This is a genomic window from Streptomyces malaysiense, assembly GCF_000980885.2.
GTDB classification, from domain to species: Bacteria; Actinomycetota; Actinomycetes; order Streptomycetales; family Streptomycetaceae; genus Streptomyces; species Streptomyces malaysiense.
Genome location: NZ_LBDA02000039.1, coordinates 1 through 56304 on the forward strand (window position 1 = coordinate 1; position 56304 = coordinate 56304).

General features: G+C 74.3%; 49 protein-coding genes and 5 pseudogenes (1 of these 54 only partly in view). 33 read left to right on the forward strand and 21 right to left on the reverse strand.

Annotated features, from left to right (window positions below; all coding sequences use genetic code 11):
• Positions 1–257: 257 nt before the first annotated feature.
• Positions 258–1382, forward strand: coding sequence for a PLP-dependent cysteine synthase family protein (locus tag VT52_RS17475; protein WP_046422327.1), 1125 nt, complete (start codon positions 258–260; stop codon positions 1380–1382).
• A gap of 31 nt (positions 1383–1413) precedes the next feature.
• Here the strand turns inward: VT52_RS17475 and VT52_RS38835 are convergent.
• Positions 1414–1529: pseudogene (locus VT52_RS38835) on the reverse strand (MmyB family transcriptional regulator); the annotation flags it as partial.
• On the opposite strand from VT52_RS38835, the pseudogene VT52_RS17480 reads away from it, so the two are divergent.
• Positions 1529–1828 (forward strand): annotated as a pseudogene (locus tag VT52_RS17480) (Rossmann-fold NAD(P)-binding domain-containing protein); the annotation flags it as partial. The pseudogenes VT52_RS38835 and VT52_RS17480 overlap by 1 nt on opposite strands.
• A gap of 76 nt (positions 1829–1904) precedes the next feature.
• Here the strand turns inward: VT52_RS17480 and VT52_RS17485 are convergent.
• Entirely contained in the window at positions 1905–2366 is a 462-nt protein-coding gene (locus VT52_RS17485; protein WP_046422329.1) for an SRPBCC family protein, read from the reverse strand.
• 91 nt (positions 2367–2457) lie between these two features.
• Entirely contained in the window at positions 2458–3351 is an 894-nt protein-coding gene (locus VT52_RS17490) for a DeoR/GlpR family DNA-binding transcription regulator (protein ID WP_046422330.1), read from the reverse strand.
• A gap of 273 nt (positions 3352–3624) precedes the next feature.
• On the opposite strand from VT52_RS17490, the pseudogene VT52_RS39710 reads away from it, so the two are divergent.
• Positions 3625–4373: pseudogene (locus tag VT52_RS39710) on the forward strand (hypothetical protein); the annotation flags it as partial.
• Here the strand turns inward: VT52_RS39710 and VT52_RS17495 are convergent.
• From VT52_RS17495 to VT52_RS17510, 4 genes are all read right to left on the reverse strand, one after another.
• The gene (locus VT52_RS17495; protein WP_046422332.1) at positions 4363–6801 is read right to left on the reverse strand and encodes a right-handed parallel beta-helix repeat-containing protein; all 2439 of its coding nucleotides are present in this window, start codon (positions 6799–6801) and stop codon (positions 4363–4365) included. The pseudogene VT52_RS39710 and the gene VT52_RS17495 overlap by 11 nt on opposite strands.
• Positions 6802–7023: 222 nt before the next feature.
• Entirely contained in the window at positions 7024–7626 is a 603-nt protein-coding gene (locus VT52_RS17500) for an Rv1733c family protein (protein WP_046422334.1), read from the reverse strand.
• A 175-nt stretch (positions 7627–7801) separates the two neighbouring features.
• On the reverse strand, positions 7802–8662 hold the full coding sequence (locus tag VT52_RS17505; RefSeq protein WP_046422335.1) for an MOSC domain-containing protein: 861 nt from the start codon (positions 8660–8662) through the stop codon (positions 7802–7804).
• Positions 8663–8705: 43 nt separating this feature from the next.
• Positions 8706–9143 (reverse strand): DUF6643 family protein, encoded by a 438-nt coding sequence (locus VT52_RS17510; protein ID WP_046422337.1) that lies wholly within the window; start codon positions 9141–9143, stop codon positions 8706–8708.
• 305 nt (positions 9144–9448) lie between these two features.
• Between VT52_RS17510 and VT52_RS17515 the strand changes: the two genes are divergently transcribed.
• Positions 9449–10705, forward strand: a complete 1257-nt coding sequence (locus VT52_RS17515) for a TerD family protein (RefSeq protein WP_046422339.1) — start codon at positions 9449–9451, stop codon at positions 10703–10705.
• 1 nt (position 10706) lies between these two features.
• Here the strand turns inward: VT52_RS17515 and VT52_RS17520 are convergent, their stop codons facing one another.
• Positions 10707–11900 carry a glycosyltransferase gene (locus tag VT52_RS17520; RefSeq protein ID WP_107481360.1) on the reverse strand — a complete coding sequence of 398 codons (1194 nt, stop codon included), beginning with the start codon at positions 11898–11900 and terminating at the stop codon, positions 10707–10709.
• Between the two features lie 39 nt (positions 11901–11939).
• On the opposite strand from VT52_RS17520, the gene VT52_RS17525 reads away from it, so the two are divergent.
• The 5 genes and pseudogenes from VT52_RS17525 to VT52_RS17545 form a co-directional block, all read left to right on the forward strand.
• Positions 11940–12734: a glutamate racemase gene (locus VT52_RS17525; RefSeq protein ID WP_046422344.1), complete on the forward strand. Its 795-nt coding sequence runs from the start codon at positions 11940–11942 to the stop codon at positions 12732–12734.
• Between the two features lie 91 nt (positions 12735–12825).
• Positions 12826–13371, forward strand: coding sequence for a hypothetical protein (locus tag VT52_RS17530; protein WP_046422346.1), 546 nt, complete (start codon positions 12826–12828; stop codon positions 13369–13371).
• Positions 13372–13580: 209 nt separating this feature from the next.
• Positions 13581–15191, forward strand: a complete 1611-nt coding sequence (lnt, locus tag VT52_RS17535; protein ID WP_046422352.1) for an apolipoprotein N-acyltransferase — start codon at positions 13581–13583, stop codon at positions 15189–15191.
• Between the two features lie 139 nt (positions 15192–15330).
• Complete coding sequence (locus VT52_RS17540; RefSeq protein ID WP_046422347.1) at positions 15331–15810, forward strand: NUDIX hydrolase; 480 nt, start codon at positions 15331–15333, stop codon at positions 15808–15810.
• A 109-nt stretch (positions 15811–15919) separates the two neighbouring features.
• Positions 15920–16067 (forward strand): annotated as a pseudogene (locus VT52_RS17545) (SDR family oxidoreductase); the annotation flags it as partial.
• A 9-nt stretch (positions 16068–16076) separates the two neighbouring features.
• Here VT52_RS17545 and VT52_RS17550 read toward each other — a convergent pair.
• Both VT52_RS17550 and VT52_RS35750 read right to left on the reverse strand, forming a co-directional pair.
• Positions 16077–16481 (reverse strand): pyridoxamine 5'-phosphate oxidase family protein, encoded by a 405-nt coding sequence (locus tag VT52_RS17550; protein WP_046422349.1) that lies wholly within the window; start codon positions 16479–16481, stop codon positions 16077–16079.
• 176 nt (positions 16482–16657) lie between these two features.
• The gene (locus tag VT52_RS35750; protein ID WP_079175095.1) at positions 16658–18610 is read right to left on the reverse strand and encodes a PAS domain S-box protein; all 1953 of its coding nucleotides are present in this window, start codon (positions 18608–18610) and stop codon (positions 16658–16660) included.
• A 281-nt stretch (positions 18611–18891) separates the two neighbouring features.
• On the opposite strand from VT52_RS35750, the gene VT52_RS17560 reads away from it, so the two are divergent.
• Positions 18892–19761, forward strand: coding sequence for a universal stress protein (locus VT52_RS17560; protein ID WP_046422350.1), 870 nt, complete (start codon positions 18892–18894; stop codon positions 19759–19761).
• 237 nt (positions 19762–19998) lie between these two features.
• On the opposite strand, the gene VT52_RS17565 is transcribed toward VT52_RS17560, so the two are convergent.
• Complete coding sequence (locus VT52_RS17565) at positions 19999–20388, reverse strand: hypothetical protein (protein WP_046420094.1); 390 nt, start codon at positions 20386–20388, stop codon at positions 19999–20001.
• Between the two features lie 257 nt (positions 20389–20645).
• Here VT52_RS17565 and VT52_RS17570 point away from each other — a divergent pair, with 257 nt between their 5' ends.
• Complete coding sequence (locus VT52_RS17570) at positions 20646–21362, forward strand: FAD binding domain-containing protein (protein ID WP_046420096.1); 717 nt, start codon at positions 20646–20648, stop codon at positions 21360–21362.
• A gap of 113 nt (positions 21363–21475) precedes the next feature.
• Here VT52_RS17570 and VT52_RS17575 read toward each other — a convergent pair whose 3' ends face one another.
• A complete protein-coding gene (locus VT52_RS17575) occupies positions 21476–21847 on the reverse strand; it encodes a VOC family protein (RefSeq protein WP_046420098.1) in 372 nt (123 codons plus the stop codon).
• A gap of 93 nt (positions 21848–21940) precedes the next feature.
• Between VT52_RS17575 and VT52_RS17580 the strand changes: the two genes are divergently transcribed.
• On the forward strand, positions 21941–22402 hold the full coding sequence (locus VT52_RS17580; protein ID WP_046420099.1) for a MarR family winged helix-turn-helix transcriptional regulator: 462 nt from the start codon (positions 21941–21943) through the stop codon (positions 22400–22402).
• A 25-nt stretch (positions 22403–22427) separates the two neighbouring features.
• Here VT52_RS17580 and VT52_RS17585 read toward each other — a convergent pair whose 3' ends face one another.
• Entirely contained in the window at positions 22428–23312 is an 885-nt protein-coding gene (locus VT52_RS17585) for an AraC family transcriptional regulator (protein WP_053055479.1), read from the reverse strand.
• Between the two features lie 146 nt (positions 23313–23458).
• Here VT52_RS17585 and VT52_RS17590 point away from each other — a divergent pair, with 146 nt between their 5' ends.
• Positions 23459–24292, forward strand: a complete 834-nt coding sequence (locus VT52_RS17590; RefSeq protein WP_046420104.1) for an alpha/beta fold hydrolase — start codon at positions 23459–23461, stop codon at positions 24290–24292.
• Here the strand turns inward: VT52_RS17590 and VT52_RS17595 are convergent.
• The 3 genes from VT52_RS17595 to VT52_RS17605 all read right to left on the reverse strand — a co-directional run bounded on the left by VT52_RS17595 (position 24289) and on the right by VT52_RS17605 (position 30969).
• On the reverse strand, positions 24289–26604 hold the full coding sequence (locus VT52_RS17595; RefSeq protein WP_079175096.1) for a SpoIIE family protein phosphatase: 2316 nt from the start codon (positions 26602–26604) through the stop codon (positions 24289–24291). The two genes, VT52_RS17590 and VT52_RS17595, sit on opposite strands and share 4 nt — an antisense overlap.
• 165 nt (positions 26605–26769) lie before the next feature.
• Positions 26770–29124, reverse strand: coding sequence for an FUSC family protein (locus tag VT52_RS17600; RefSeq protein WP_240509790.1), 2355 nt, complete (start codon positions 29122–29124; stop codon positions 26770–26772).
• Positions 29125–29235: 111 nt separating this feature from the next.
• Positions 29236–30969 carry a carbohydrate binding domain-containing protein gene (locus VT52_RS17605; protein ID WP_046420107.1) on the reverse strand — a complete coding sequence of 578 codons (1734 nt, stop codon included), beginning with the start codon at positions 30967–30969 and terminating at the stop codon, positions 29236–29238.
• 311 nt (positions 30970–31280) lie between these two features.
• On the opposite strand from VT52_RS17605, the gene VT52_RS17610 reads away from it, so the two are divergent.
• Positions 31281–32951: a sigma-70 family RNA polymerase sigma factor gene (locus VT52_RS17610; protein ID WP_046420109.1), complete on the forward strand. Its 1671-nt coding sequence runs from the start codon at positions 31281–31283 to the stop codon at positions 32949–32951.
• Positions 32952–33198: 247 nt separating this feature from the next.
• Here VT52_RS17610 and VT52_RS17615 read toward each other — a convergent pair whose 3' ends face one another.
• The gene (locus VT52_RS17615) at positions 33199–33855 is read right to left on the reverse strand and encodes a TetR/AcrR family transcriptional regulator (protein WP_053055480.1); all 657 of its coding nucleotides are present in this window, start codon (positions 33853–33855) and stop codon (positions 33199–33201) included.
• Between the two features lie 188 nt (positions 33856–34043).
• Here VT52_RS17615 and VT52_RS17620 point away from each other — a divergent pair, with 188 nt between their 5' ends.
• The 4 genes from VT52_RS17620 (at position 34044) to VT52_RS17635 (ending at position 40199) form a co-directional block, all read left to right on the forward strand.
• Positions 34044–36287: an MMPL family transporter gene (locus VT52_RS17620; protein ID WP_240509791.1), complete on the forward strand. Its 2244-nt coding sequence runs from the start codon at positions 34044–34046 to the stop codon at positions 36285–36287.
• A gap of 122 nt (positions 36288–36409) precedes the next feature.
• Positions 36410–36931 carry a peptide-methionine (S)-S-oxide reductase MsrA gene (gene msrA / locus VT52_RS17625; RefSeq protein WP_046420111.1) on the forward strand — a complete coding sequence of 174 codons (522 nt, stop codon included), beginning with the start codon at positions 36410–36412 and terminating at the stop codon, positions 36929–36931.
• Positions 36932–37030: 99 nt separating this feature from the next.
• Positions 37031–39889, forward strand: coding sequence for a helix-turn-helix transcriptional regulator (locus VT52_RS17630; protein ID WP_206306545.1), 2859 nt, complete (start codon positions 37031–37033; stop codon positions 39887–39889).
• Between the two features lie 112 nt (positions 39890–40001).
• Complete coding sequence (locus VT52_RS17635) at positions 40002–40199, forward strand: hypothetical protein (RefSeq protein WP_046420113.1); 198 nt, start codon at positions 40002–40004, stop codon at positions 40197–40199.
• 49 nt (positions 40200–40248) lie between these two features.
• On the opposite strand, the gene VT52_RS17640 is transcribed toward VT52_RS17635, so the two are convergent.
• Complete coding sequence (locus VT52_RS17640) at positions 40249–40815, reverse strand: ion channel (protein WP_079175099.1); 567 nt, start codon at positions 40813–40815, stop codon at positions 40249–40251.
• A gap of 431 nt (positions 40816–41246) precedes the next feature.
• On the opposite strand from VT52_RS17640, the gene VT52_RS17645 reads away from it, so the two are divergent.
• Both VT52_RS17645 and VT52_RS17650 read left to right on the forward strand, forming a co-directional pair.
• Entirely contained in the window at positions 41247–41747 is a 501-nt protein-coding gene (locus VT52_RS17645; RefSeq protein WP_046420116.1) for an SHOCT domain-containing protein, read from the forward strand.
• Positions 41748–41796: 49 nt separating this feature from the next.
• Complete coding sequence (locus VT52_RS17650; protein WP_240509792.1) at positions 41797–42279, forward strand: DUF7144 family membrane protein; 483 nt, start codon at positions 41797–41799, stop codon at positions 42277–42279.
• 650 nt (positions 42280–42929) lie between these two features.
• Here VT52_RS17650 and VT52_RS17660 read toward each other — a convergent pair.
• Positions 42930–44027, reverse strand: coding sequence for an NAD(+)/NADH kinase (locus VT52_RS17660; protein WP_046420119.1), 1098 nt, complete (start codon positions 44025–44027; stop codon positions 42930–42932).
• A 232-nt stretch (positions 44028–44259) separates the two neighbouring features.
• Between VT52_RS17660 and VT52_RS38005 the strand changes: the two genes are divergently transcribed.
• The 4 genes from VT52_RS38005 to VT52_RS17675 all read left to right on the forward strand — a co-directional run bounded on the left by VT52_RS38005 (position 44260) and on the right by VT52_RS17675 (position 47835).
• Positions 44260–44409, forward strand: a complete 150-nt coding sequence (locus VT52_RS38005) for a hypothetical protein (RefSeq protein WP_167377708.1) — start codon at positions 44260–44262, stop codon at positions 44407–44409.
• A gap of 84 nt (positions 44410–44493) precedes the next feature.
• Positions 44494–46008 (forward strand): purine-cytosine permease family protein, encoded by a 1515-nt coding sequence (locus VT52_RS17665; protein ID WP_046420122.1) that lies wholly within the window; start codon positions 44494–44496, stop codon positions 46006–46008.
• A 201-nt stretch (positions 46009–46209) separates the two neighbouring features.
• The gene (locus VT52_RS17670; protein WP_046420123.1) at positions 46210–46608 is read left to right on the forward strand and encodes an SseB family protein; all 399 of its coding nucleotides are present in this window, start codon (positions 46210–46212) and stop codon (positions 46606–46608) included.
• Between the two features lie 129 nt (positions 46609–46737).
• Positions 46738–47835 (forward strand): hypothetical protein, encoded by a 1098-nt coding sequence (locus VT52_RS17675; RefSeq protein WP_046420130.1) that lies wholly within the window; start codon positions 46738–46740, stop codon positions 47833–47835.
• 60 nt (positions 47836–47895) lie between these two features.
• On the opposite strand, the gene VT52_RS17680 is transcribed toward VT52_RS17675, so the two are convergent.
• Together VT52_RS17680 and VT52_RS17685 are read right to left on the reverse strand one after the other, a co-directional pair.
• Positions 47896–48330: a MarR family winged helix-turn-helix transcriptional regulator gene (locus VT52_RS17680; RefSeq protein ID WP_046420131.1), complete on the reverse strand. Its 435-nt coding sequence runs from the start codon at positions 48328–48330 to the stop codon at positions 47896–47898.
• Between the two features lie 43 nt (positions 48331–48373).
• Positions 48374–48730: a VOC family protein gene (locus tag VT52_RS17685; protein WP_046420133.1), complete on the reverse strand. Its 357-nt coding sequence runs from the start codon at positions 48728–48730 to the stop codon at positions 48374–48376.
• 366 nt (positions 48731–49096) lie between these two features.
• Here VT52_RS17685 and crcB point away from each other — a divergent pair, with 366 nt between their 5' ends.
• The 9 genes and pseudogenes from crcB to mptB all read left to right on the forward strand — a co-directional run.
• Positions 49097–49561, forward strand: a complete 465-nt coding sequence (gene crcB / locus VT52_RS17690) for a fluoride efflux transporter CrcB (protein ID WP_046420135.1) — start codon at positions 49097–49099, stop codon at positions 49559–49561.
• Complete coding sequence (locus VT52_RS17695) at positions 49558–49944, forward strand: DUF190 domain-containing protein (RefSeq protein ID WP_046420138.1); 387 nt, start codon at positions 49558–49560, stop codon at positions 49942–49944. Before crcB ends, VT52_RS17695 begins: the two co-directional genes overlap by 4 nt.
• Positions 49941–50186, forward strand: a pseudogene (locus VT52_RS17700) (fluoride efflux transporter FluC); the annotation flags it as partial. The gene VT52_RS17695 and the pseudogene VT52_RS17700, both read left to right, overlap by 4 nt.
• A gap of 131 nt (positions 50187–50317) precedes the next feature.
• Positions 50318–51154, forward strand: coding sequence for an undecaprenyl-diphosphate phosphatase (locus VT52_RS17705; protein ID WP_046420140.1), 837 nt, complete (start codon positions 50318–50320; stop codon positions 51152–51154).
• A 203-nt stretch (positions 51155–51357) separates the two neighbouring features.
• On the forward strand, positions 51358–52035 hold the full coding sequence (locus VT52_RS17710) for a FadR/GntR family transcriptional regulator (RefSeq protein WP_046420143.1): 678 nt from the start codon (positions 51358–51360) through the stop codon (positions 52033–52035).
• Positions 52036–52237: 202 nt separating this feature from the next.
• Positions 52238–53236, forward strand: a complete 999-nt coding sequence (locus tag VT52_RS17715; protein ID WP_046420145.1) for an asparaginase — start codon at positions 52238–52240, stop codon at positions 53234–53236.
• 55 nt (positions 53237–53291) lie between these two features.
• Positions 53292–54698, forward strand: a complete 1407-nt coding sequence (gene aspA / locus VT52_RS17720) for an aspartate ammonia-lyase (RefSeq protein ID WP_046420146.1) — start codon at positions 53292–53294, stop codon at positions 54696–54698.
• A gap of 63 nt (positions 54699–54761) precedes the next feature.
• Positions 54762–55700 carry a glutaminase gene (locus tag VT52_RS17725; protein ID WP_046420149.1) on the forward strand — a complete coding sequence of 313 codons (939 nt, stop codon included), beginning with the start codon at positions 54762–54764 and terminating at the stop codon, positions 55698–55700.
• A gap of 145 nt (positions 55701–55845) precedes the next feature.
• Positions 55846–56304 carry the start of a polyprenol phosphomannose-dependent alpha 1,6 mannosyltransferase MptB gene (gene mptB / locus VT52_RS17730; protein ID WP_046422542.1) on the forward strand. Its footprint extends 945 nt past the window's final position, so 459 of the gene's 1404 nt are visible here — the first part of the coding sequence; its start codon is at positions 55846–55848; the stop codon falls past the right edge of the window.

Genomic DNA, 56304 nt, shown 5'->3' on the forward strand with positions numbered 1-56304 from the left:
GCGTCGGGACCGCGGTCCCGACGCGTGCAGTCTGCCGCGCCACGGCACGGAGCACCAGTGCGCGCGGGGGCGCGCACGACAGCGGCCCGGAGCGCGCACGGCGGCACGCCCCGGCGCCCCGTACGCCTGGGCCCAGGGTCCCTTTGGGTCGACCAAAGATGCGTTTATGCAGGTGGGAAGCGGTCTGAAAGATGCTTATGCTCGAAAGAGCCGGCCCGCCCGAGGCGCCGTCGGCGCAGAGCGTAAGGAGCCCCGACGTGAGCATCACCCCCAAGGCCCGGACCGGCGCCACCCTCGATGTCGACCGCACCGATCCCGCCTACCGCGACTGGCTGAAAGAGGCCGTCCGCAAGGTCCAGGCCGACGCCAACCGCTCGGCCGACACCCACCTGCTGCGCTTTCCGCTGCCCGAGCGCTGGGGCATCGACCTCTACCTGAAGGACGAGTCGACGCACCCCACCGGCAGCCTCAAGCACCGCCTCGCCCGCTCGCTGTTCCTCTACGGCCTCTGCAACGGCTGGATCCGCCCCGGCCGCCCGGTGATCGAGGCGTCCAGCGGCTCCACGGCGGTGTCCGAGGCGTACTTCGCCAAGCTGATCGGCGTGCCCTTCATCGCGGTCATGCCCCGTACGACCAGCGCCGAGAAGTGCCGCCTCATCGAGTTCCACGGCGGCCGCTGCCACTTCGTGGACGACTCCCGGAAGATGTACGAGGAGTCCGCCCGGCTCGCGGTGGAGACCGGTGGCCACTACATGGACCAGTTCACCTACGCCGAGCGGGCCACCGACTGGCGCGGCAACAACAACATCGCCGAATCGATCTTCCGTCAGCTGGAGTTGGAGCGGTTCCCGGAGCCGGCGTGGATCGTCGCCACGGCGGGCACCGGCGGCACCTCGGCGACGCTCGCCCGCTATGTGCACTACATGCAGTACGACACCCGGATCTGCGTCGCCGATCCGGACAACTCCTGTTTCTTCGAGGGCTGGACCGGCGGCGACCCGGACGTCACCTGCGACTGCGGCTCCCGCATCGAGGGGATCGGCCGGCCGCGCATGGAGCCGAGCTTCGTGCCCGGCGCGATCGACCGGATGATGAAGGTCCCGGACGCGGCGAGCGTCGCCGCCGTACGGGCCCTGGAAGGGGTGATCGGCCGCAAGGCGGGCGGCTCCACCGGGACCGGGCTGTGGAGCGCCCTGAAGATCGTCTCCGAGATGGTGGCCGAGGGCCGTACCGGCAGTGTCGTCACCCTGCTGTGCGACCCGGGCGACCGTTACCTCGACAAGTACTACTCGAACGCGTGGCTCGCGGAGCAGGGCCTGGACATCGCGCCGTACGCGGCGGCGATCGAGACGCTGCTGGCCACCGGGGTCTGGCCCGACTGAGCGACCGGCCCCCGCGAGGCGGACCCTGCTCCGCCGCCAGCCGGCGCAGGGCCCTGGCCGAGGGGGAGCCGGGTCGGCCGTGATCAGGACGACCTCCTGGTCGTCCTCGGGGACGAGTAGGACGTCGCAGTTCAGCGGCAGGCGGCCCGAGCTGGAGCACGAACCCGAACCCCCCGTTCGCCCCCGGCGCGGGCGCGGCCGCGTACCGGTCCTCGAAGGACGCCCTCAACGCCCTCACCGTCCTGTACGCCCCGACGCCGACCGGGGACGGGGCCAAGGTGAACGCGCTCGCTCCCGGGCTGCGCGCCACCGACCTCAACCCCCGGGCGGCGGCGGGCGGGGACCCGGCGGAGGCCGCCCGAGGCGCCGTGCGGCCGGCGCTGCTGTCGGACGACGGGCCGACCGGCGCGTTCTTCTCCTGGGACGGCACCCCCGTGCCCTGGTGAGTCGGTGATCCGGGGCCTGTCGTCCGGATCGTGCCGGGCCCGCGGGATCCGAGCCGGCCTGATCCGAGAACGGGCCTCAGGCCAGGCGCCGGTCCAGCGCCCCGGTCGCCCGCCGGATGGCGCGGCCCACCCCCGGCGCGGCCAGCCGGCAGCCGAGGCGGAACGCGGCGGTGCCGTCGAGCGCGAAGACCACCCGCAGGCGGGTGCCGGTGCCGGCCGGGGTCAGCCGCCATTCCTCGACCCAGGCACGGGCGCCCGGCGTGTTGGTCACATCGACGCGGTACGTGTACAGCTCGGGCTTCTCCGCGACCAGGACGGTCTCCTCGAAGCGGATGCCGCCGCGCAGCCGGACATCGCGCCCGCCGTCCGTCGGCCGCGCGGAGACCACCGCGGAGAGCCATCGCGGCATGCTCGCCACGTCCTCGGCGAGGGCCCGGTAGACCAGGGCCGGAGCGGCGTCCATGTCCCGGCCGAACACCAGGCGCACGGGGGCGCGGTCGACGAAGTCCGGACCGACCGGACGCAGACGCTGGGCCATGGCGGCAACCTCCTCGTGAAGTCCGCACGGAGGCGGGCGCTGGTCCTCCGCCGTACGGGGGGGCCTTGGCAGCAGCGTAGTTGACGAGGTGTCAGTTGTCCCCGGCGTCGTCGTCGGGTTCCGCGGCGGTGTCGCCGTCCGGTTCCTCGTCGTCCTCGGCCGGGTCCTCGATGTCCGGCTCCCCGGCCACGATCAGTCGCCGCAGATGCTCGCAGACCTCGGCGCGTGCCTCCCCCGGCAGCCCCGAGTCGGTCACGAGGGTGTCCACCTGGCTCAGCGCGGCGAACGAACTGAGGCCCACCGTGCCCCACTTGGTGTGGTCGGCGACCACCACCACGCGTCGCGCCGAGTGCACCAGACGGCGGTTGGTCTCGGCCTCGGCCAGGTTCGGCGTGGACAGGCCGGCCTCGACCGATATGCCGTGCACGCCGAGGAAGAGCAGATCGAAGTGGAGCGCGGTGATCGCCTGGTCGGCCACCGGACCCACCAGCGAGTCGGACGGGGTGCGCACCCCGCCGGTGAGTACCACCGTGGCCGCGCCCTGCCGCTGCCCCGAGGTGCGCTGTGCCGCGTGGAAGACGTCCGCGACCCGCACCGAGTTCGTCACCACGGTCAGGTCCGGTACCTCCAGCAGGTGCTGCGCGAGCGCGTAGGTCGTCGTACCGCCGGACAGGGCGATGGCGGTGCCGGGGGTGACCAGGGCGGCGGCGGCCCGCGCGATGTCCTCCTTGGCCGACAGCTCCAGGCCCGACTTGGCCTCGAAGCCCGGCTCATGGGTGCTCGCCTCGACCACCGGGACCGCGCCGCCGTGCACCTTCTCCAGCACGCCCTGCCGGGCCAGCGCGTCCAGGTCGCGGCGTACGGTCATGTCCGACACGCCGAGCCTGCGGGTCAGTTCGTTGACCCGGGCACCGCCGCGGCGCCGGACCTCGTCCAGGATCAGGGCGCGGCGCTGCTCCGCGAGGAGGTGCTGATTCTCGCTCACGTACGCTCCGGTCCTTTCGCCGTCAACCGTCCGACACCCCCGCGCACCCGCCCGCGAGCAGTGCGTCCGCCCGTCCTCAGGTGCGCGGGCGTCCCATCTTTTCACGGGACGGCACGGGGTGCGCCACCGCCCGCCGCCACGGTCGCCGCCGCACCGATCGGGGAGATTCCGTGACGAGCAGTGCGTGGCATGCCGAACCGGACATCTTCGGCGCGCGCGGACACCGGCCGCGCGGCGTCACGGGAGGGGTGTGGAACACGCTCAGGAACGCCCCGGCTGCCCGCGGACCCGGCGTTCGGCGGGCTGATCCGGCGCAGGGACGCTGGTGGTGGTGCTCGGGGTGGTCGTGCGGGGGATGGCCGCGGGGGATGGGCCGCGGGGGTGCGGAGCCCGCCACGCCCGGCACCGGGACCGGTGCCGGGCGTGGCATCCACGGTCTCGGCGGCCCGCCACCGCGCTGCTCGCCTGTGCGCCGGGCGGCGTGACGTCCGACGGGGTCGCCCAGCGCATGGGCGACTGTCTGGACGGAACCGGTACCGCCCGCTCCGGGCCGCCGGTACCGCGCGGCTCGCCCGCGCCGAACGCGACCGCGTACGCCGGGAGCACCCGGGTGAGCCCGAGGACCCGGCGCGGACCCGCGCCATCGCCCGCACCCGGGCCATGGCCGCGCTCACCGACCGCGCCCCGCCCGTGCTCATCGAGCTCCGCGCCACCACCCTGGTCCTCGGCGGCGGAGCGCCGGCCGGCGCGGCGGGCGGCACGGTGACCGCCGTACGGATCGCCGCCGGGATCTCCCAGGGGCTGGGCTCATGGCTGGGCGGGCTCGGGTTCCTGCCGTTCGTCACCTGGGGACGGCGCGCCTACAAGGACCGCGGTGCCCGACCTGACCTGGCGGATGGCGACCTGGACCGGGACGCCCGCCATGCGGGCGGGGATCGCGCTGCTGACGTACGGCCACCGCTGGAGCGTCTGTACGGCCGCCCGTTCCCGCCCACTTCGGGCCCGCGGCGCTCAGGTCGGTTCGGGCAGGTCCTCCGGATGCAGCAGGGTCAGATCGTCGGTGGTCGGATCGGGGAGCTGGGCGACCCGGCTCGCGTGGCGTTCGACCATGGCCTCGAAGGTCTGGCGGGCGGTGCGGCCGTTGCCGAAGGCAGGGCCCTTCGGGACGGCGGTGAAGTAGGTGACCAGGGCCTCGGCGGTGCCCGGGGCGAGACGGTACTCGTGTTCGTCGGCCTGCTGCCCGACGATCCGCAGCAGTTCCTCCGGGCCGTAGTCGCCGAAGGTGATGGTGCGGGAGAAGCGCGAGGCCACGCCGGGGTTGACGGACAGGAAGCGTTCCATCTCCGCCGTGTACCCGGCGACGATCACCACCACCGCGTCCCGCTGGTCCTCCATCAGCTTCACCAGCGTGTCGATCGCCTCCTTGCCGAAGTCGCGCCCGGCGTCCTGCGGCGACAGCGCGTACGCCTCGTCGATGAACAGCACCCCGCCGTGGGCCCGTTGGAACGCCTCCTGGGTGCGGATCGCGGTGGAGCCGATGTGCTCGCCGACCAGGTCCACCCGGGACACCTCGACCAGGTGGCCCTTGTCCAGCACGCCGAGGGAGGCGAGGATCTCGCCGTACAGCCGGGCCACCGTCGTCTTGCCGGTGCCGGGGGAACCGGTGAAGACCAGATGCCGTTTGACGGACGCGGCCTTCAGCCCCGCGCGCTGCCGGCGCCGGCCCACCTCGATCATGTCGGTCAGCGCCCGCACCTCGCGCTTGACGCTCTCCAGGCCCACCAGCGCGTCCAGTTCACCGAGCACGTCCTTCGACGTACGCGGCGGTTCCGCCGGCTCCGCGACGGCGACCTGCGGCTCCTGCTCGGTGCTGCGCTGCCCGGGGATCGAGCCGAGCAGTCCGGGGGAGTGCGACACCGTCTGCACGGCCGTCTGCCGCGTCGCCGGGGGCCGCAGGCTGCCGCTCTCGTCGCTGGTGCAGTCTTCCACGACCGGCCCCGAACCGGACCCGGCGTCCGGGCCGCCCTCGGCGAACTCGTAACCCCCGCGCGCACAGCGCTCGGTGCGGCACCTGCGCAGCGTGGTGCGGCAGCCGTCGATCACATGGAAGCCGTAGCCGCCGCTCCCGCTGACCCGGCAGTTCAGGAAGCTGCCCCGGCCGCCCGCGGAGACGTAGAAACCGGCTTCGGCGGGGGAGTCGACGGTGCAGCGCTCGATGGTCGGGTCGGCGCCCTTGGTGACGATCACACCGGTCTGGGTGCCGTCCACGGTGCAGTTGTCGAGGGTGCCGCCGCTGCCGTGGTCCCGGAACCAGGCGCCGGTCGCCGCGTCCCTGATCCGGCAGTCGTCGAGCTGCGCGGTCGCGCCGTCGCTCACCGACACGGCCGTGTTGCGCACCTGGGACAGATCGCTGTCCACCACGTCCGCGCGTGAACCGCGGTCCAGCACGAACAGCGCGTCCGGCACGTCGTGCACCCGGCAGGAGTCCAGCACCGCGGTGGCGCCGTCGCTCACCCACACCGCCGGATAGTCACCGGTGCTGTCGAAGATCTCGCACTGGTTGGCGTCCACCCGGGTGCCCGGGTCCCACACCGACAGCCCGTTGCGCCCGAACTGCCGGACCGTCGTCCGGGTCAGCGTCAGCACCGAGCGCGAGCGCAGGTCGACCGCGTTCTCCGGGATGTCGTGGATCCGGCAGTCCTCCAGCGTGAGCACCGCGTCGGTGTCCAGCGTGACGCCGTCGGCGGTGGTGCGGTGCACATCGCAGTCGGTCAGCTGCGCGGTGGCCCGCTGGGTGACCTGCACCCCGCAGCCGCGGACCTCGTAGATCTCGCAACCGACCGCCTCCAGCGCGGAGTTCTCCCCGGTCACGGTGAACCCGGTGCCGGAGGCGTGGTGCACCCGGCAGCGGTCCAGGCGCGGATGGCCGCCGCCGCGCACCGCCACGCCCGCCTGTCCGGCCGCCACGATCTCGCACTCCTCGAACACCCCGCTGCCGCCGTCGAGTACGGCGATGCCGATACCGGCCGGGTTGTCCACGGTGAGCCGGCGCACGGTCGGACGCGCCGAGCCGCGCACCTCCACACCGACGGCCGAGCGGGTCACGATCCGCACGTCCATCAGCTCGGGCGTGCCCTCCTCGACCAGCAGCGCGGGCGCCGCGGCGTCCTGGCCCTCCACATGCAGGTCGTGCACCACGGCCGAGGCCCGCACGGTCAGCGGTACCCCGTCCACCGGAGCGATCCGCACCGAGCCCGGCGAGCCGTCCGGCCCGCGGAGCGTCACCGCCCGCTGGATCACCAGGTTCTCCCGGTAGGTACCGGGGGCGATGGTGAGGACGTCGCCGTCGGCGGCGGCCTCCAGGGCGGCGGCGAGCGATGCGTACTCACCCGTGCGGCGCCGCCACCGCGAGGTACCGGTGTGCGTCACCTGGACCGTGCCCTGTGCCATGGCGTTGCTCTGCCCCCACCTCGTCGTACTGATGGCCGACGCCCCGACCGGGCGGCGCCGCCGGGTCCGGGAGAGTGCCCGGCCCCTGGGGCCGCCCGTCCGCGTGCCCGTGTCCGTGCGTGTCCCCGACGTGCGCCCGCCTGCGGGTTGCCGCCGAAAGCGCTTCGGCCGGTCCACCGTAGCGTGTGCGCCCGGGGTGGGTTGACCACAGCCTGCCCGCGGTCAGCTGCCGGTGCCCGCCTTGCCCCAGTCCGGACCCGCCCGGTCCCAGGCCCGCTCCCACCGTGCGTACCGGCGGCGGACCATGCGCCAGACGGTGAGCCGCCGGGCGGTCTCGACCAGGCCCGCGGCCAGCAGGGCCGCGCCGAATCCGGCCAGGACGGCGTGGGCCGTCGCCGTGACGGAGTCCAGCGGGCGGGTCGTTATTCGGCCCTGCGGATCCGTCCAGAGCCCGAAGTGGTCCCCGGGGTGGGGGGACTTGAGGTCGGCGAGGGCCGGGCCGTGGTGCGCGGTGCCGTCCGGCGCGGACCAGTCGGCGACGACGCGGCTGCGGACCTCGTGCGCGCCGGCCGAGTCGGGATCGCTCTCGGGGGCCCGACCCAGCGGCCGCACCACGGTGGCCGTGACCAGATGATGGGTGTGCTGTTCCACCCGCGCGGCACGCTGGAGCGAGTCCTCGGCGACGAAGCCGACCAGCGCGCCGGCCAGGGGCGCCACCACGGCGATCAGTACCAGCGCGACCAGCGCCACCCACGCCTCGGCCAGATCGGTCGCGCGGCACAGCGGATTGCGTCTCCAGCGCCACAGGCCCGTGACTGCCCGCATCTCCCCACCCCCACGTCCCCCGCGGCCGGTGACGGCCGCGACGTCTCACGCGTTTCTCATGTCACCCCAACGACCGGCGACGTCGCCATGGTTCCCCGATCTCCGAAACCGGCCCCGGCCCACCGGATCACCGTCCTGCCGGACCGCCCGTCCTGCCGGGCGACCGGCCCGAGGTCTACCGGGCCGCGTTCGGCCCCGCCCCGCTCCCGCCCCGCTCCAGCACCCGCACCGGATCGCCGACCCGGACGGTCCCGCGTGTGAGCGGAACGACGTTCTGCCCGAAGATCAGGCCGCCGTCGATCCTGCGATGCCGGGCCAGTGTGTACAGCGGCTCCCGGCCGCGCGCGGCGGTGCCCTGGTCGGTGGTGGTCACCACGCAGCGCCGGCAGGTGCGCGCCACGCGGAAGACGACCTCGCCGATGGAGAGGCGGGTCCACTCGTCCTCCGCCCACGCCTCGGTGCCGCGGACCACGACGCCGGGCCGGAACCGGTCCATGGGCAGCGGCCCCTCGGCGGCGTGACGGCCCCGAGATATCAGGGAGTTGAGGGCGTCGAGGGAGGCCGACGCGGTGACGAGCAGTGGATAGCCGTCGGCGAAGCTGACCGTCTCGCCCGGCAGCGCGTACTCCGGGTCGACGGGGCGGCGGGTGGCCGGGTCGTCCAGGTGCACCAGGCGTACGTCCTGGCCGAGGTAGGCGCTGCACCAGGCGTGCGCCGCCGGCGCGGCCGGCACCGCCTCCACCTTCTGCCCGAAGATGTTCACCGGCACGGTGCCCGAGGGCTCGGGCACCTCGACGGTCGCCGCCGCCCGCCCGGCCGCCGACAGACGCAGACCGCCGCCGGCCAGAGGCTCGGCGGCGGCCAGGGCGAGACGCGGCTGCTCCCGCTGGGTGACGACCTTCCCCCCGTCGTCGATCAGCGCCCAGCGCCGGTCGCCGGCCAGCCCCCAGGGTTCCACCGCGGCCGCGTCGACCGCCAGGCCCTGAAATGCCTTGACCGGGTAGAGATGGATCGACTGCACTTCGGCGATTTCCATGCCGCCATCGTGCCAGGTGCCACCGGCAGCGGGGGCGCCTCGATCAGTAGCCCCGCTGCTGAGGGTTGTTGTACGGGTCCTGGTACGGAGGCACGGGCCGCGGCGCGGCCGGGCGCATCGCCTCGTAGCCGGTACCGGGCGCCATCGGCCGCTGCTGCGGGGCCTGCGGGCCGGGGTAGCCGCGCGGAGCGCTCGCCTGCTGCGGGATGTACGCGGTGGGCGCCTGCTGGAGCGGGGCCGGCTGGTGCTGCTGGGGGTAGCCGTAGCCCGGAGCCGGGGGCTGCGCGGAGGGCGCGGCCGGGAGGGCGGGGAGGGCCGACGGCAGGGCGGGCAGGCTGCTGCCCATGTCGTAGGCGGCGGGGACCCGGATCGGGGCGATCTGCGGGGTTCCCCGCTCGGCCACGAGGGAGTCGTAGATCGGAGTGTCCCGGAAGGAGGCGGAGTAATAGCCGCCGCCATAGGTGGAGCGGGGGGAGGTCATGGCACATAAGTTAAGCCCACGATGTGCTGGTTGGGGAGACCGATAAGAGGGTTGTTTTCCGTGTCGGCGGTGACCGGGGACGCTCAATCAGAGCGAACTTGTCGAAAAAGGGCAGCGGTTCACGTATAGATCATGTAAGGAACGGACTTCTCGGTCGGGTTACCGGCGGTCGACCGGCGATCTTCCTGCGTCTTTGCCCGCGCGACCCATGGGAGTCCGGCGAGGCCGGGCGTAGGTTGGGCATGGGGGGATGATCCGGACGTCCGTGGACAGCGCGGGCAGGGAGGCGAGGGGGCGACATGTCAATGCCGAAGGGATCGAACACACCGGTTCCGGCCACCGTGCTGCGGGTCGAACTGGGCCGGCGCCAGGGGCCCGGAGTGCCCGCGGCGGACGCCTCCGCGCTGCTGCTCGCCGCCGGAAAGGTCCGCTCCGACGCGGACTTCGTCTTCCGCGGCCGGCCGGCCCACCCCTCGGGCGCGGTGCGCCACGAGGGCGGGCGGACCGAGGGAGCGATCGTCGTCGACACCCTGTCCGTCGACCTCGCGCGCGTGGAGGGCGCGATCGAGCGGATCGTCCTCGCCGCCTCGGCGGACGGCGGCACCTTCGGGCAGGTCCCGGATCTGTACATCGAGGTGACCGACCCGGGAACCGGCCAGGTCCTCGCCCGCTTCGACAGCCCTGGCGCGACCGTGGAGACGGCCTTCCTGCTCGGCGAGTTCTACCGCCGCCAGGGCGGCTGGAAGTTCCGCGCCGTCGGCCAGGGCTACGACAGCGGACCGGACGGCCTCGCCGCGGCGTTCGGCATCACCGCGCACGAGCCGCCGCGGGCGGCACGCCCGCCCGCACCGGCGCTCCCCGCCGCCCCGCCGCCACCGGCCTGGGCCCGTGTGACCGACGCACCGCCGCCCCCTCCACCCACCGTGCCCCCCGTCCGGCCCGCGAAAGTCACCCTCACCAAGGCCGCCCCCTCCGTCTCGCTGGCGAAGCAGGGCGGCACCACGGGCGTCATGCGCGTGAACCTCAACTGGCGGACGCGCGAGCGGCTTTCGGGACGGGGGGCGCGCCGGGGCGGCGGAACCGGGGACCTCGACCTCGACCTGTGCGCCCTGTACGAGCTGGCGGACGGCCGCAAGGGGGTCGTCCAGGCGCTCGGCAACGCTTTCGGATCGCTGCACCGGCCGCCGTACATCCATCTCGACGGCGACGACCGCACCGGAGCGGTGGCGAGCGGCGAGAACCTCACCGTCAACCTCGACCGCCTGGGCGAGCTGCGCCGCGTCCTCGTCTTCGTCACCGTCTACGAGGGCGCGTCCTCCTTCGCCGGACTGCACGCCACCGTCACCCTCCAGCCGCAGTACGGCGCCCCCGTCGACTTCTCGCTGGACGAGTGCACGGTCCCCTCCACGGTGTGCGCGCTCGCCCTGATCACCAACACGGGCGGCGATCTCGTCGTCCGGCGCGAGGCCCGGTACCTCGTACCGGAGCGCGGGGTGAGCCCGCAGCGGACCGTGGACCGCGCCTACGGCTGGGGCATGAACTGGACACCCGGCCGCAAGTGACTCAGCCCTCGTCCGCAACCGCGCCGGGACGGGCGTACGTACGGCCCTTCCAGGCCGCCCCGCGCCCCCGGTGGTGCTGCACGGCCGAGTCCACCGTCATCAGCAGATACAGGAACGCCGTGCACGGCAGCAGCGGGGCGAGCCACAGCGGCTGCCGGTAGTACCGCAGCATCGGTACGTACGTGCCCGCCATCACCGACCACGCCAGCGCGCCGCCGACGGCCACCGGAGCGCTGCCGGCCGCCGCGCCCGCGACCACGGCCGCCGGCGGCACCAGGTACACCAGCGCGAGCCCGGCCACCGTGCCGAGCAGCAGCAGCGGGTTGTGCCGCAGCTGGGCGTAGGCGCTGCGCGAGACCATCCGCCACAGGTCGTGCAGCCGCGGGTAGGGCCGCACGCTGTCCACCCGGTCGGCGAGGCCCAGCCAGACCCGGCCGCCCGCGTACTTGACCGCGCGGGCGAGGGCGACGTCGTCGATGACCGCGTGCCGGATGGCGTCCGGGATGCGCGCCCGCTCCGCCGTGCCGGCGCGCAGCAGGACGCAGCCGCCCGCCGCGGCCGCCGTGCGCGAACCCTCGCGGCCGATCCACCGGAAGGGGTACAGCTGCGCGAAGAAGTAGACGAACGCCGGGACCACCAGCCGCTCCCAGCGGCTCTCCACCCGCAGCCGGGCCATCTGCGAGACCACGTCGAAGCCGCCGCCGTGCGCCGCCGCGACCAGTTCGCGCAGGCTGTCCGGGGCGTGCGCGATGTCCGCGTCCGTCAGCAGCAGGTACTCCGGCTCGCGCGCGCCGGCCAGCACGATGCCGTGCCGCACCGCCCACAGCTTGCCCGTCCAGCCGGCGGGCGGCTCGCCCGGCGAACCCACCGTGAGCGGCAGCCCGCCGTACCGCCCGGACAGCGCGCGGGCCAGCTCCCCGGTCCCGTCCGTGCTGCCGTCGTCCACCAGGAACACCTCGGCCCGCCCCGGATAGTCCTGCGCGAGCAGCGACGGCAGGCTCGCGGGCAGTACGGCGGCCTCGTCGCGGGCCGGCACGACCACGCAGACCGAGGGCCACGCGTCCGGTTCCCGGCGCCGCGGCAACCGGACGTCCGTGCGCCAGAAGAACCCCTGGCACAGCAGCAGCCAGCACCAGGCGGCCAGCGAGACGACGGTGATCCACAGGAAGGCGCTCACGGGCGCAGTCTGCCCCACCCGGGCCGTTCACATGAGCGGATCGTCTATCGTGGCCGGGTGAAGATCGCGCTCATGGACTCCGGAATCGGTTTGCTCGCGGCCACGGCCGCGGTACGACGCCTGCGGCCCGACGCGGATCTCGTTCTCTCCCTGGACCCCGACGGCATGCCCTGGGGGCCGCGCACGCCCGAGGACCTCACCGGGCGCGCGCTGGACGTCGCCGAGGCCGCCGCGGCCCGCCGGCCCGACGCGCTGATCGTCGGCTGCAACACGGCCAGCGTGCACGCCCTGCCCGCGCTGCGCGCCCGGTTCGAGCCCGGCATCCCGGTGATCGGCACCGTCCCGGCGATCAAGCCGGCCGCGGCCGGCGGCGGCCCCTTCGCGATCTGGGCGACCCCCGCCACCACCGGCAGCGCCTACCAGCGCGGGCTCATCGCGGACTTCGCGGACGGCGTGCCGGTGACCGAGGTGCCCTGCTGGGGTCTCGCCGAAGCCATCGAGCACGCCGACGAGACGGCGATCGAGGACGCCGTCGCCGCGGCGGCCGCACTGACCCCGGACGAGGTGACGACCGTCGTCCTGGGCTGCACCCACTACGAGCTGGTCGCCGAGCGCATCCGCGCCGCCGTGCAGCGCCCCGGCGCGGCCCCGCTGGCCCTGCACGGCTCCGCCGGCGCGGTGGCCGCGCAGGCGCTGCGCCGGCTGGGTGAACTTCCCGCCCCCCAGGCGCCCGCCGAGGGCGGCCTCACGGTGCTGCTCAGCGGCCGCGAGGGCGGGCTGCCCGCCACGGCGCTGCACTACGCCGAGGGACGGCTGCTGCCCGCGGTCGGACCGTTCGCCGACCGCCGCTGATCACCGCCCTCCCGTCGTCCGGGGCCGCACGGCGGCAGGTGCGGGCCGGGAGGCGGTACCCGCGCGGGCGATCCTGAGTAGTCTCGTAGTCATGAGGGACCAGCCCCGTACCGAGGACGATCTCACCCCCGAGGTCTGGACCGGACGCGCCACCAACCGGGTGCAGTGGCTGCTGGCACCGGCCGGGGCGGCCTGCCTGGCCCTGGGGATCAAGCTGGCCGTGGACTCCGCGTGGACGTCCGGGATCGCCGCGCTGACGATGTCCGTGGTCGGCTGCATCGCGGCCGGGCTGCTGGTCATCTTCGGCACCCTCGCCTTCGTCCACGTCGACCTCAGACTCGACCGGGAGTACGTCGAGGTGCGCTGCGGCCACGTCGGGGTGCCGCGCCGGCGCATCCCGCTCTCCCATGTGGCGGGCGCCGACTTCGCCGCCCTGGTGACCCCCCGGCAATGGGGCGGCTGGGGCTACCGCTGGCGCCCCGAGAAGGGCACCGCGGTCGTCGTACGCCGGGGCGAGGGCGTTGTGCTCAGCCTGTGGGACGGACACACCTTCACGGTCACCGTGGACAACGCGGAATCGGCGGTACGGGTGATCAGGGCACGGCTGCGCTCGATCACCCCGGGGACGGCCGCATAGCCGGTCCCGCGCCGGACCCGGCAGCCTGCCCCGCCCGGCCGGTCCCGGACCGGCCGCCGCCCCTGATCACCGAGGCGGAGCGGTTCGAGGAGTACGGCGCCGAGCGGTGGTCCGGCGTGTGGTTACCGGCCGCACCGCCGGATCGAGGCGCTGCGCCGTTGCCGACCGCGGCTGTCGACGCCGAGGTCAGCGGCCGTACACTCACCCGGGTGACCGTCACCGCAACTTCCGTGGACCAGCCGGACCGGCTCCGGACGTCCGCCGCGCCCGGCGCGGCGCGCCGCCGGCTGCTGCGCCTGGTCCCGGCGCTCGTCTCCGCCGTGTGCGGAGTACTGCTCTACGTCAGTTTCCCGCCGCGCCCCCTGTGGTGGCTGGCCCTGCCCGCGTTTGCCGGGTTCGGATGGGTGCTGCGGGGACGCGGCTGGAAGGCCGCCCTCGGGCTCGGCTATCTCTTCGGCCTCGGCTTCCTGCTGCCCCTGCTGGTGTGGACCGGCGTGGAGGTCGGCTACCTGCCGTGGCTGGCCCTGGTCGCGGTGGAGGCCGTCTTCGTCGCCCTGGTGGGCGTGGGCGTCGCCGCCGTGTCCCGGCTGCCCGCCTGGCCGGTGTGGGCCGCGGCGGTCTGGATCACCGGCGAGGCCCTGCGGGCGCGCGTGCCCTTCGGGGGTTTCCCCTGGGGGAAGATCGCCTTCGGCCAGGCCGACGGCGTCTTCCTGCCGCTCGCCGCGGTCGGCGGTACCCCCGTGCTGGGCTTCGCGGTCGTGCTGTGCGGCTTCGGCCTGTACGAGGCGGCCCGGCTGCTCGCCGAACGGCGCCGCGCGCGCACCGTGCGCCGCGCCGCGGCCGCCGCCGCGCTGCTCAGCGTGGCCGTGCCGGTGGCCGGCGCGTTCGCCGCGCGCGGCCTGGTCAGCGACGCGCCCGAGGACGGCACCAGGACGGTCGCCGTGATCCAGGGCAACGTGCCGCGCGCGGGCCTGGAATTCAGCGCCCAGCGCCGCGCCGTGCTCGACCGCCATGTGAAAGAGACCCTCAAGCTCGCCGCCGACGTCAGGGCGGGCAAGGTCCCGAGGCCCGACTTCGTGCTCTGGCCGGAGAACTCCTCCGACCTCGACCCCTACCAGGACCCGGACGCCGCCGCCGTCATCGACGAGGCGTCGCAGGCCATCGGGGTGCCCATCTCCGTCGGCGCCGTCGTGGACAAGGACGGCAAGCAGCTCAACGAGCAGATCCTGTGGGACCCGGCCAAGGGCCCGACGCAGACGTACGACAAACGGCAGATCCAGCCGTTCGGCGAGTACATGCCGCTGCGCGGGTTGGTCGGGGCCATCAACAAGGACTGGACCACGATGCTCCGCCAGGACTTCAGCCGGGGCACCAAGCCGGGTGTGTTCGGCATGGACGGCGCCAAGGTCGGGCTCGCCACCTGCTACGAGGCCGCCTTCGACTGGGACGTGCGGGACACCGTGACCCACGGCGCCGAGATGATCTCCGTGCCGAGCAACAACGCGACCTTCGACCGCAGCGAGATGACCTACCAGCAGCTCGCCATGTCCCGGATCCGGGCCGTCGAGCACAGCCGCGCGGTGACCGTCCCGGTGACCAGCGGCGTCAGCGCGATCATCATGCCGGACGGGAGGATCACCCAGAGGACCGGCATGTTCGTGCCCGCCTACCTGGAGCAGAAGGTGCCGCTGCGCACCTCCACCACGCCCGCGACCGACCTCGGCATCCTGCCGGAGACGGCGCTCGTGCTCGTCGCCGTGGGCGGCATCGGCTGGGCCGTCGGCTCGGGGCTGCGCGCGCGGCGCGCCGGCGCCGCGTAGGCGTCCGGCCGCCGCTTTTGCCCCGCCGCCCTCGGCCGGCCGTCGTACCCGGCCGCCGGTCGCCCCCCCCCGGCCCGGACCGGCCGGACAGCGGGGGACCGGCCGGGCAGTGGGGGACCGGCCGGTTAGGGTCGCTCCCATGGCTACTCCTGACTTCATCCGCACCCTGCGTGCCTCGGCCGGCCACCAGCTGCTCTGGCTGCCGGGGGTCACGGCGATCGTCTTCGACGACGCGGGCAGGGTGCTGCTCGGCCGGCGCACCGACACCCGGGAGTGGTCGGTTGTCGGCGGCATCCCGGAGCCGGGCGAGCAGCCCGCGGACTGCGCGGCGCGGGAGGTCTTCGAGGAGACGGCGGTGCGGTGCCTGCCCGAGCGGGTCGTCCTGGTCCAGGCGCTCCAGCCGGTCAGGTACGGCAACGGGGACGTCTGCCAGTACATGGACATCACCTTCCGCTGCCGGGCGGTGGGCGGCGAGGCCCGGGTCAACGACGACGAGTCCCTGGACGTCGGCTGGTTCGAGGTGGACGCGCTGCCCGAGCTGAACGAGTTCGCGCGCTCCCGGATCAAGCGGGCCATGGCCGAGGAGCCCACCTGGTTCGAGCCGGCGGCGTTCGGCTGAGCCGGGGACGGCGTCCGCCGGAGCGGCCGGGACGCCCCCGCCGTTCAACGACGCGGGGCTGCAACTGATGCGCCCCATAAAGGGGTTCCCGCCGGACGTCTTCCACGCGGTGCTGACGGAGTTGCCGCTGAAGGACAGCGCGCGCCGCCTGATCGAACCGGAGGAGGCCGCCGAGGCGGTGGCCCGCCTGTGCGGCCCCCAGGCGTCTTTCGTCACCGGTACGTCCCTGGTCCTCGGACTGTGGCCGGACGGCCCACCGAGCATCTTCAGGCGCCGGTCAGCTCACGCCCGGTGACCACCTCGGAGTCGATCCGCACGAGCACGTCGTCGCGGGACGGCATCCAGGAGTCCGGGCCGTCGCGGAGTTCACGGCCGTCGGTCCCGGACAGCAGCGTGGCGCGGCCGGTGACGACCACGCTCCAGCCGGAGCGGGTCGCCGCGTCGAACTCGTCCGCCTCGAAGGCGACCACGGCACCGTCGATGGCGCCCACGAGGTCCGAGCCCGCCGAGGTGCGCAGCAGCACTGACGAGTCCGCGTCGAGGCAGAAGTTGACGGGGAGGACCGCGGGCAGCGCCTGCCTGGTGTACACGACCCGCCCGACCGGCACCCCGGCCAGCAGGCGCAGGCAGGTCCCCCGGTCGAGCGGGCGAAAGCCGTCGTTCTGGAGCACCCGCCCATCGTCCCCGCGCGGAATCGGCCGGGATAGGGCCGGTCGGCCCTTGTCACTGCCTCGGTGGCCCGCCCCGTCCGGTCCGCGCGGTCATGGCTCCATGGCTCGGACCGGCGCGGTCCGCCGCTCATTCGGCGACGGCCGCCCCGGGCCGCCCGTCGCCACCACCCGGGTGTTCACAGCTTCAGCGTGAACCAGGTCGTCTTGCCCTCGTCGGTCGGCCGCACCCCCCAGCCGTCGGCGAGGGTGCGGACCAGGAACAGGCCACGCCCGGACTCCTCGTCCCCGGCGGCGTGCCGGGGCTGGGGCAGCTGCGGGCTGCGGTCGCTGACCTCGACGGTGAGATCCGTGGCCGTACGGCACAGCCGCAGTCCCACCGGGCCCTCGGCGTGCTGTACCGCGTTGGTGAGGGTCTCCGACAGCAGCAGGAGCGCGTCGTCGGCCGGTGCCGGACACTCCCACGAGGCCAGCGTCCGGCGCAGGAAGGCCCGGCCCTCGGGGACCGAGGCGGGGGCGGCGGGCAGATCGGTGGTGACGGCGGCCAGCGGCGCCGCCGGGAGCTGCGCGAACAGCAGCGTCACGTCGTCGTCATGCCCGTCGGCGTCCGGCAGCAGCTCGGCCAGCACATGGTCGGCCGTCGCCTCCAGGCTGGCGGAGTGCGGGAAGAACGTGTCCAGGACTGCGGTGAGTTCACCGAGCCGCGATTCGATGTCACTGCCCGGCGTCTCGATCAGACCGTCGGTGTACAGCACGAGCGTGGCGCCCGGCGCGATGTCGGAGCACGCCTGCTCGTACAGCACACCGCCCACCCCCAGCGGCGCGTTGACCGGCGCGGGCAGCGCCCGGACGCCCTCCCAGGGACCCACGACGAGGGTCGGCAGATGTCCGGCGGAGCACACGGTCACGGTGCCCGCGTCCGGGGCGATGACCAGATAGCAGCAGGTGACCAACTGGTCGGGCACGTCCAGGTCGCCGACCACGGTGTCCAGGGCCTGCATCAACTGGCGGGGCTGCATGCCCGTCTTGGCCAGCGCGTGCGCGGCCGAGCGCAGCTGGCCCATCACGGCGGCCGCCTCCAGCCCGCGGCCCATCACGTCGCCGATGAGGACGCCGACCCGGCCGGCGCCCAGCGGTATCAGGTCGAACCAGTCGCCGCCGACACCGGCGCCCTGGGTGGCGGGCCGGTAGCGGCTCGCGGTGTCCAGACCGGGCAGCGCGGGAGGCGTGCCCATCAGGCTGCGCTGCAGCGTGAGGGCGATGTGCCGCTGCTGCTCCAGCAGGGCCTTCAGTTCCGCCTCCGCCCGCTTGCGGTCGCTGATGTCCCGGACGATCGCGCACGCCCCGACGACCTTGCCCGCGGTGTCCCTGGTGGGCCACAGCGTCACGTCGACGTCCAGCAGCGAGCCGTCCTTGGTGACCCGCAGGGTCTCGAAGTGCTCCACCTTCTCCCCGTGGCGCAGGCGTTCGAGCAGCGCCCAGATGTCGTCCTGGAGTTCGGTGGGGGCGAGCATGGAGACGTGCCGGCCCATGACCTCCTCGGCGGTGTAGCCGTACAGCTCGGTGGCGGCCGCGTTCCAGTACGTGATCTCACCGGCGAGTGTCTTGGCGAGGATGGCGTCCTGGGAGGACTCCACGAGCGCGGCGAGTTCGTTGATCCGGGCCTCGGCCGCCTTGCGGTCGCTGACGTCGCGCACCGCGGCGGAGACCAGCAGCCCGTCCGCCGTCTCCATCGGGCTCAGGCTGATCTCGACGGGGAACTCGCTGCCGTCCTTGCGCAGTCCGTGCAGTTCGAGCCCCGCGCCCATCGGCCGCACCTGGCGGTTGGCCGCGTAGCCGTCGCGATGCCGGGTGTGGTGGTCGCGGAAGCGGTGCGGGACGAGTAACTCGACGGGACGGCCCAGCAGTTCCTCGCGACGGTATCCGAACAGGGCCTCGGTCTGGGCGTTGACCAGCCGGATCTCACCGGTGTCGTCGACGATCACCATGGCGTCCGGCGCCGCCTCCAGCAGTCCCCGGAACCGCTCCTCGGCCGTCGACGGGCCGCCCTGCGCCAAGGGGGCTCCGTACCGGCACCGCTGGGGGACCGTGGGGTCCGCCGCACAGGCCGGCTCGTCCACGCAAGCATTCATATCTACCCCGCCATGTCGCTCGTGATGCTACGGACATCCCAGCGCAACCAGCCTTCCACCGCCCCGACTTGTCGCGTCCTGGCCGGAACGCATCCCCACGGCGGACGAACCCGTACAGGACCGGTCCCGGTCGAGCACAAGCGGTCACCTCGGCCATGATGCCCGTCCCAGGGCCGGTCGGCCCCGCACAAGGGCCCTGCGGGCCCTGCCCGTCGCGGTGCCGCCCCGAGGAGACTCGGGGCGATCCCGAACGGGGTGTCCGACAACAGGAGGTGGACGTCATGTCCCGCACCGTCACCGTGGGCCTCGACGGCTCCCCAGAGAGCCGTACCGCCGCCGAGTGGGCGGCGGGGGAGGCGCGACTGCGCGGTCTGCCGCTGCGCCTGGTGCACGTGTGGGAGCCGGCCACGGACTCCATGGCACAGGATCCGGTCATCGGCGCGGCGACCCGGCGGCACTGGACCGAGCGGATCCCGCGCGAGACGGCCGGGGAACTGCGGCAGCGCCACCCCGGCCTGGAGGTGCTGTCCGAGCACCGCGACGGCTTCCCGGGCGAGCTGCTCGCTGCGGCCGCCGAGGAGTCCGAGCTGCTGGTGCTGGGTTCGCGGGGTCTCGGCCGGGTCGGCGGCTACCTCGTCGGCTCCGTCGGCTTCTCGGTGGTCGCGCGGGCCGGTCGCCCGGTGGTCCTCGTGCGGTCCGGCTGGAAGCCCGACGGCGACGCCGCCCAGGGCCCGGTCGTCCTCGGCGTCGACACCACCGCGCCGGACGACACGGTGTTCGCGTTCGCCTTCGAGGAGGCCGAGCGGCGCGGAACGTCGGTACGGGCCGTGCGCACCTGGTCCATGCCCCCTTATTACGTCTACGGATTCGCCGCCGACCCCACCTTCGACCAGGAGTGGTCGCTCCAGGAGAAGGCCGCGCTCACCGAGGTGCTCAAGCCGTGGCGGCAGAAGTACCCCGACGTCGAGGTCACCGAGGAGTGCGGGTACGGGAGCGCCGCCCTGCGACTGGTCGAGGCGTCGCAGGGTGCCGCACTCGTGGTCGTCGGCCGGCGCCGCCGCCCGGCCTCGTTCGGCGCGCACATCGGTCCGGTGGCGCACGCGGTGCTGCACCACGCGACGGCGCCGGTGGCGGTCGTGCCCCACGGCTGAGGACGTGGGACGGAAACGGCGGCGCGCCCCACCCGGGTCGGTCCGGGTGGGGCGCTCGGGGTCCGGGGGCGCCGCGTCGCCGGCCGGGCCCGGCCCGAGTACCCCATCGCCTGGGCGTCTTGAGGGCCTGACGGGCCGGCGGCGGGGCGCCGCGTCGTACCGGTCGGGCCGGTACGACGCGGCGCCCCCGGACTCTCCCGTCGGTGAACGGGCGGCGCGCTCCGGCCTATCGGCCGTTCACGACGCCCCGCCGCCCCGCCACGGCGGCGGCGTCGCCGTCCCGCGGGCGCGGTGCGCGCGGTGGGCGACCCGGTCGGTGCGGCCGCGCAGACGGTCCTGGAGGCGGTCGGCGAGCTCACGGGCGCTGCGCTCCCGGGCGTGGACGACGACGAGGTAGTGGCCCACCCGGATCTCGGCGGCGGCGGTCCAGGGCTGCCCCTCCTGACCGGCGGCCGCCCTGACGACCCGGATCTCGCCGCTCACGGGCGGCAGGCCCGGCCGGCCGAGCACGGCGTCCGTCTTCTCCCGCAGATAGGCGAGTTCCTCCTCGGACATCCCGCTGTCGGCCCGGACGCGGACGGCGACGGCGGTCTCGGGGGCGCGGACGCCGGTGTGCCTGGCGGTCATGTGCTCCACTCCTTCTGATCGTTGCGGGCTGATCGCTCGGTGCAGCGCACCCAGCGTCTCCCGCGCGCCGTCCTCGCCCCCAGGGCCGGCCGACCCGGGGACCGGGGCCGGTGGTCCCGCCCTCGGACCCGCGTTCCGGAGCCGGCCGGCTTCCCGTGGACCGGAACGAGCGGGCGGCCGTGCCCGTGTGAGCCCTGTACGCGCCCCCGCGTGCGCGAGCAGACTGCTCTCCCCCCGAGGAAGGCAGGTCGGTCGCCATGCTGTTGCGTCTGCCCACGTCCGTGTCCGAAGCGCAGGAGTGCCTCGCCGAGGGGGCCGTCCCGGTCGGCGGGGCGACGCTGGTGTGGGCCACCTGGCAGCGCGAGGGATTCCCCGAACTGGCCATGTCCCTGAGGCGGTTGCCGCAGGCCAACGTCATCGGCCCCGAGACGCTGGGCGCCGCCGTGCTGCTCGGGCGGATCGACGGCCGGGTGCCGGACGTCCTGCGCTTCGCGGCCGGCACGGTGGGCACCGGGGCGGTCCGCCGCACGGCGACGGTCGGCGGCAACCTCGTGGGCAGCACGCTGCGCTGCCTGCTGCCGGCCGCGCTGGTCCTCGGCGCGCGGGCCACGGTGCTGGAGTCCGACGGCGTCCGCGAGACGGACCTGGCCGAAGTCGTCGCGAAACGGCCCCTGTTGCTCAGCCTCCGCTGGTCCGCCCCGATCGCCTGCGCCTACCGCAAACTCCCCGCCGACGCGGGCGGCCCGCCGCCCCTCGTCGTGGCCTCGGCCCTGCACGCGGGCGACGGCGCGGGGTGCGGCGTCCGGGTCGCCGTACGGGACGGTTACGAGGTGCTCGCGGGCGCCGCCGTGCGAAGCGCCGACCCCGAGGAGACCCTCGGGTCCCTGCGCGCGACCGCCCTCGGCGAACTGCCCGCCGCCGCGTGGGCGGTGGTGCGTCCTCAGGTGCTCGACCTGCTGGCGCGCGGGCGGTGATCCGCCGGGCGCCCCCGGCCGCGCACCGGGGCGCCCACCGGGCGCTCGCGGCGGGCCGGGGGCGCGAGCGGCCCGCCGGCCGGGGCCTCTTGGCCGGTCTTTGCGGATGTCGGTCAGTCTCCGTGGACGGTGAGCCGGTATCCCTCGGGTCCGGTGAAGGAGAAGGACGGGCCGAACGGGGTCGGCTGGAGCGGGGTGACGTCGTCCGTACCCGCCGCGACGAGTCGCTCGCGCAGTGCCGGGGCGTCGGTGGTGCGCAGCCACAGGGCGACACCGAGGCCGGGGCGGCCGGTGCCGTCCAGATCGACGCCGGGCAGCGGCTCGCGGACGGCGAACGGGATCGTGCCGGTGGCGAAGACGACCGCGTTCGGCGGTGCGCCCGGTGCGCGCCGCAGCCCGAGCCGCTCCTCGAAGAACGCGGCCGCGGCCGGTACGTCCCTCACCTGGAGGGCGATGAAATCAGGGCCTTCGACGGTGGCGGTCATGGTGACTCCAAAGGGTGGTCGGTCGGCATGCGTATGTCAGTACTTTGACATGTGGACAGTAGGGTCCGGCTCCTCGTATGTCAAAATGCTGACATGGAAGATCGAGCGCCCGTCCCCGCGCCCCATCCGGCGCGGGACGTCACCGAGCACGTGGGATACCGCCTCAAGAAGGCCTCGGCCGCGCTGCGCGGAGCCATGGACAAGGCGCTGCGCGACCACGGTCTCACCGTCCCGCAGTACTCCTGCCTGGAACTCCTCGACGAACGGCCCGGCTTGTCCAATGCCGATCTCGCCCGCGGCACCTTCGTCACCCGGCAGTCGGCCAACGTCGTCCTGCGCGGCCTGAAGGAAGCCGGCCTGATCACTCAGGCGACCAGCACCGACCACGGCCGGGCCCTGCCCGTCCACCTCACGGCGGCCGGGCAGCGGCGGCTGCGGGCCGCGCGCGGCGCCGTGTACGCCATCGAGGAGCGCATGATCGAGAACATCCCGGCGCGTCGGCTGGCGGCGCTCCTGGCCGACCTCGACACGATGACCGCGGCCCTGGAGGCCTGACCGCCCGGGAACGGTCGCGGCGCGTTCAGCTCCCGCCGGTGGCGGCTGTGCCGTAGGCGGCGCGCCAGGTGGCCGGCGGGGTGGCGGTCTGGCGGCGGAAGAACGTGCTGAAGTTGCCGGCGTCGCGGAAGCCGAGCCGCCGGGCGCAGCCCGCGACCGGCAGGTCGGTGTGGGCGAGGAGCCGCTGGGCCTCCAGCAGGACGCGCTGGTCGAGGAAGGTCTTGGCGCCCGTGCCGGTGGCGGCGCGGGTGGCCCGGGTGAGGGTGCGCACGTCGTAGCCCAGCGCACGGGCGTAGTCCGCCACCCTGTGCCACTCGGTGAAACGCTCCTCGACGGCCGCCCGGTACGCGTGGAAGACGTCCGCGCGGTGGTCTGCGGCCGGGGCCGCGCCGGTGCGGGCGGGCGGGTCGGGAAGCGCCCGCAGGACCAGTGCCGCCAGCAGGTGGGAGAGCAGCGCGGGGGACCCCAGGCGGGGGTCGCGCGCGGACGCCTCGTGTTCCCGGCCCAGGTGTTCGGCTGCCAGCAGCGCGAGGGGCAGCCGCTGCCGGTCCAGCTGCCAGCACGCCGGGGCGGCGGCCTCCGCCGCGGTGAATCCGGCGAGGAAGCCGGGCCGGAAGAGGATCAGCGGGCCGTCGCAGGAATCGACGTCGCTCCAGCGGTGCACCATGCCGGGCCGGATCCACACGACGCTGCCCCGCGCCAGCCGGTGGGCGCGGAAGTCGGCCTCGTGGCCGCCGGTGCCGGAGGCGATCAGGGCGAGGACGTGGAAGCCGGGGCGCTGGGGGAGCACGCGGCGGCGCCGGCCGTCCATGCGGCGCAGCCCGGCGAAGTCGATGACCTCCACACCGTGGACCGAGCCGACGCCGGGGAGATAGCGCAGCTGCCGTACGGCACCGTGTCCGCTTTCCACAAGCACCGGGTTCCTTTCCACCAGGCAGCGGAGCTCACCGGCCGTACGGTCGAAGCGCGCCTGGTCAGCAGGTCAGGCTACTTGTTCGAGGCTTCGGCCGCGCGCTGCCGGTCGGCTCACGCGGCCGGGCGAGAGGGAGGACGACGATGGAGAACACAATTGCGGTGGCGGTGCCGGGAGGGTCCCTGGAGGTACGGGTCGGGGGCCGGGGCGGCGCCGGACCGGCGCTGGTGTTCGTCCACTACTGGGGCGGCAGCGCCGGCACCTGGGACGAGGTGATCGGCCGCCTTCCGCCCGGTCGGCCGACGGTCCGCTTCGACCAGCGCGGCTGGGGCGTCTCCCGGGAGCTTCCAGGGCCCTACCACCTGGACCGGCTCGCCGACGATCTCGCGTGCGTGGTGGACGTGTGCGTACCGGGTCCGTTCGTCCTCGTCGGACACTCGATGGGCGGCAAGGTGAGCCAGCTCCTCGCCGCCCGCGGGCCGGCCGGACTGCGAGGAGTGGTCCTCGTCGCGCCCGCACCGCCCGAGCCGCCGGCCTCGGTGACGGAGGAGTACCGGCGGGGGCTGTCCCACGCGTACGACACGCCCGAGTCCGCGGGGCACGTCCTCGACCACGTCCTGACCGCCGCGCCGCTGCCCGCGGGGGCGCGCGCCGCCGCGGCGCGTGACAGCCTCGCCGCCGGGGCCGAGGCGCGGCGGGAGTGGCCGCTGCGCGGCATCGCGCGGGACATCACCCGCGCCGTGCGCGGCATCGCGGTCCCGGTGACCGTCCTGACCGGGGCGGACGACGTGGTGGAACCGCCGGACGTCCTGCGCGAGCACCTCCTGCCGCACATCCCGCACGCGACCCTCACCACCGTCCCCGCCGCCGGCCATCTCCTCCCCCTGGAGGCCCCCGGCGCCGTGGCGGCCGCCCTCGGCGACTTTCTCGCACCCCTGCGTCCGGGTGGCGCGGGGGGCAGGGGCACGGGTGGCTAGGTCTCCAGCGGCAGCACCCGGGCGATGAGGAGGGCGACATCGTCGTGGCCCGCCGGGTGGCGCAGTTCCCGCAGCAGGCGGTCGCAGGTGTCCTCCGGGGAGGGGGAGGGCGCGGAGAGCAGGCGGAGCAGTTCGTCCAGGCGGGCGTCGATCGGGTCGTCGCGGGTCTCCACCAGGCCGTCGGTGTAGAGGACCAGCTGGTCGCCGGGCCGCAGTCCGAGCGTCGTGGACTCGAAGGGCACCCCGCCGACCCCCAGCGGGGTGCCGGTCGGCAGGTCCAGGAGCCGGGGCGGGCCGTCGGAGGGGATCAGGACCGGCGGCAGATGTCCGGCGGACGCCACCTCCAGCCGGGCCGGCCGGGGATCGTGCACGGCATACACGCAGGTGGCGATGTACGGGTCGAGGCCGAGGGTGATCCGGTCGAGGTGGGTGAGCACGTGCGCCGGGTCGAGGTCGAGATCGGCCAGGGTGGAGGTGGCGGTGCGCAGCCGGCCCATGGTGGCCGCGGCCGCGATCCCGCTGCCCATCACGTCGCCCACCGCGAGGGCGGTGCGGTCGCCGTCCAGCGGGATGACGTCGTACCAGTCGCCGCCGACCTCGCCGATCGCCTGCGCGGGCCGGTAGCGGGCGGCGATCTCCAGGCCCGGGTGGTAGGGCGAGAGCCGGGGCAGCAGGCTGCGCTGGAGGGCCTCGGCGGTGCTGCGGGTGTGCTGGTGCAGGACGGCGTTGTCGATGCTCAGCGCGGCGCGCGAGGCGAGTTCGCAGGCCAGCTCCAGATCATCGGAGTCGAAGGGCGCGGGGTTGCGGGCGCGGGCCAGGCCCATGACGCCGATGCACTGCCCGCGGGCGATCAGCGGGACGGCCATGTCGGTGTGCACCCCGGCGCGGGCCAGCAGCCGGGCGGCCTCGGGATCGGCGGCCACGCGGCCGACCTCGCCGCTGTCCAGATGGGTGATCAGCACGGGACGCCCCGTGCGCACGCTCTGGGCCGCGGGATGGCCGGCGTGGTAGACGGTGAGCCGGCCGGGCGGCACCAGCGCCCCGGCCGCGTCGGTCGGGTAGGCGGTCTTCACGGCCAGCGCGCGGAACAGCGGCGGTCCCTCACCCGGGTCCGTCCGGCCCGTGCGCAGCATGCTGTCCAGCAGGTCCACCGCGGCCATGTCGGCGAGGTCGGGCACCAGCACGTCGGCCAGTTCCCGCGCCGTGCGCTCCACCTCCAGGGTGGTGCCGATGCGCGCCGAGCCGCGGGCGATCAGCCGCAGCCGCCGCTGGGCCCGCTCGGCCTCCTGAGCGGCGCGATAGCGCTCGGTGACCTCCACCGCGACGGTGGCGACGCCCAGTGTGTGCCCCTGGTGGTCCTCCAGCCGGTACAGCGACGTCATCCACGCGTGATCACTGCCCGGGTCGGCGGCGGTGCGCCCCACCACCTGCTGGTTCACGAGAGGGACACCGGTGTCCAGCACTCCGCGCATGGACGCCTCCAGCGACTGGAACGCGGCGCCGGGGAACAGCTCGCCGGGGCGTCGGCCCACATGGCCTGCCTCGGACAGGCCGTGCATGGACGCGAAGGCGGGATTGACGGCCACGTACCGCAGCTCGGTGTCGAGGACGGCCAGCCCGACCGGGGCCTGGGTGACCAGCCGGGCGGACAGCGCGGCGTCGCGTTCCACCCGGCGCAGGGTGGAGCGGTCGGCGGCCAGCCCCAGCGCGTAGTGATCGCCGAGATGGTCGGTCAGCCGCATGTTGCGGAACTCGACGATCCTGGTGCCGCCGTCCTTGTGCCGCACCGGGAACGCCCCCGCCCAGCCCCGGCCGGTCTCCATCACCTCGGCGAACAGCTGGATCGCCGCGTCCCGGTGCTCGGGGAGCAGCAGCAGAAGGGCCGCGTACTGCCCGACGGCCTCCGCACGGTCGTACCCGAACAGCTCCTCGGCCTGGGGGCTCCACATGTCGATCCGGCCGTCGGCCTCCAGGAGTACGGCGGCGACGCCGAGCAGGTCGAAGAGACTGGTCGGCTGCTCCGCCTCGGGTTCCGTGCCCGCCCGGGACGGGACGGCCCGGTCGGCCCGGCCCGCCGGGGGCGCCGCGGTGGGGTCCGGCCGGGGGCGCGGAGACGGGCCCAGTCCGGCCTCGGGCGCCGCGGCGTGGTCGGCGCGGGATTCCACGGCCGGGTCCGCCTGGGGGCGTGCGGACCGGTCGGGCCGCGGTCGCGTGGCCGGGTCCGCCCGCGGCTCGGTGGCGTGGTCCGCCCCGGGCTCCGCCCGCGCGGCTGCGGGGCGGTCCGGGTCCGGCCGCCGCGTCCCTCCGCTCATCCCACTCCCTCCTTCCGCCGGCCCGCCCGGCGGGCGCCGTCGTGTCCGCCACCCGGGTCCGGCAGGGCACGCACCCGGGTGGGCGCCGTACGCGGTGAGACCGGTCCGGGCCTCACCTCACGCCTACCCGTGGACGCGCGATCCGCAGCGACTCGGAGGGGGGTACTACGGGAGAACCGGTCCGGGCCCTGCCGGTCCGTCCCGGGGACCGCCGCCCGTGCCCCCGGGGCCGTCGGGCCCGGGGGCACGGGCGGCGGGGCCGCCCCCGGCGCCCTGGGGCCCGCTCTCGGCACCACCCGCCCGGCCCTCACCCGCTCCGTCCTCGTCCGCTCCGGGTTCCCCGCCCCCGCGCGCGATCCTCGACAGATCGGCCATGAGGGAGTCCAGCCAGGACACCGTGGCGTAGTAGAGGCGGGGCGCCCCCGGCGGCTCCGCGTCGGCGCCCGCCAGGGACCGGGCGAGGCGGGGCACCGGGCCCGTAGGGGTGTCGCAGCCGGGGTCCAGGGCCGCCGAGACCAGGAGCATGCGCCCGGCCACCCGGTCCCCGAGACCGCTGACCGCGGCGGCGCCGGGTCCGAGGCCGGTGCACGGCGGCTCCAGCAGCCGTTCCGAGCCCCACAGGGTGTGGTGCCCGGCCATCAGGGCCGCCTGCCAGTCCACCCCGGGCAGCACCGCCCCGCGTCCCCGGTCGCCGAACGGCGTCGGCTCGCTCTGGAACTGCCCGTACGCGGACTCCGCCAGGATCACCGCGTGCTGGAGCGAACGGTGCCCCGGCATCACCGCCGGGACGGTCGCCTGCCCCCGCTGCCGCAGCGGCCCCTCCAGGGCCACCGAGGCACTCGTCGCCACCACGATCTCCGCGGCCCTGCGCAGCAGCTCCGCCGCCGCGTACCGCAACTCGTCATGGGCACCGCGCGGCCAGGCCAGCAGCCCGAACACCGCGCCGATCGCGCTGCCGACCAGCACGTCCAGGAGCCGTACCTCCGCCAGATGCCAGGTCGGCGGCGCGAGCTGGGCGAAGACCAGGGCCACGAGCACCGTGAAGAGGCCCTGCGCCCAGCCGATGCCCTTGACCGGCCCGACCGTGAAGGCGAACAGCATCCACAGGGGGAGCAGCGCGGCGTAGACGTTGGTGTGCGTGCTGAACAGGGCCAGCGTGCCGCCGGCCACCAGGGCGCCGGCCAGCGTGCCGGCGAGCGCGGACCGGATGGTGCTCCACGTCTCGTCCATGGTGGTGCGGGTCAGGGTGAGCGTCGCCAGCGTCGCCCAGAAGCCGTGGGGCAGCGTGTCCACGCCCGCAACCAGCCGGGCCGCGGTCAGTGCCAGGGCGATGCGCACCGCGTTCTGGAAGAACACCGAGCGTCGTCCGGCATGCCCGCGCACCCGGTGCCACCACAGCGCCGGGGGCGGGGCGGCGGCGTACCAGAAGCGTTCCGGCGGCCCTGTCACCGAGGCCCGCCGGCCGTGCGCCGCGAGATCGGCCGCCGCCCCCATGGCCAGCGCGGCATCGGCGATCTCCAGTACGGCCGCGTGCCGGCGCAGCACGTCCGGTGCCGGTGTGCTGCCCTCCCGGGGGTGGACCGTGGACCGGGCGGCCAGCACGGCGCGGGCCGCGGCCAGCTCCTGGTACGCGGCCAGGGGAGAGGTACCCGCCCGGAGACAGCCCACGGTGGCGGTGGCCAGCCGTGCGACCGCTTCGAGTACGGCGGTCACGACGGCGTCGGGCGGGCGGCAGGGCGTGGCCGACGGCCGGACACCGGCCCCCGACGTGGCCGACAGCCGGGGCAGCCTGCTCAGCAGCGTCCGGGTCGCCAGACCCGTGTGGGCCAGGGCGCGGTCCCGCAGGCTCGGCCCCGCCGGGCGGTCCGCCTCGGGCACGACCAGGGGGCGCAGCTGGTGGCCGGTCTCGCGGGCGCTGCGGATCTCGGTCCGGGAGAGGGCGTACGGCGGGGCGATGAGCAGGGCGGCGCAGCGGGCCGCGACGGCGGCGGCGTGGGCGGCGCGCGACCGGTACGGCGCGGGGGTCGGCTCGCGGAAGAGCAGGGTCTCGGCGAGGGCGAGCAGGGCCATGCCGGTGGTCGTGCCGAGCAGCCGGTCGCCGAGCTGGGCGGGATCGTAGGGCGGGAACGACGGCAGGATGTACAGGAGCTGCAGACCCGGCGCGGCCCCCGCCGGGCGGGGGCCGCCGACGGCGGAGAAGGCCAGCGTGAAGCCGACGACCAGCATGCCGGCGACGGCGCTCCAGGTCCGCACCGACAGATACGTCCCGACGATCACCAGCAGCCAGCCCACCGGGATCAGCCGCAGCACCACCGCGGCGCGCTGCCTCCCGGTGCCCGGGATCCTGGAGAGCCCGCCCAGCGCCACCGCGGCGAACAGTGCGTACGTGGCGGCGACGGGGCGGTCGAGGCCGTAGCGGAAGAGATAGAAGCCGGCCGCGGCGACCAGCGTCACCTGGATCGCCCGGCGCGCCGGGGCGGCGTACGGCGCCGGGATCCGGCCGGCGAGAGCACCAGACACCCCTCCAGGCTCACGCATCACCGCGCGCCCGGCACCTGCGGGCAGGTGCCGGGCGCGCGGCTGGGGTCCCCTTAGGGGACCGATGTACGGGACGAACCGCGGGGAGGGCGCTCAGCCGAGGGCGAGATCGTCGGCGTACACGTCGCCCTGGCCGTACCACCCGTGGACGTACACCGTGACGGTGCCGCTGCCGCCGGTCGTGAAGGAGACCTTCAGCTGGTTCCAGCTCGAACCGTTCGACCAGGTGCTCGCGGTGGCGCCGCCGCTGACGCCGAGGTAGGCGTAGGGGCCCTGGACCCAGCCGGTGAGCGTGTAGCTGTGGTTCGGTGACAGGGTGACGGTCTGGTCGCACTCGCCGGTGCTCCCGGCGTCGGGGGTGACCTGGAGGGCGTGGCCGCCCGAGTGGACCGGGGCCGTGACCAGCGTGCTGCCGCCGGTGCAGGTCCAGGGTCCGAGGCTGCCGGTCTCGAACCCGGCGTTGGCCAGCGAACCCCCGCCGCCCCCGCCCCCGCTGCCGGTGACCGTGAGCGTGTAGGTCGCGCTGTGGGTGCCGCCGGTGCCCGTCCCGGTGACCGTGATCGGGTAGGTGCCCGCGGCCGCGGACGACCCGACGGCCGCCGTCAGGGTGGAGGCGCTGCCGGAGGTCACCGACGCCGGGCTGAAGGAGACGGTGACGCCGGAGGGCGCGCCGGAGGCGGTGAGGGCCACGGACTCGGCGCTGCCCGAGGTGGTGGCGGTGGCGACGCTCGCGGTCGCGGAACCGCCCTGGGCGACCGAGGCGGAGCCGGGGGAGAGGGACAGTGAGAAGTCGCTGCTCGTACCGCCCCCGCCCCCGCCGCCCGAGCTGCCCTCGTACGGCACGAACGCGTCCGTGAACGCCAGGCTGCTCTGGCTGATCTCACTGCACGTGGGGAGGGAGTTGGCGCTGCCGCCGCACGGCTGGTCCCGGTCGACCGACCAGAAGGCGAGCCGTCCCACGCCGTTCTGCGCGGCGAAGTTCTCGACGGTCCGGGCGTCGGCCAGGGTGAACGTGGAGCCGTCGTCGTTCTTGCCGATCATCGGGGTGATGCCGAGGTCGGCGTAGCCGTACCCGGAGTCGACGGACTGCATCTGCGCCAGCGTGGCCTTGGCGGCGTCGATCGCGCCCTGGCCCATCTCGGCGCCCGTACCGGCGTAGTAGTCCATGGTCATGATGTTGACCACGTCTATCCTGACGCCCGCGTTCCTGGCGGCCTTGAGGATGTTGACGCCGTCATTGGTAAGCCCGCTCGTCAGCACCGGCAGGGTGACGGAGAACTGGAGGCTCGGGTTGGCCGCCTCGAGGTCCTTCATCGCCTGCATCTGGCGGGCCGCGGCGGCGGTGTCCGCGACGGCGGCGCCCTCGATGTCGAAGTCCAGCCGGGTGACGCCGTAGTCGTCGATGAGGGCCTGGTATCCGGCGTCGATGCTGCTCTGGGTGGTGCAGGTCCAGGCGAGCGGCAGACCGCTGGCGCCGCCCGAGGAGATGATCACCGAGGCGCCCTCGGACCTGGCGCGGGCGATCTCGGGGTCGGTGTAGGAGTCGTCGCCGATGGGGAGCGTGTCGCCCCAGACCTGGTCGCAGCCCTCGCCGAGGACGAAGGCGGCGGTGTACGCCTTGAGTTGGTGCCCGGTGATCGCGGTGTCGAGCAGGCCCTCCTGACCGTTCGACATGTCGACGTAGGGAGCGACGGAGTACACGCTGCCGCCCGCTGCGTCGGCCGTCGCCGCGCTGCTCGCGGGGGCGAGGGCGACGGCCGCGCCGGTGGCCGCGAGCGCGAACGCGCAGGCGGATGCGGCGAGTCCGCTCAATCTTGCCAGGCGCATGACATTTGCCCCTCTCGGGGATGCCTCTAGGGCGTGGGGTGGTGGGGTGAGGTCGCCGTGCACGGCGGGGGTGTTGGTACATACCAAACCGCCGCCGATCCGGCCCGTCAAGAGGACTAGACCAACTTCGAACCTGTGAACCCGCCGATCCCCGCCCCGGGTCGGCCCGCGCGGGGCCCTCGCGCCCCCGGTCGCGAACCGCCGCCGGAAGCGGCCGGAAATCGGTCCCCGACAACTGTTATCCGGGCCGCCTCGAACGGTCTCCCAGTCATCGGGAACAATCGTTCGGCGTCGAGGACGGGAAACATCTGATGAGCACACGGCACACGGACGCGGCGGAGACGGCGGCCCTGGTGATCGCGGCCCGCGAGGGCGACGCGGCGGCCCAGGACGCCCTGGTCAGCGCCTATCTGCCGCTGGTCTACAACATCGTGGGGCGGGCGCTGAACGGCTCGGTGGATGTCGACGACGTGGTGCAGGAGACGATGCTGCGCGCCCTCGACGGCCTGGGCGGGCTGCGCGCCCCCGAGCGCTTCCGCTCCTGGCTCGTCGCGATCGCGATGAACCAGGTCCGCGACCACTGGCAGGACCGCCGGTCCGTGCCCGCAGCCGTGGAGGAGGCGCACGACCTGGCCGATCCGGGCGCCGACTTCGTGGACCTGACGGTGGTGCAGCTCCAGCTGTCGGGGCAGCGCCAGGAGACCGCGCACGCCACACGCTGGCTGGAGCCCGACGACCGGGGACTGCTGTCGCTGTGGTGGCTGGAGTGCGCGGGCGAGCTGACCCGCGCCGAGGTCGCCGCCGCCCTGGAGCTGACGCCGGAGCACACCGCGGTCCGCGTGCAGCGGATGAAGGCCCAGCTGGAGGCGGCCCGGGTGGTGGTGCGGGCGCTCGACGCGCGGCCGCGCTGCGAGGAACTGCGGGGCGTGCTGGCCGCCTGGGACGGCAAGCCGTCGGCGCTGTGGCGCAAGCGCATCGCCCGGCACGCCCGCGGCTGCCCGCTCTGCTCGGGCCTGTGGAGCGGGCTGATGCCGGCGGAGGGGCTGCTGGCCGGACTCGCGCTGGTCGCCGCGGCGCCCGCGCTGCTCGCCGCGCTGCGCTCCGCCTCCGGCGGGATGGCCCCGGTCGCGGCCGCCTCCCCGTTCGATCCCCCGGCCGGGTCCGGCGGGTCGGGCGCGGGCACGGGTTCGGTTTCCGGTTCCGGGGGCGGAAGGCGGGCCGCGCGGGGCCGTTCGGGCGGACGCGGCGCGTCCCGCCGGCGCAGGCGGATGCGGCGCCGGGTCGTCGCCGGCGTCGTCGTGGCGTGTGTCGCGGGCGGCGGACTCTGGTACTTCGGCGTGGACGCCCGGTCCGGTTCCGGTGACACGGCCGCCGACCGGAGCGCGGACGCCTCCGCGGTGGACCTCTCCGCGCCGAGCGCCGTACCCACCTCGGCGTCGCCCTCGCCGTCCGCCTCCAAGTCCGAGAAGCCGAGGAAACCGAAGAAGAAGGCCACCAGGAGTCCGAGCCCGACTCCGACCCCCACGAGGAAGAGCACGCCGTCGCCGCGCCCGAGCACCCCGCGGGCCCCGGTGCGCACCACCGCGCCGGCACCGGCCGGTGACACCGTCAGCCAGGTGGTGGCACTGGTCAACCAGCAGCGCGCGAGCGCCGGTTGCTCTCCGCTGACCGAGGACCCGCAGCTCCAGCAGGCGGCCCAGGCGCACTCCGACGACATGGCCGCGCGGAACTTCTTCGACCACGTCAACCCGGACGGCGTGGATCCCGGACAGCGCATCACCGCCGCCGGCTACCGGTGGTCCACGTACGGCGAGAACATAGCCATGGGCCAGCAGACCCCGGCCTCCGTGATGGACGCCTGGATGAACAGCCCCGGCCACCGCGCCAACATCCTCAACTGCGCCTTCAAGAACATCGGCGTCGGCGTGCACAAGGGCACGGGCGGCCCCTGGTGGACGCAGGACTTCGGCACGAGGATGTGACCCCGCCCGTACGGCATACCTGGGCGGGGGGACCGCCCAGGGGCCCGGCGCGGGGCTTCGCCGACGCCGTTGCGCGGGCTGGGCGCCGGTGGGCGCGGCGGCCGGGCGACCCCGCCGGTGGGCAGCCCCTGTCCCGCGGGCGGCCGTACGGCCGGTCAGCCGGACCGGTGGCCGGCTCCGTTCACCGGACCGGCGGTCGGGCCCGTTCGCCGGTGCCCGTGGTCACGTCCGTCACCGGTGCCCGCGGTCAAGCCCGTTCGCCGGTGTCGCCGGCCGCCCTCGACGCCCCCTCCCGGCCGCCGATCTCCCGCAGCATCCCGAACGCCCGGCGCAGCGGCGCCGGTTCCGTGTCCTCGATGCCCGACGCCCGGTTCGCCCGACGGGTGCGCAGCACCGCGCGTACCGCGGAGAGCGCGGCGCCCGCGATCACGGCCGCCCGCAGATCGGCGTCCGCGGCGTCCCGCGGCAGCCGCTGCCGCACCAGCACCGCGAGCCGCTCCTCGAAGTCGGCGAAGGCCTGCACGAGCCGGGCCGTGATCACGTTCTCCACGTCCCCGAGCGGACGGGTCAGGGCGGTCAGCGTGGACGCCGAGAACGGCTTGGCCGCCTCCAGCAGCGCGGCGCACACCGCCTCCAGGGGCTCCTCGTCCGCCGGCCGCGCGGCCAGGGCCTGCTCCACGTACGCGAAGACCTGCACGCCGTCCGGCAGCAGCACCTCCTCCTTGCTCTCGAAGTAGCGGAAGAACGTGCGCACGGAGACGTTCGCGTACGCGGCGATGTCGGCGACCGTGGTGCCCTCGAAACCGCGCTCCCGGAACAGCCGCGCGGCCCCTTCCAGCAGCAGGCGGCGCGTCTCCTCCTTCTTGCGTTCGCGCAGTCCGGCGGGGGTGGTCTCACTAGGCATGGCCGAAGCCTCCCGCCCTGGTGTCGCGACTGTCAATCGGCACGCGTGCCACCTCCGCGGTGTGATCGCGTCCGCAAACCTTCCATAAACTGTCAGAGATGCCAATTGTCATGCGTGACAGTCTCTCTCTAGAGTTCGTGTCAGTCCTGACACTTTTCCGCTCCACCCGGACAGCTTTGGAGACCCCGGTGCCCAGATCCACCCCACACCCCTCGGCGCCGCCCGAACCGCGGCCGCCCGCCTCGGAAGGCGCCCCCGGATCCGCCCCCGAGAGCGCCCCCGAGAGCGGCCAGGACCCGGCCGGCCTCGGCCTCCTCGGCCGCCTGGGCGGCCGCTGCGCCCGGCACCCCCTGACCGTCATCGCCGCCTGGCTGCTGATCCTCGTCGCCGCCCTCGCCGGCCGGCACCTCGTCGGACCCGTCTTCAGCGACCAGGTCAGCCTGCCCGGCACCGCCTCCCACACGGGCGCCGACCTGCTCGCCCGCTCCCTGCCGCAGGCGGGCCGGCCCAACGGCAAGGTCGTCTTCCACACCGGGGCGGGCACCGTGGCCGACCAGCGCTCCGCGCTCGACCGCACCCTCGCCGACCTGCGCGGACTGCCCCATGTCAGGTCCGTCGCAGCGCCCGTGACCAGCACGGACGGGCGTACCGCCGAGACCACCGTCACCTTCGACGAGCAGCTGAAGAACCTCGGCCACGGCTACACCGACCGGCTCGACGCGGCGACCGCCCCCGCCCGCGCGGCGGGCCTCGGCGTCGCCTACGGCGGCGACCTCGACCAGGTCGTCCGGCAGCCCGCGGACGACAAGCTGAGCGAGAGCGTCGGTGTCGTCACCGCCCTCGTCATCCTGCTGCTCGCCTTCGGCAGCGTCCTGGCCGCGCTGCTGCCCCTGGTCACCGCGCTGATCAGCGTCGGCGTCGGGCTCGGCGTGGTCGGCGTGGTCGCCGGTGCCGTCTCCTTCGCCACCTCCGCCACGACCCTCGCCGGCATGATCGGCCTCGGTGTGGGCATCGACTACGCCCTGTTCCTGACCACCCGTTTCCGGCAGGACCTGATCGACGGCCACGACCCCGTGACCGCCGCCGCCCGAACGGCCCGCACCAGCGGGCGAGCGGTGCTGATCGCCGCCCTCACCGTCGCTGTCGCCATGCTCAGCCTCTACGCGTGCGGACTGAGCTTCATCGGCCGGATCGGACTCGCGGCCACCTTCGCCGTCGTCGTCACAGCGGCCGCCGCCCTCACCCTGGTCCCGGCCGCCCTGGGCCTGATCGGCACCCGGATCGACCGGGTCCGGCTGCGCCGCGCCCCCGTCGCCGAAGGCGCCGGCGAACGTCCGGGCGGCAACCGCTACGCCGCGCTCGTCGCCCGGCGCCCCTGGCTCTTCCTCGTCGCCGGCACCGCCGTCCTCGCCGTCTGCGCCGTACCGCTGCTGTCCCTGCGCCTCGGTCACGTGGACGCGGGCGCGGACAAGCCCGGCAGCAGCACCCGAACGGCCTACGACTGGATCGCGGCCGCCGACGGACCCGGCTTCGGCAAGGGTGCGAACGGCCCGGTCGTCACCGTGATCGACCTGAGCCGGGCGCACACCCCAGCCGACCGGATCACCGACGACGTGACCGACGCGCTCAAGGCCACCCACGGGGTCGCCGCCTTCACCCCCGTACGGCCCAGCCCCGACGGCAGGATCCTCGTCACCACGCTCACCCCGGCCACCGGCCCCCAGGACGCCGCCACCGGCACCCTGCTGGACACCCTCTCCGGCCGGACCCTGCCCGAGGCCCTGCACGGCACCGGCGCACGGGCCTACCTGACCGGCACCGTGGCCGGGCAGGCCGACTTCCGCGAAACCATCGGCCGGCGGCTCCCGCTCGTCATCGGGATCGTGCTGGTCCTCGCCTTCCTGCTGCTCCTGGTCGTCTTCCGGAGCCTGGTGATCCCCCTGAAGGCCGTCGTCCTCAACCTGCTCACCACGGCCGCGTCCTACGGCGTCCTCGTCGCCGTCTTCCAGTGGGGCTGGGGCGACGCGCTGCTCGGTCTGTCGGAGCCGGTGCCCATCGAGTCGTACGTCCCGATGATGATGTTCGCGATCGTGTTCGGGCTGTCCATGGACTACGAGATCTTCCTGCTGTCGCGGATCGCCGAGGTATGGCACCGCGGCGGCGACAACCGGCTCGCCGTCGGGGAGGGGCTGTCCGCCACCGCCCGGGTGATCTCCGCCGCGGCCCTCATCATGACCGCCGTGTTCCTGTCCTTCACCGCCTCGCCGACCGTGGTCGTCAAGATGCTCGCCCTGGGCCTCGCGATCAGCGTGATCGTGGACGCCACGGTGGTCCGGCTGGTCCTGGTGCCGTCCGCGATGTTCCTGCTGGGCAGGGCCAACTGGTGGATACCGCGCAGCCTCGACCGGCTGCTGCCCCGCGTGCGCGCCTGACCGCGCCGCCCGCGCGCGACCGGTGGCCCTTCGCCCCTCGCGCGCGGGCGGTACTAGGCTGGACGACCGTGCCCCCGGCACGTCAACAGGGGTGCGGGGCCGGACGAAACAGGGAGCGACCGATGACAGCGGGAACCGAGCGAGCCGTACTGGCGGGCGGTTGTTTCTGGGGCATGCAGGACCTGGTCCGCAAGCAGCCGGGCGTGGTCTCCACCCGGGTGGGCTACAGCGGCGGCGACACCCCGAACGCCACCTACCGCGACCACGGCGACCACGCCGAGGCCATCGAGATCCTGTACGACCCCGCGGTCACCAGCTACCGCGACGTCCTGGAGTTCTTCTTCCAGATCCACGACCCGACGACCCGGGACCGCCAGGGCAACGACATCGGGCGCAGCTACCGCTCCGCGATCTTCTACGACGGCGAGGAGCAGCACCGCACCGCCGTCGACACCATCGCGGACGTCGAGGCCAGCGGACTGTGGCCCGGCAAGGTCGTCACCGAGCTGGCGCCGGTCGGCGACTTCTGGGAGGCGGAGCCCGAGCACCAGGACTACCTGGAGCGCTACCCCAACGGCTACACCTGCCACTTCCCGCGGTCGAACTGGAGGCTGCCGCGCCGCGCCTCGTCCGCCGCGGACTGACCCGCACCGCACCGGCGGCCACCGGCTCGTGTGGCGCGCCGTCCCCCAAGGGAGATCCTGGGGAGAGGAGCGGAGCGCGCCGACCGCGACCCGACGACGATGGTGGTGACCACCATGGGTGTGCCGGACGAGACCGGAGCGGACCCCCACGGGCCCGCCGATCCCTGTGGGGATCCGTTCCTGCGGACACGGTTCGCGATCCCCACCCTCCCGGTGACCTACCTGCGCCGCGACCGGTTGCTCGGACACCTGGACCTGGCCCCGCGCACCCCGCTGACCGTGGTCGGCGGGGCGGCGGGGGCGGGCAAGACGCTGCTGGTCGCCGACTGGGCCGCGACCCGGGGCAGGCGCGTCGCCTGGCTCACCGCGCAGATGGCCGACAAGGGCCGCGGCACCTTCTGGGCCTACCTGCTCCAGGCCCTGCGGCTGGCCGGGGTGACCCTCTCCGCCGAGGTCGGGCTGCCCGCCGAGGCCGGCCGCGTGGACGACGCGCTGCTCACCCGGCTGGCGGCGGAGCTCAGCGCCCGCGAGGCACCGGTGACCGCCGTCATCGACGAGTACGACCGCGTCACCGACCCGGAGATCGCCGACCAGCTGGAGTTCGTGCTCCGGCACGCGGACACCGGCATCCGCCTGGTCCTCGTCACCCGCACCGAGCCGCTGCTGCCGCTGCACCGCTACCGGGCGGCCGGCGCCGTCACCGAGATCCGCAACGACGAACTGGCCTTCACCTTCGAGGAGGCCGGCGACCTGCTGGCCCTGCACGGAATGCGGCTGCCGCCCGACGAGATCGGCGCGCTGCTGGCCCGCACCCGGGGCTGGGCGGCGGGGCTGCGGCTCAGCGCCCTGGCCGCGCAGGGGGAGCGCGACCCGCGGTCGTACCTGAGGGAGTTCGAGGCCGACCGCACCACCATCGGCGACTACCTGATCGCCGAGGTGCTCAGACGCCAGCGCGCCGAGACCCAGGACCTGCTGCTGCGGATCAGCGTCCTCGACCGGTTCTGCCCCGCCCTCGCCGACGCGCTCACCGGGCGGGCCGACGCCGAGCTGATCCTCACCGCGCTGCACCGCGAGAACGCCTTCGTGGAGGACCTCGGGCACTCCTGGTTCCGGCTCCACCCGCTGTTCCGGGAGATCCTGCGCGCCCATCTGCGGGCCCGCCACCCCGGCCTGGAGACCGAGCTGCACCGCCGGGCGGCGGCCTGGCTGCGCCGCCACGGGCCGCTCGGCGAGACCCTGGAGCACGCCGCCGCCGCGGGCGACTGGGCGGCCGCCGCCGATGCCCTCGTCGGTGATCTCGCCCTCGGCGAACTCCTCAGCGGCCCCCGCGCCGAGCCCCTCGCCGCGCTCTTCTCCGCCATGGGACCCGAGCCGCGGACCCCGGCCACCGACCTCGTCCGCGCCGCCCGCGAGTTGTCCGCGGGCGACCTCGACCGGGGCCTGCCGCACCTGGAACGGGCCGCGCGCGAGCTGGACGGCACCGCGAGTCGGCCCGCTCAGGAGCCGCACGGCCCCGTCCCCGAGCGGGACGAGCCGGGCGGACAGCCGCGTCAACCGGCCCCGGGCGCCGGGGACGCCCCGGCGGAGCAGGCCGCCGCCCGCCTCGGCTGCACCCTCCTGCGGGTCCTCGCCGCCCGGCTGACCGGTTCTCCCTCGCGCGCCGAGGCGGCCGCCCGCCACGCCGAGGAGCTGAAGCAGGAGGTCCCCGGCCGGCTGCTGGACCGGCACCCGGAACTGACCGCCCTGCTGCGCGCCCATCTCGGCGCGGCCCGCCTGTGGGCCGGACGGTTCACGGAGGCGCGCGCGGCCCTGACGGCGGTGACGGACCGCGGCCGCGCCACGCCGACGGCATCGGCACAGGTGCCGGCCCCGGAACCGGCCTCCCCGGTCAGGACACGTACCCCGGCGGCACCGGGACGCCCCTCGACGGCCCAGGTCCGCGAGGAGTGCCTCGCCCACCTCGCCCTGCTCGACCACCTCGACGGCCGCCCCGGCCGCGCCGAACGCAAGGCCCTCGCCGCGCTCGCCGCCGGCCACGCGGACCCCCGCACCCTCCCCGGGGTCGGCCCGGCCACCCTCGTCCTGGCCGCCGTCGCCACGGACCGCGACGAGCTGGACCGGGCCGAGACGCTCCTGGCGGCGCCGCCGGACGGGGACGACGCCCGGCAACCGGTGCGCGACCCGGTGACCAGGGCGCTGCACGCCCTGGTCACCGCGCGCCTCCTGCTGGCCCGGGGCGACATCGAGGGCGCTCTCGAGGCGGCCGACCGGACCGTCGCCGCCGAGGAGCCGTCCCCCTGGGCCGAGGCCCACGCGGCACTGGTGGCCGCCGGTGCCCATCTCGCCGACGGGCGACCGGAGCTGGCCGTCAAGCTGCTGAGGGAGCTGCCCGGCGAGGACCCGCTGTGCCTGCTGGGCGCGGCACGGGCGGAGCTGGCGGCGGGCTGCCCCTCGCACGCCCTGGACCTGCTCGACCGGATACACCCGCGGCACGCGCCCGGCCCCCTGATCGCCGTACGGACGGCCCTGCTCAGGGCGGAGCTCGCCGGGATCGAGGGCGACCGGGAGGCCCGGCGCCGGCTCGTGGCGCAGGCGCTGCGCGAGGCCCGGCGGGACCGGCTGCGGAGCCCCTTCAAGGAGGCGGGGCCCTGGCTGCGGCCGCTGCTCGCCACCCCGGCGCTGCGCCCGCTCGCCGAGGGCTGGCTCCTGCCCGGTGCCGGTACCCCGTACACCGCCGCGACCGTGCCCGAACCACCGCCGATGGTCGAGGAGTTGAGCGCCCGTGAACGGGATGTGCTGGTCCGGCTCGCGGAGATGATGTCCACCGAGGAGATCGCCGCCGACCTCTTCGTCTCCGTCAACACGGTCAAGACCCACCTCAAGAGCGCCTACCGCAAGCTGGGGGTGAACCGCCGGCACGACGCCGTGCACCGCGCCCGCGAACTGGGCCTGCTGTGACGGCGCGGGCTCACATCACCTGCGGCGGGTGAGGCCCGGAGCCGGACCGGGGCGCAGGATCGCAGGAGGAGGGCCGGGTACGCCCGTCCGCGGCACGCGGGGAAGGCACCTCATGCGCTACGAGATTCGCGTCGACGGCGAGCTGACGGAGACGCTGGCCAAGGCGTTCCCCGAGCTGGACCACGTGGTGGTGTCCGGCCACACCATCCTGTTCGGCCGTGTCCTGGACGAGGCGCACCTGTACGGCCTGCTGGCCCGCTGCCAGTCCCTCGGCCTGCGGGTCCTGGAGATGCGTCAGGCGCCGCAGTGAGCCAGGGGTCCCCCGCGCGAGTCCCCGGCCTCCCGGGACGGGGGAACTCCTAGGGTTCCCGCCCCTTCTTGGCGAGCCCCGCGTTCACCGCCGCCGCGAGCAGCCGTACGGCCACACCCACCAGCAGCAGGCCGCACGCCATCTGGCACATCACCGTCACCCGGCCCACCTCCGAGCGCGCGGTGATGTCGCCGTACCCCACGGTGGTGAACGTGGTCAGCGTGAAGTACAGGGAGTCGGTCCTGGTCAGCGGCTCGGAGAAGGAGCCGGGGGAGTCGTGTTCGATGATGTGGTAGACGCTGGCGAAGACGACCAGATAGAGGCCGACCGTGGCGACCAGCGCCTCCACCGCCTTCAGCCGCGGGTACGGCGCGTTCATGATCATCCACGCCTCCCAGCCGAAGACCAGCACGACCGCGAGCAGCCCGCACAGCAGCAGGAGGACCGTCTCCAGGGTGGTGCGGGCGTCCAGCGGCACCAGGTAGTAGGCGACGATCAGGGCGGTCACGATGGCCGTCGTGCGGGCGAAGGACGCGGCCGCGGCCCGGCGTTCCGACCCGCTGTACAGGGGACGCCAGGTGTCATCCGACGGTGCGCGCCTCGCTGGATCGGTCATCGTGTGTCTCTTCCGCCGCTTCGCCGCAGGCAGGACGCCTGCGCCCGCTACCCACCTCAGCGCCCCGGCCCCCGTACGGGATCACCCGCCAGGGGTGATCCCGTACGGGCCACCAGGGGCGACGCTGTCCGTGTGAGGTCCCCGCACAAGGCCCCGTCGGCCGGCCGGGAGCGGCCTCGGGCACGGGACGGAGGAGCCATGACCTCCCTCGCGCGACCCGGGTCCGCACGGCCCCCACGGCCCGTCCCCGGACCGGAGCACGTTCCCGACGGGGCCGCACCTCGGCGGCGACCGCGCCCCGGAGCCCCCCGGGCCCCGGAGCCGGCCGCCGTTCACCCGCGCAGGGTGAAGCGTCCCTCTCCCGCCGGAGCGCAGCCTGAGGACGGTGGACGACCGACTACCGGGCGCGGTCCCGGGACGGAGGGAGCGACATGAGCGAGACCTACCTCGCGTACGACTATCCGGCGCTGAGCGTCTTCTGGTCCATGCTGGTGTTCTTCCTGTGGATCATGTGGTTCGTGCTGCTCTTCCGGGTGGTCATGGACATCTTCCGCGACGACTCCCTGGGCGGACTGGCCAAGGCCGCCTGGCTGGTGTGCGTCGTCGTGCTGCCGTTCCTGGGCGTCTTCGTCTATCTGATCGCCCGCGGCAAGGGCATGGGCCGCCGCGAGGTCGAGCAGGCCCGCGCCCAGCAGAACGCGCTCGACAGCTACATCCGCGAGACCGCCCGGGGCGGCACCTCCAGCGCCGACGAACTCGCCCGGCTGTCCGAGATGAAGGCCCGCGGCGACATCACCGAGGAGGAGTTCCGCAAGGCGAAGGACATGGTGTTCGCCGCCCACGGACCGTCCACGGGCGCATCCGGGGGTACGGGGCCGGAATCCACCGGATCCGGCCGCTCGGGAACCGTCTCCTCCACCACCCCGCACTGAACCGCCCCGCACCGACCTACCGCACACCGGAGAGAATCGAGGTGGCACGATGACCGCACCCCAAGCACACCACAACACCGGCCCCGGCAGCGGCCCTGGTGCCGGCACCGGCGCCGGCACCAGGCACGAGCCCACCACCAAGGAACTGTGGGCCACCGGCCTGACCGCGTTCGCCGCGGTGATGCTGCTGCTCACCGGCGTCCTGGACATCTTCCGCGGCATCATGGGGATCGCCCGGGACGACGTCTTCCTCGCCACCCGCAGCTACGTCTTCCAGTTCAGCCTCACCGGTTGGGGCTGGGTGCACCTCGTCCTGGGTGCCGTGGCCGTCATCGTCGGCCTGGGACTCATGAAGGTGTCGACGTGGGCGCGGGCGACCGGCGTGGTGATCGCCGCGCTGATCATCATCGCCAACTTCCTGTCCCTGCCGTACTCCCCCGTCTGGTCGATCGTGATGATCGCCCTCGCCGCGTTCACCATCTGGGCGCTGTGCGTGGTGCGGAAGGAAGGCGACCAGGGCCTGTTCGGCTGAACCACGCGCGCCGTACAGTCGGCGCCGTGGTGGAACGCCCCGGCCTGCGGTGGGACGGCGTGACCCTCCGGGCGGCGCTCGCGCCCCGGTTCGCGAAGGAACGCGACCGGCTCGCGGACGCCGCCCGCGACGGTGACCGGCGAACCGTGACGGAGATCCTGGCCGAGCGGCCGGAGTGGGCCGGCTGCGCCCGGCCGGCAGGCCGTGGCGGACACACCCCGCTGCACCGGGCCGGCCTGGCGGGGCGCCGGCCCGGTCGGGCGGCCGCCGGCCCACCGGGCCGCGCGGACGCCGCGGACCACGGACGGGGAACGGGCCGTCGGCATCGCCGCCCGGCGGCCACCACCATCTCGCCGCACCCCCGCGCCCGGTCCTCCGCCGGCCGCTGCCGCCGGAACCGGGCACCCTGCTCCAGGGCGACTCGGACCGGCTGATCCGGCACCGTTCGGCCCTGGGGGCGGCACCAGCCCGGTCGAGCGGCACGCGCTCCGCCTGCCCGGTGGTGGCCGTACCGACCGAACCCGCCCACCCGGAATGCCGTTCCCCCTATCGGAGATGTACGGCGGCCTCCGGGTCGTCCCGGACGACGGTTGGACCGGCCGTCGACAGCCGGATCCGGATCGTCGGCGGCTCCGAGCGCACCGCCCGGGTCACACCGCGGGGGGTGTACCTCCAGGAGGGGGACCGGCCGTGACCTCCGGTGCGCCCGGCAGCGCCAGATGGGCGAGGTCGGCCGGGCGCGGCGAGTTCACCGGCCACAAGGGGGCCGCCCGGCCGTCGGCGAGCGCGGCCGGCGCGTCGGTGAGGTTCATGCGCTCACGCAGCCGGCCGTAGAAGTCCATCGGACCCAGCCGTACCGCCTTCAGCCGGCGGGGCGCGGCGTACACGCCGATCCAGTCCCCGGGTCCCAGCACCCCGCGCAACTGGCCGTCGACGCTGACCGCGGCCTGGCCCGAGCGTTCCAGCACCCGCAGGGCGACGGGCTCGTCCGGGGCGGCCACGACCGAGCGGTCGAACACCATGTGCGGGGCCACCGGCGTGAAGACCAGCGCCTCGGCGCGCGGCGAGACCACCGGCCCCCCGGCGGCGAAGCTGTAGGCGGTGGAACCCGTGGGCGTGGCGACCAGCAGCGCGTCCGCCGAGTAGCAGGCGAGCAGCCGGCCGGCCAGATACACCGCGACCGACACCTGCCGGTCCCGGGCCAGCTTCTCCAGGACGACGTCGTTGAGCGCGGTGACGTTCATCGCGACACCCCAGTCGCCGCCCGCCGCACAGTCCGTCCGCACCCGGGGCGGCGGCAGCATCGGCCCCCGCCCGTACCGCGTCAGCGCCTCCATCTGCGCGGGCACCTCCAGCCGGCAGGAAGCCCGCATGGTGAGCAGCATCCGGCTCTCCACGGTGATCCGCTCCTCGTACACCGCGTCCAGGGCCGCCCGTACGGCGGGGACCGGCACCTCGGTCAGGAAGCCGACCCGCCCGAGGTCCACACCGAGCACCAGGGCGTCGTTCTCCGCCGCGAGCCGGGCGCCGCGCAGAAAGGTGCCGTCGCCGCCGAGCGTGACGATCAGGTCGGGGTCGCCCGCCGCGTCGACCTCCGCGCGGGCGCTGTGCCGGGCGCCCTCCTGCCAGACGTCGATGTCGGTGCACACCACCGCGTGCTCCTCGCACCACTCGCGCACCGCCCCGGCGGCCGCCTGCGCCTCGGCGCGCCCGCCGTGCACGACCAGGCCGACACGGTTCACCGCCATACCCGCACCACCCGCCTTCGAGTCGGCTCCTGCCGAGCGTCATCCTCGCCGGGGACGGCACGGCGCACGCGCGCGCCACGCCGCCGGGCGGCACCGGCGTACCTCTCCCCGGCGGCCGGGACCCGCCGTGCGCGCGGCCGGACCGGTTCACCCGCCCGACCCCTCATGACCTCCCCGCCGGGCGGGTACCCGGGACGTGCCCACAGACGTACGGACCGCGGGGGAGGCCCCGATGAGCGAGTACACCACCCCTTCCCAGGCCGAGGGCGAGCGGGAGCCCCAGGACGTCGGGGCGGCACAGCCGACCCGCACCACTCCGTCCCAGGCGGAGGGACCCGCCGAGGAGACCCCCGAGCAGGACGCCGAGGAGGGCCGCCACTGACCAGGATCCCGAGTGCCCGCCTGCGTTGCGGCCCCCGCGGTGCCGACCTAGCGTGATCTCGACACGTCAGACAGGTAGGCCGTGATGACGCACCCGCACGACCCCCTCGGCATCACCGGCGACAGAGCCGCCGCCCGCCCGATCCAGCTGGAGACGCACGGGCTCGACGTGATCGGGGACGCGGACCGCAGGGGTACCCCGCGCATGCTGTTCTGGCCCTGGTTCGGCGCGAACGTCTCCGTGCTCGGGCTCAGCTACGGCGCCTTCGCGTTCGGCTTCGGCATCTCCTTCTGGCAGGCACTCGTCGCGGGCTCGATCGGCATCGTCGTCTCGTTCCTGCTCTGCGGCTTCGTCTCGGTCGCCGGGAAGCGCGGCTCGGCGCCCACCATGGTGCTCAGCCGCGCCGCCTACGGGGTGCGCGGCAACCGGCTGCCGTCGGTGGTCTCCTGGATGCTCACCGTGGGCTGGGAGACCGCGCTCATCTCGCTCGCCACCCTGGCCACCGCGACCGTCTTCACCAGCCTCGGCTGGGGCGGCGGCACCGAGACCAAGGTGGTCGCCCTGATGGTGGTGGCGGCCCTGACCGTCGTCGCCGGTGTCATGGGCTTCGACCTGATCATGCGGCTCCAGACGGCCATCACCGTGGTCACCGGTGTGCTGACCCTCGTCTACGTCGGCCTCGTCGCGCACCAGGTCGACTGGGACGCCGTCAAGGCGGTGCCGGGCGGTTCCGCGCAGCAGATGATCGGCGCACTGGTCTTCATGATGGCGGGCTTCGGCCTCGGCTGGATCAACGCCGCCGCCGACTACTCCCGCTATCTGCCGCGCGACTCCTCCAGCCGGGGCGTGATCGGCTGGACCACCTTCGGCGGCTCGCTGGCACCCGTGCTGCTGCTGGTCTTCGGCGTGCTGCTGGCCGGGTCCTCGCCGCAGCTGAGCCGAGCCATCGCGGACGACCCGATCGGCGCCCTGACCACGATCCTGCCCACCTGGTTCCTGGTGCCGTTCGCCGTGGTCGCCGTGCTCAGCCTGGTCGGCGGCGCCGTCCTCGACATCTACTCCTCCGGCCTCGCCCTGCTCTCCGCCGGACTGCGCGTGCCCCGCTACCTGGCCGCGCTCTGGGACGGCTGCCTGATGATCGCCGGGTCGATCTACATCGTGTTCTTCGCAGGCGGCTTCCTCGCCCAGTTCATGGGCTTCCTGACCACGCTCGGCGTGCCCGTCGCCGCCTGGTCCGGAGTCATGCTGGCCGACCTCGCGCTGCGCCGCCGCAACTACGACGACGGCGACCTGTTCCGCCCCCACGGCCGCTACGGCGACGTCCCGCTGGTGCCCCCGCTGCTCACCCTCGCCGCCACGGCCGTCGGCTGGGGCCTGGTCACCAACACCGCCGCGCACTGGCTGGGCTGGCAGGGCTACCTCCTCGGACCGCTGGGCCTCGGCGGCCGTACCGGCGCGTGGGCGTACGCCAACCTGGGCGTCGTGATCGCCCTCGCCCTCTCCTTCCTCGGCACCCTGCTCCTCGGCCGGCGCCGGGTGCGTGCCCAGGAGGCCCTGGCCCCCAGCCCGGCGCCGGGCGAGGAGATCCTCAGGGCCTGAGCCCGTCCCCGTGATCCGAGGCCCGCCCACCGCACCCCGCACATCCGCCGTTTCGCACGTACGTCCGAGTCCGTGTCCCCGCGCCCCGCCTCTTCCGGTTCGGACGCATGTCCCGGGTCCGCACCGGGTACGCGAGGCGGGAGCCCGCCCGGACGGTTCGCCCGGGTGGCCCGTACGACCACCGCTACCTGGGGATCTGCCATGGAGACACCCGCACACGACGCCCTTCCGACGCCGGCCCAGCAGGCGCTGGACGCCCTGGTCGCCAACGCCGAGGACCAGGGGGCCCTGGACACCCTCGCCCACAGCGACGTGCTCGTCCCCGTGCCGGACGACGCGCTCGACGGCGAGGGCGCCGACGCCACGACGGTGGCCCTGCCCATCCTGGAACAGCCCGGAGGGGACCCGGTCGTCCCCGTCTTCACCACGGAGAACGAGATGGCCGAGCTCCTGCCCTTCGTCTCCCGCTACCGCCTCATCCCGCTGGGCGCGCTGGCCTCGCAGTGGCCCGACGAGGAGATCTCCCTGGCGATAGACGGCAGCTCGGAGCACGCGCTCACGCTGACGTCCCAGGGAGTACGCACCCTGCTGGCCCGCTGAGCCGGGGCGCCCGACGGAGGCGGGGCGGCGCCGGTCCAGGGCTTCGCCGGGCGGACGTGCCCGGCCGCGGGACCGCCCGCGACCGCCCCCGGAACGATCTCCGTACCGCAGGGGCGGCAAAATACCCCCATGGAATACATCGCCGGCACGGCGGGCGCCCTGCTGCTCCTCGCCGTGCTGAGCAGCATCCTGCGCACCCTCGTCGTCCCGCGGGGCCTCTACTCCACGCTGGTGTTCCGCCTGTGGTGGCTGCTGCGCAGGCTCCTGCGGCTGGCCACCCCCCACGGTGACTACGAGGCCATCGACCGCGCCCAGACCTGGCTGGCGCCCCTCATGCTGGTCGGCATGCTCGCCAGCTGGCTCCTCGGCGCCCTGCTCGGGTTCGGCCTGCTCCTGACCGCGGTGTCCTCACTGACCTGGAGCACCGCCTTCCGCGAGGCCGGATCCAGCCTGTTCACGCTCGGCTTCGCCAGCGGCGCCCGGTGGAAGCTCTCGGTCCTCGACTTCGTCGCCGCGGCCACCGGCCCGGTCCTGATCGCCCTCCAGATCGCCTACCTGCCCACGCTCTACGCCGCCTACAACCGCCGCGAGGTGGAGGTCACTCTCCTCCAGGCCAGGGCGGGCGAGCCCTCCTGGGGCCCGGAGATCCTGGCCCGGCAGTGGCTGGTCGACACCGAGACCGCGCTGCCGGAGCTGTACCGGGCCTGGGAGCGGCTGGCCTCGGACATGGGCGAGAGTCACTCCACCTACCCGGTGCTGCTGACGTTCCGCTCCCCGCGCCCCTACCGCAGCTGGCTGGTGGGACTGGTCGCCGTGATGGACGCGGCGGCGCTCCAGCTGGCCCTGGACCCGAAGACCGCGCCGCCGGAGGCCCGCCTGGTGCTGCGGGCCGGGTTCAGCGCGCTGCGCGACATCGCCCGCGCGGTGCGCGCCCCCTTCGAGGAAGACCCCTCGCCGAGCGCCCCCATCCGGCTCAGCTACGCCGAGTTCGACGCGGCCGTGGCGATGCTGGACTCGGCCGGCTTCCGTGCCGAGCGCACCCCCGAGGAGGCGTGGCCGCACTTCCGGGGCTGGCGGGTCAACTACGAGGCCGTCGCCTACGAACTGTGCCGCCGGTGCGACGCCGTACCGTCCCTGTGGACCGGCCCCCGTGACTTCCCGACGACCCCGATCCCGCCGCGCCGCCCGAGGGACCGGCGTCCGGAAGATCCGCCGGAGGGCGTCTAGCCGGGACCCTTCCCGCGGACCGGACCGGACCGGACCGGACCGGCTCCGGGCGGCGGCGCCTCAGCCGCGGGCCGGGCCCGACTCGAACGGGCGGCCCGCGTCCTCCCGCTCGGTCAGCATCCGCTCCAGCACGGCCCGTTGCACCGGCAGCACCTCGGTGTGCAGGCCGCGGCCCTTGGTGGTGAGGGCGACCCAGACGCCGCGGCGGTCCTCGGCGCACACCGAGCGCTCCACCAGGCCGTCCTTCTCCAGCCGGCCGATCAGCCGGGACAGGGCGCTCTGGCTCAGGTGCACCCGCCCGACCAGGTTCTGCACCCGGCAGTGGTCACCGTCCCGGGGCGACTCGGCGGCCAGGATGTCCAGCACCTCGAAGTCGCTGGCGCCCAGCCCGTAGGGGTGCAGCGCGCGGTCGATCTCACACATCGTGCGCGCGTGCACGGCGAGGATGTCCCGCCAGCGTTCCTCGAGCCGGGCATCGGCCGTTCTCACTGCCATACCGGCACCGTAGCACCGATCCAGCCACTCGTTGAGTGTGCAACTACTTTTCGGAGACGGGATCCTGGAGCAGCCCCACCATGTTGCCGTCGGCGTCCTTCACGGAGGCCACGAGCCGCCCGTTGCCGACGTCCCGGGCGTCCTGGACGATCTCCGCGCCCGCCGCCACCAGTGCCGCCAGCCGCTCCCGCAGATCGGTGACGTGCCAGAACGGCACCGGCCCGGCCAGGCCCTGTGCGTGCCCGTTCGGGTCGAGGCCGATGTCCTGGCCCCCGGCCCTGAAGCCGATGTAGTACGGCTCGTCGGCGTACGGCTCGACGCCCAGCAGCGCGCCGAACAGGGCCTTGGCCCGCTCCGGGTCCTTGACGGGGTAGATGATCGTCTGCACGCCGGCGGTCATGTGACTCACTCCTTGAGAGGCCGAGGGCCAGGGGTACGGGGTCCGACGGGCTCCCCGTCGGTGCTCCCACGCTAGGCCGGGGGAGGCCGCCACGGCTTCTCGAATCCTGACCGGTTCGGCCCCGTCATGGGCGAGGGCGCACCATGCCGCCGGGGCGCGCCCTCGCGGTGCGCGGCGCGGTGCGCGGCGCGCGATCCGCGCCACCGCTACATCCCCTGCGGCCCGCGAACCCGCCGGGAGAAGAAGACTGGGTGAACGGTTCGGTGGAAGGGCCACGACGTGGCCGGGGGCGGCCGATGCGGCGGTAGTGTGGTGCCCGGCCGTGATCACCCACCGGGGGCCGGCCGAGCAGGAGACGCGAGAACGATGACAACCCCCGAAGCCGGCACCCTTCGCGCCCGCCTCGCACCGCGCCGGCGGACGCGGTGGCGTGCCCAGGGCCCCGTCGTCGCCGTGGTCGCGGCCGGCGGCGCCCTCGGTGCCTGCGCCCGCTACGGGCTCGGACTCGTCGGGCCCACCGTGCCCGACGGCTTCCCCTGGACGACCTTCTGGACCAACCTCGCGGGCTGCGCCGTGATGGGCGTGTTCATGGTGTTCCTCACCGAGGTGTGGGCCGCCCACCGCCTCGTCCGCCCCTTCTTCGGCACCGGTGTGCTCGGCGGCTTCACCACCTTCTCCACCTACGCCGTCGACGTCCGCCGCCTGGTCGAGGCCGGCCGCCCCGGGATCGGCCTCGTCTATCTGGTGGCGACACCCTGCGCGGCCCTCGCGGCGGTGTGGCTCGCCTCGGCCACCGTCCGCGGGGTGCTGACCAGGAGGGAACGGGCATGACCTCGCTCACCGGCCGCGCGCTGCGGCTGACCGTCTACATCGGTGAGGACGACACCTGGCACCACAAGCCCCTCTACAGCGAGATCGTGCACCGCGCGCACGCCGCCGGGCTCGCGGGAGCCAGCGTCTTCCGGGGCATCGAGGGCTACGGCGCCTCCTCCCGCATCCACACCTCCCGCCTGCTCTCCCTCAGCGAGGACCTGCCGGTCGCGGTGGTCGTCGTGGACACCGAGGAGCGCGTACGGGCCTTCTTGCCCGAGCTGGACGAACTGGTGCGCGAGGGCCTGGTGACGCTGGACGAGTGCGAGGTCGTGCGGTACGTCGGCCGCGCGCCCGGACCGGACCCCGCGACGGCCGGGCCGGAAGGCGGGGAACCGTCGTGAACTGGCTGCTCGTGGTGGCCAAAGCCGTGGTCGGCGCCCCCGCGCGCTGTCTCACCGACCGCGCCGTCCAGTCCCGGCACGACTCGGTCTTCCTGTGGGGCACCTGTGTGGTGAACGTCGTCGGCAGCCTGATCCTCGGGCCGGTCACCGGCGCCGTCGCCACCGGGGCCGCGGGGGCCCGCACGCAACTCCTGCTCGGTACCGGTCTGTGCGGGGCGCTGACCACGTGCTCGGCCTTCGCCGGGTACCGGCTCGCCGGCACCGTGTAGAACCGGGCGCTCGGCGGCCCGCCGGGCGCGGCGAGTACTGTCCACCACGCTGTCGAACCACGCTGCCGAACACTGTCGACCTACTCTCCTCAGAACTGGATCCCATGAGCGCCATCTCTGTCGGTCAGGCCGTCGTCCTCGGAGTCGTCGAGGGGGTGACCGAGTTCCTCCCCGTGTCCTCCACCGGCCACCTCAAGATCGCCGAGGGGCTCATGAGCATCCCCGTCGACGACAAGTCCGTCGTCGGGTTCTCCGCGGTCATCCAGGTCGGCGCCATCGCCGCCGTGCTCGTGTACTTCTTCAAGGACATCAAGCGGATCGTCTCCGCCTGGTTCCGCGGCCTGACCAACCGCGAGGAGCGCTACCACCACGACTACAAGTTCGCCTGGTGGGTGATCGCCGCGACCATCCCGATCGTCGTGGTGGGCCTTGCCGCGAAGCCGCTCATCGAAGGGCCGCTGGCCTCGCTGTGGGTGGTGGCCGGTTCGCTGATCGTCGGCTCCGGCGTGATGTGGTGCGCCGACCAGATGGGCCGCCACAAGCGCGGTGAGGACGACACGTCCTTCAAGGACGCGATGTGGGTGGGCTGCTCCCAGATCCTCGCCCTGCTCTTCCCCGGCTTCTCCCGCTCCGGCGCCACCATGTCCACCGCGCTCGTCCTGGACCTGGACCGCGTCGCCGCGACCCGCCTCTCCTTCTTCCTCGGCATCCCCGCGCTGACCGGCGCCGGCATCTACGAGCTGAAGGACGCCCTGGGCGCGGGCGTGGGCGCCGCCCCGCTGGCCGTCGGCACCGTCGTCTCCTTCGTCGTGGCCTACGCCTCGATCGCCTGGCTGCTGAAGTTCGTCGCCAAGCACTCCTTCAACGCCTTCGTGATCTACCGCGTCATCATCGGCGTGGGCCTGCTGGGCCTGCTCGGCACCGGTGTGCTCAACGCCTGAGCCGTGATCTCCCGGCCATCCCACGGGGTGCGGCGGCCCGAGCGCGGGCGCCGCACCCCGTGCGCGTTCCGCGGTGCCCCGGGCGGTCCGGCCGCGGGTCCGACGCGGCCGTCTTGACAGAGCGGGCGGGCAGCGCGCAGGATCGGCCCGTGAACCTGTCAGACAGCCAGACAGGTGGTACCGGCCCGCGGCGCGTGAGCGCGATGGAAGCGGTCCTCGGCCACCTCCGCGGCGCCATCGAACGCGGCGACTACGCCATCGGCGACAAGCTGCCCTCCGAGGCCGAGCTGGGCCGCACCCTCGAGGTCTCCCGGCCCGTGCTGCGCGAGGCGCTGCGCGCGCTCCAGGCGATGGGCCTCACGGTCTCCCGGACCGGCAAGGGCACCTTCGTCGTCGCCGACGCCGTGGAGGACCCCACCTTCGGCGACTACGCGGCCAGCGACCTGATGGAGGTCCGCCGGCACATCGAGATCCCGGTCGCCGGGTACGCGGCCCTGCGCCGCAGCCCCGACCACCTGGACCGGCTGGCCCACCTGCTGGACCGCATGGAGCGGGAGACGGACACCATCGCGTGGGTCGCGATGGACACCCTCTTCCACCTCACCGTGGCCGAGGCCGCCCAGAACCCGGTCTTCCGCCGGGTCATCGAGGAGATCCGCGACGCCCTGGCGCGCCAGTCCGCCTTCCTCAACGAGCTCGGCGGCCGCCGCGAGCAGTCCGACCGTGAGCACCGCGCCATCGTGGAGGCGCTCACCGACGGCTCCGAGCACGACGCCCTGGCGGCCATGAGCCACCACCTGGACCGCGTCGAACGCACCCTCACCGACATCGTGCGCCCCAGACGGCCGGACCCGGCCGCGCACGGCGCGCCCGAGGCATGAGCGCCGCCCACCCCTGACCCCCCGGACACCCCGAGGCCGGCACCGGACGCACCACCGTGCCCCTTCGCCGCCGGCCGCCACGGCAACGGGCGCGGTCCGTACCGCCCGTGCCCGCCCGTGCGCCCCGCACCCCGCGCCCCCGACCGGCGCGCCGCCGCGTGACCCGCGGACCGGCCGCCCCGACTCCTTGATGCAGGCAGAAATGGACATACACTTCCCCGCCGACGCGCCCGTCGTCCGCGCACCCGGCCACGCCCCGGTCGCCCACCTCGTCCGCGGCGGCGTGGTCGAGGGCATCCACTACGGCTCCGTCGTCGTCCTCGGCGCCGACGGCACCGTCCAGCACCGGATCGGCGACATCGAGGCCGCCTTCTACCCGCGTTCGGCCGTCAAACCCCTCCAGGCCGTCGCCATGGTGCGGGCCGGGCTGCCGCTGGACGGCGAACTGCTGTCCCTGGCCGCCGCGAGCCACTCCGGCGAGGAGCGCCACCTCGCCGGTACCCGGCGCATCCTCGAACTGGGCGGACTCGCCGAGGACGACCTGCGCAACGTCCCCGACATGCCCTTCGACCCCGCCGTCCGCGACACCTGGGTGCGCGCCGGACGGGCGCCCTCCCGGCTCGCGCAGAACTGCTCCGGCAAGCACGCGGCGATGCTGTGGACCGCGCGGCTCAACGACTGGTCCCTGCCGGACTACCTGGACCCCGCGCACCCCTTGCAGCGGGCGATCCGGGAGACCGTCGAGGACCTCACCGGGCAGCGGGTCGCACACGTCACCGTGGACGGCTGCGGCGCGCCCCTGTTCGCCGTCTCCCTGCACGGGCTCGCCCGCGCGCTGTCCCGGATCGCCTCGGCGGCGCCCGGCACGGCGGAGGCGAAGGTCGCCGACGCGATGCGGGACCACGCGGAGATGGCGTCCGGCGCGAGCCGCGATGTCGCCGCGCTGATGCGGGCCGTGCCGGGGCTGCTCGCCAAGGACGGCTTCGAGGGCGTCCAGGTCGCCGCGCTGCCGGACGGGCGGGCGGTGGCCGTGAAGATAGCGGACGGGGCGGACCGCGCGCGCATACCGGTCGCGGCGCGGGCCCTTGAGCGGGCCGGGGTGGACCCGGCGCTGCTGACCGGCTTCGCGGGGCAGGCGCTCCTCGGCGGCGGGGTCCCGGTGGGGGCCGTGCGCGTGGTGGGCGAGCCCGATCCCGCCTGAGACCACCCCTCGCCGACGTTTCCCCTCCCGACGCCCAGAAAGCGGATCACCTCTCATGACCACCACCCGGCGCGAACACGACCTCCTCGGCGATCGGGACGTGCCCGCCGACGCCTACTGGGGCATCCACACCCTGCGGGCGACCGAGAACTTCCCCATCACCGGCATGCCGATCTCGGCGTACCCGCATCTGATCGACGCGCTGGCCGCCGTGAAGGAGGCCGCCGCGCTCGCCAACGAGGAACTCGGTCTGCTGGCACCGGAGAAGGCCCGCGCGATCGTCACCGCCTGCCGGGAGATCCGGCGGGGCGAGCTGCACGAGCAGTTCGTCGTGGACGTCATCCAGGGCGGGGCCGGCACCTCGACCAACATGAACGCCAACGAGGTCGTGGCCAACCGGGCGCTGGAACTCCTCGGCCGCGCCAAGGGCGAGTACACGTACGTACACCCCAACGAGGACGTCAACCTGAGCCAGTCGACCAATGACGTCTACCCGACCGCCGTCAAGATAGCGACGGTCTTCGCGGTCCGTGGACTGCTCAGGGCGATGGCGGTGCTCCAGGACTCCTTCGCGGGCAAGTCCGTCCAGTTCCGCGACGTGCTCAAGATGGGCCGCACACAGCTGCAGGACGCGGTACCGATGACGCTCGGTCAGGAGTTCTCCGCGTTCGCCGTCATGATCGACGAGGACCGCAGCCGTCTCGCCGAGGCCGTCGAGCTGATCCACGAGATCAACCTGGGCGCCACGGCGATCGGTACCGGGATCAACGCTCCGTCCGGATACGCCGAGGCGGCCCGCCGGCATCTGTCCGCGATCACCGGGCTGCCGCTGGTCACCGCCGCCAACCTGGTCGAGGCCACCCAGGACTGCGGCGCCTTCGTGCAGATGTCCGGTGTGCTCAAGCGGATCGCGGTCAAGCTCTCCAAGAGCTGCAACGACCTGCGGCTGCTGTCCTCCGGTCCGCGCGCCGGGCTCGGCGAGATCAACCTGCCGCCGGTGCAGGCCGGTTCGTCGATCATGCCGGGCAAGGTCAACCCGGTCATCCCCGAGGTGGTCAACCAGGTCGCCTTCGAGGTCATCGGCAACGACGTCGCCATCACCATGGCCGCCGAGGCCGGCCAGCTCCAGCTCAACGCCTTCGAACCGGTCATCCTGCACTCCCTGTCGGAGTCCGTCACCCACCTGGAGCGGGCTTGCCTGACGCTGGCCGAGCGCTGCGTCGACGGCATCACCGCCAACACCGAGCGGCTGCGCGCGAGCGTGGAGAACTCCATCGGACTGGTCACCGCGCTCAACCCGCACATCGGCTACACGGCGGCCACCGAGATCGCCAAGGAGGCCCTGGCCACCGGGCGCGGGGTCGCCGAACTGGTCCTGGAGAAGGGTCTGCTGCCCGCCGGGACGCTGGCTGGGCTGCTGCGCCCCGAGATCATCGCGGGCAGCGGGGCACCGGCCGCCTGACCTGCGGTTACCAGGGATTCAGAAGCAGGGGCGAGTGGGCTCCGGGAACGGTACGGAGGCACAATGGTGATCATGACAACGACGTCGTCCCCCACCTTCCTGCCGGTCCTGGAGCGCATAGCCGAGGAACTGGAACGCACGCCGGGCCGCGGCCGCGCCGCCGACTACATCCCGGCGCTGGCCGCGTGCGACCCCCGGACCTTCGGCATGGCCGTCGCCGAGCTGGACGGCACCGTGTACGGGGTGGGGGAGTGGCGGCAGCCGTTCTCCGCGCAGTCCATCACCAAGGTGTTCACCCTCGCCCTGGACCTGGCCCGCGAGGGCGACGAACTGTGGGAGCACGTCGGCCGCGAGCCCTCCGGCAACCCGTTCAACTCCCTGGTCCAGCTGGAGTACGAGAACGGCATCCCGCGCAACCCCTTCATCAACGCGGGCGCGCTCGTGGTCACCGACCGCCTCCAGACCCGTACCGGGGACGCGGCCGGCGAACTGCTGGACTTCCTGCGCGCCGAGAGCGGAAACCTCGCGCTGGACTTCGACCAGGAGGTCGCCGCCTCCGAGACCGCGCACGGCGACCGCAACGCCGCGCTCGCCCATTTCATGGCGTCCTACGGCAACATCGACAACGAGGTGCCGGCCCTGCTCGACCAGTACTTCCGGCAGTGCTCGATCGCCGCCTCCTGCGCCGACCTCGCCCTCGCCACCGGCTTCCTCGCCCGGCACGGCATCCGCGCCGACGGCAGCCGGCTGCTCAGCCGCAGCCAGGCCAAGCAGGTCAACGCGGTGATGCTGACCTGCGGCACGTACGACGCGGCGGGCGACTTCGCCTACCGGGTCGGCCTGCCCGGCAAGAGCGGCGTCGGCGGCGGCATCATCGCCGTCGTGCCGGGCCGCTGCACCCTGTGCGTCTGGAGCCCCGGCCTGGACGAACGCGGCAACTCCGTGGCCGGCGTGGCGGCCCTGGACCGCTTCACCACTCTGACCGGCCTGTCCGTCTTCTGAGACGACCGGCCCCCTGAGCCGCCGGACGCCGGCCCGCCCCCCCGCCGAGCCCCCACCACGCCCCGGCCACGCCTCGGCCCCCGGACGGACGGGCCCTCGTCGTCCCGCGGACATCCGGCGTTGCCACGCTGAGCCGGTGTTGGCCATGGCATTCCCCTTCGACCTGCGCCGCTGCCGGCTGCTCGGACTGGTCGGTACCGCCTTCCTCGCACTCGGCGGGGAGAGCGCCGGTGCCCTGCCGGTGGCGGAGCTGCCGGCGCCCGCCTCGGCCCGGGAGGCCACGGGGCTGGTCGCGGTGTACTTCGGCGTCGTGCTGCTGATAGCCGCCTGGGTGCTCCTCGGCCGTCTGGTGCGCGGGCCGCGGCCGCCCGCGCCGCGCGCCCTGCTGCTCGTCCTGGCCGTCTGGGCCGCCCCGTTGCTGCTCGCCCCGCCGCTGTTCAGCCGCGACGTCTACAGCTACCTCGCGCAGGGCGCCATGGCCGAGGCGCACATGGACGTCTACACCCAGGGCCCCGCGGCCCTCGGCGGTCCGCTCGCCGACCAGGTGGCCCCCATGTGGCAGCACACCGGGGCGCCGTACGGCCCCGCGTTCCTGGGCCTCGCC

Bases quoted from the DNA above. Each gene is read 5' to 3' on its own strand.
- VT52_RS17530 (WP_046422346.1), top strand. From the start codon at position 12,826: ATGAGGGACCAGCCCCGTACCGAGGACGATCTCACCCCCGAGGTCTGG.
- VT52_RS17665 (WP_046420122.1), top strand. From the start codon at position 44,494: ATGACGCACCCGCACGACCCCCTCGGCATCACCGGCGACAGAGCCGCC.
- VT52_RS17680 (WP_046420131.1), bottom strand. From the start codon at position 48,330: ATGGCAGTGAGAACGGCCGATGCCCGGCTCGAGGAACGCTGGCGGGAC.
- VT52_RS17645 (WP_046420116.1), top strand. From the start codon at position 41,247: ATGAGCGAGACCTACCTCGCGTACGACTATCCGGCGCTGAGCGTCTTC.
- VT52_RS17495 (WP_046422332.1), bottom strand. From the start codon at position 6,801: ATGGCACAGGGCACGGTCCAGGTGACGCACACCGGTACCTCGCGGTGG.
- VT52_RS17650 (WP_240509792.1), top strand. From the start codon at position 41,797: ATGACCGCACCCCAAGCACACCACAACACCGGCCCCGGCAGCGGCCCT.
- VT52_RS17715 (WP_046420145.1), top strand. From the start codon at position 52,238: ATGGACATACACTTCCCCGCCGACGCGCCCGTCGTCCGCGCACCCGGC.
- VT52_RS17725 (WP_046420149.1), top strand. From the start codon at position 54,762: ATGGTGATCATGACAACGACGTCGTCCCCCACCTTCCTGCCGGTCCTG.
- VT52_RS17635 (WP_046420113.1), top strand. From the start codon at position 40,002: ATGCGCTACGAGATTCGCGTCGACGGCGAGCTGACGGAGACGCTGGCC.
- msrA (WP_046420111.1), top strand. From the start codon at position 36,410: ATGACAGCGGGAACCGAGCGAGCCGTACTGGCGGGCGGTTGTTTCTGG.
- VT52_RS17640 (WP_079175099.1), bottom strand. From the start codon at position 40,815: ATGACCGATCCAGCGAGGCGCGCACCGTCGGATGACACCTGGCGTCCC.
- VT52_RS17710 (WP_046420143.1), top strand. From the start codon at position 51,358: ATGGAAGCGGTCCTCGGCCACCTCCGCGGCGCCATCGAACGCGGCGAC.
- VT52_RS17675 (WP_046420130.1), top strand. From the start codon at position 46,738: ATGGAATACATCGCCGGCACGGCGGGCGCCCTGCTGCTCCTCGCCGTG.
- VT52_RS17575 (WP_046420098.1), bottom strand. From the start codon at position 21,847: ATGACCGCCACCGTCGAAGGCCCTGATTTCATCGCCCTCCAGGTGAGG.
- aspA (WP_046420146.1), top strand. From the start codon at position 53,292: ATGACCACCACCCGGCGCGAACACGACCTCCTCGGCGATCGGGACGTG.
- VT52_RS17615 (WP_053055480.1), bottom strand. From the start codon at position 33,855: ATGCCTAGTGAGACCACCCCCGCCGGACTGCGCGAACGCAAGAAGGAG.
- VT52_RS17685 (WP_046420133.1), bottom strand. From the start codon at position 48,730: ATGACCGCCGGCGTGCAGACGATCATCTACCCCGTCAAGGACCCGGAG.
- VT52_RS17540 (WP_046422347.1), top strand. From the start codon at position 15,331: ATGGCTACTCCTGACTTCATCCGCACCCTGCGTGCCTCGGCCGGCCAC.
- VT52_RS17630 (WP_206306545.1), top strand. From the start codon at position 37,031: ATGGTGGTGACCACCATGGGTGTGCCGGACGAGACCGGAGCGGACCCC.
- VT52_RS17605 (WP_046420107.1), bottom strand. From the start codon at position 30,969: ATGCGCCTGGCAAGATTGAGCGGACTCGCCGCATCCGCCTGCGCGTTC.
- VT52_RS17695 (WP_046420138.1), top strand. From the start codon at position 49,558: ATGACCTCGCTCACCGGCCGCGCGCTGCGGCTGACCGTCTACATCGGT.
- VT52_RS17570 (WP_046420096.1), top strand. From the start codon at position 20,646: ATGCTGTTGCGTCTGCCCACGTCCGTGTCCGAAGCGCAGGAGTGCCTC.
- VT52_RS38005 (WP_167377708.1), top strand. From the start codon at position 44,260: ATGAGCGAGTACACCACCCCTTCCCAGGCCGAGGGCGAGCGGGAGCCC.
- VT52_RS17515 (WP_046422339.1), top strand. From the start codon at position 9,449: ATGCCGAAGGGATCGAACACACCGGTTCCGGCCACCGTGCTGCGGGTC.
- VT52_RS17485 (WP_046422329.1), bottom strand. From the start codon at position 2,366: ATGGCCCAGCGTCTGCGTCCGGTCGGTCCGGACTTCGTCGACCGCGCC.
- VT52_RS17505 (WP_046422335.1), bottom strand. From the start codon at position 8,662: ATGGAAATCGCCGAAGTGCAGTCGATCCATCTCTACCCGGTCAAGGCA.
- VT52_RS17580 (WP_046420099.1), top strand. From the start codon at position 21,941: ATGGAAGATCGAGCGCCCGTCCCCGCGCCCCATCCGGCGCGGGACGTC.
- VT52_RS17595 (WP_079175096.1), bottom strand. From the start codon at position 26,604: ATGAGCGGAGGGACGCGGCGGCCGGACCCGGACCGCCCCGCAGCCGCG.
- VT52_RS35750 (WP_079175095.1), bottom strand. From the start codon at position 18,610: ATGAATGCTTGCGTGGACGAGCCGGCCTGTGCGGCGGACCCCACGGTC.
- VT52_RS17500 (WP_046422334.1), bottom strand. From the start codon at position 7,626: ATGCGGGCAGTCACGGGCCTGTGGCGCTGGAGACGCAATCCGCTGTGC.
- VT52_RS17610 (WP_046420109.1), top strand. From the start codon at position 31,281: ATGAGCACACGGCACACGGACGCGGCGGAGACGGCGGCCCTGGTGATC.
- VT52_RS17590 (WP_046420104.1), top strand. From the start codon at position 23,459: ATGGAGAACACAATTGCGGTGGCGGTGCCGGGAGGGTCCCTGGAGGTA.
- VT52_RS17705 (WP_046420140.1), top strand. From the start codon at position 50,318: ATGAGCGCCATCTCTGTCGGTCAGGCCGTCGTCCTCGGAGTCGTCGAG.
- VT52_RS17560 (WP_046422350.1), top strand. From the start codon at position 18,892: ATGTCCCGCACCGTCACCGTGGGCCTCGACGGCTCCCCAGAGAGCCGT.
- VT52_RS17670 (WP_046420123.1), top strand. From the start codon at position 46,210: ATGGAGACACCCGCACACGACGCCCTTCCGACGCCGGCCCAGCAGGCG.
- VT52_RS17510 (WP_046422337.1), bottom strand. From the start codon at position 9,143: ATGACCTCCCCCCGCTCCACCTATGGCGGCGGCTATTACTCCGCCTCC.
- crcB (WP_046420135.1), top strand. From the start codon at position 49,097: ATGACAACCCCCGAAGCCGGCACCCTTCGCGCCCGCCTCGCACCGCGC.
- VT52_RS17565 (WP_046420094.1), bottom strand. From the start codon at position 20,388: ATGACCGCCAGGCACACCGGCGTCCGCGCCCCCGAGACCGCCGTCGCC.
- VT52_RS17660 (WP_046420119.1), bottom strand. From the start codon at position 44,027: ATGGCGGTGAACCGTGTCGGCCTGGTCGTGCACGGCGGGCGCGCCGAG.